General features: G+C 67.4%; 43 protein-coding genes, 2 tRNA genes and 4 pseudogenes (1 of these 49 cut by a window edge). 33 read left to right on the top strand and 16 right to left on the bottom strand.

Going from position 1 to position 48,084, the window contains the following annotated elements; genetic code table 11:
* Positions 1 to 132: 132 nt before the first annotated feature.
* Positions 133 to 207, bottom strand: a tRNA-Leu gene (locus CWS39_RS16600).
* A 173-nt stretch (positions 208 to 380) separates the two neighbouring features.
* On the opposite strand from CWS39_RS16600, the gene CWS39_RS30045 reads away from it, so the two are divergent.
* The 11 genes from CWS39_RS30045 (at position 381) to CWS39_RS16540 (ending at position 12,300) form a co-directional block, all read left to right on the top strand.
* Complete coding sequence (locus CWS39_RS30045) at positions 381 to 506, top strand: hypothetical protein (RefSeq protein WP_255413021.1); 126 nt, start codon at positions 381 to 383, stop codon at positions 504 to 506.
* The gene (locus tag CWS39_RS30225; protein ID WP_102144019.1) at positions 503 to 589 is read left to right on the top strand and encodes a potassium-transporting ATPase subunit F; all 87 of its coding nucleotides are present in this window, start codon (positions 503 to 505) and stop codon (positions 587 to 589) included. Before CWS39_RS30045 ends, CWS39_RS30225 begins: the two co-directional genes overlap by 4 nt.
* A complete protein-coding gene (gene kdpA, locus CWS39_RS16585) occupies positions 589 to 2,259 on the top strand; it encodes a potassium-transporting ATPase subunit KdpA (RefSeq protein WP_102144018.1) in 1,671 nt (556 codons plus the stop codon). Before CWS39_RS30225 ends, kdpA begins: the two co-directional genes overlap by 1 nt.
* Positions 2,260 to 4,383 carry a potassium-transporting ATPase subunit KdpB gene (kdpB, locus tag CWS39_RS16580; protein WP_102144017.1) on the top strand — a complete coding sequence of 708 codons (2,124 nt, stop codon included), beginning with the start codon at positions 2,260 to 2,262 and terminating at the stop codon, positions 4,381 to 4,383.
* Position 4,384: 1 nt separating this feature from the next.
* The gene (locus tag CWS39_RS16575; protein ID WP_102144016.1) at positions 4,385 to 5,209 is read left to right on the top strand and encodes a potassium-transporting ATPase subunit C; all 825 of its coding nucleotides are present in this window, start codon (positions 4,385 to 4,387) and stop codon (positions 5,207 to 5,209) included.
* 7 nt (positions 5,210 to 5,216) lie between these two features.
* Positions 5,217 to 7,718, top strand: a complete 2,502-nt coding sequence (locus tag CWS39_RS16570) for an ATP-binding protein (protein WP_431306141.1) — start codon at positions 5,217 to 5,219, stop codon at positions 7,716 to 7,718.
* Entirely contained in the window at positions 7,715 to 8,398 is a 684-nt protein-coding gene (locus CWS39_RS16565; protein WP_199178150.1) for a response regulator, read from the top strand. Before CWS39_RS16570 ends, CWS39_RS16565 begins: the two co-directional genes overlap by 4 nt.
* Entirely contained in the window at positions 8,292 to 10,292 is a 2,001-nt protein-coding gene (locus CWS39_RS16560) for a propionyl-CoA synthetase (RefSeq protein WP_431306143.1), read from the top strand. The genes CWS39_RS16565 and CWS39_RS16560 overlap by 107 nt, the downstream gene beginning before the upstream one ends.
* 344 nt (positions 10,293 to 10,636) lie before the next feature.
* Positions 10,637 to 11,119, top strand: coding sequence for a DUF4383 domain-containing protein (locus CWS39_RS16550; protein WP_431306140.1), 483 nt, complete (start codon positions 10,637 to 10,639; stop codon positions 11,117 to 11,119).
* Between the two features lie 38 nt (positions 11,120 to 11,157).
* Positions 11,158 to 11,586 carry a DUF4383 domain-containing protein gene (locus CWS39_RS16545; RefSeq protein ID WP_102144011.1) on the top strand — a complete coding sequence of 143 codons (429 nt, stop codon included), beginning with the start codon at positions 11,158 to 11,160 and terminating at the stop codon, positions 11,584 to 11,586.
* Between the two features lie 9 nt (positions 11,587 to 11,595).
* Positions 11,596 to 12,300 (top strand): ZIP family metal transporter, encoded by a 705-nt coding sequence (locus tag CWS39_RS16540; RefSeq protein WP_102144010.1) that lies wholly within the window; start codon positions 11,596 to 11,598, stop codon positions 12,298 to 12,300.
* Between the two features lie 8 nt (positions 12,301 to 12,308).
* Here the strand turns inward: CWS39_RS16540 and CWS39_RS16535 are convergent, their stop codons facing one another.
* The 5 genes and pseudogenes from CWS39_RS16535 to CWS39_RS16515 form a co-directional block, all read right to left on the bottom strand.
* Positions 12,309 to 13,247, bottom strand: coding sequence for a Ppx/GppA phosphatase family protein (locus CWS39_RS16535; protein WP_102144009.1), 939 nt, complete (start codon positions 13,245 to 13,247; stop codon positions 12,309 to 12,311).
* Positions 13,244 to 13,735, bottom strand: a complete 492-nt coding sequence (locus CWS39_RS16530) for a DUF501 domain-containing protein (protein WP_102144008.1) — start codon at positions 13,733 to 13,735, stop codon at positions 13,244 to 13,246. The genes CWS39_RS16535 and CWS39_RS16530 overlap by 4 nt, the downstream gene beginning before the upstream one ends.
* Complete coding sequence (locus CWS39_RS16525) at positions 13,728 to 14,378, bottom strand: FtsB family cell division protein (protein ID WP_102144007.1); 651 nt, start codon at positions 14,376 to 14,378, stop codon at positions 13,728 to 13,730. The genes CWS39_RS16530 and CWS39_RS16525 overlap by 8 nt, the downstream gene beginning before the upstream one ends.
* Before the next feature lie 81 nt (positions 14,379 to 14,459).
* Positions 14,460 to 15,734: pseudogene (gene eno, locus CWS39_RS16520) on the bottom strand (phosphopyruvate hydratase); the annotation flags it as partial.
* Positions 15,735 to 15,811: 77 nt separating this feature from the next.
* The gene (locus tag CWS39_RS16515; RefSeq protein WP_102144031.1) at positions 15,812 to 16,486 is read right to left on the bottom strand and encodes a lytic murein transglycosylase; all 675 of its coding nucleotides are present in this window, start codon (positions 16,484 to 16,486) and stop codon (positions 15,812 to 15,814) included.
* 355 nt (positions 16,487 to 16,841) lie between these two features.
* On the opposite strand from CWS39_RS16515, the gene CWS39_RS16510 reads away from it, so the two are divergent.
* Together CWS39_RS16510 and efeB are read left to right on the top strand one after the other, a co-directional pair.
* Entirely contained in the window at positions 16,842 to 17,762 is a 921-nt protein-coding gene (locus CWS39_RS16510) for an EfeM/EfeO family lipoprotein (RefSeq protein WP_102144005.1), read from the top strand.
* Entirely contained in the window at positions 17,759 to 19,009 is a 1,251-nt protein-coding gene (gene efeB, locus CWS39_RS16505) for an iron uptake transporter deferrochelatase/peroxidase subunit (protein WP_102144004.1), read from the top strand. Before CWS39_RS16510 ends, efeB begins: the two co-directional genes overlap by 4 nt.
* 78 nt (positions 19,010 to 19,087) lie before the next feature.
* Here efeB and CWS39_RS16500 read toward each other — a convergent pair whose 3' ends face one another.
* Together CWS39_RS16500 and mfd are read right to left on the bottom strand one after the other, a co-directional pair.
* Positions 19,088 to 20,236: a nucleoside triphosphate pyrophosphohydrolase gene (locus CWS39_RS16500; protein WP_102144030.1), complete on the bottom strand. Its 1,149-nt coding sequence runs from the start codon at positions 20,234 to 20,236 to the stop codon at positions 19,088 to 19,090.
* 24 nt (positions 20,237 to 20,260) lie between these two features.
* Entirely contained in the window at positions 20,261 to 23,884 is a 3,624-nt protein-coding gene (gene mfd, locus CWS39_RS16495; protein ID WP_102144003.1) for a transcription-repair coupling factor, read from the bottom strand.
* A gap of 163 nt (positions 23,885 to 24,047) precedes the next feature.
* On the opposite strand from mfd, the gene CWS39_RS16490 reads away from it, so the two are divergent.
* The 4 genes from CWS39_RS16490 (at position 24,048) to CWS39_RS16475 (ending at position 28,018) form a co-directional block, all read left to right on the top strand.
* Positions 24,048 to 25,586: an alpha/beta hydrolase gene (locus CWS39_RS16490; protein ID WP_233213539.1), complete on the top strand. Its 1,539-nt coding sequence runs from the start codon at positions 24,048 to 24,050 to the stop codon at positions 25,584 to 25,586.
* 64 nt (positions 25,587 to 25,650) lie between these two features.
* Positions 25,651 to 26,172: an LppA family lipoprotein gene (locus CWS39_RS16485; protein WP_233213538.1), complete on the top strand. Its 522-nt coding sequence runs from the start codon at positions 25,651 to 25,653 to the stop codon at positions 26,170 to 26,172.
* 87 nt (positions 26,173 to 26,259) lie between these two features.
* Positions 26,260 to 27,477 (top strand): C2 family cysteine protease, encoded by a 1,218-nt coding sequence (locus CWS39_RS16480; RefSeq protein ID WP_102144000.1) that lies wholly within the window; start codon positions 26,260 to 26,262, stop codon positions 27,475 to 27,477.
* A 16-nt stretch (positions 27,478 to 27,493) separates the two neighbouring features.
* Positions 27,494 to 28,018 (top strand): hypothetical protein, encoded by a 525-nt coding sequence (locus tag CWS39_RS16475; protein ID WP_142386860.1) that lies wholly within the window; start codon positions 27,494 to 27,496, stop codon positions 28,016 to 28,018.
* Between the two features lie 2 nt (positions 28,019 to 28,020).
* Here CWS39_RS16475 and CWS39_RS16470 read toward each other — a convergent pair whose 3' ends face one another.
* The gene (locus CWS39_RS16470; RefSeq protein WP_102144029.1) at positions 28,021 to 28,614 is read right to left on the bottom strand and encodes a TetR/AcrR family transcriptional regulator; all 594 of its coding nucleotides are present in this window, start codon (positions 28,612 to 28,614) and stop codon (positions 28,021 to 28,023) included.
* Between the two features lie 121 nt (positions 28,615 to 28,735).
* Between CWS39_RS16470 and CWS39_RS16465 the strand changes: the two genes are divergently transcribed.
* The 8 genes from CWS39_RS16465 to pth all read left to right on the top strand — a co-directional run bounded on the left by CWS39_RS16465 (position 28,736) and on the right by pth (position 34,753).
* Positions 28,736 to 28,807: transfer RNA gene (locus CWS39_RS16465), tRNA-Gln, on the top strand.
* Between the two features lie 85 nt (positions 28,808 to 28,892).
* The gene (gene glmU / locus CWS39_RS16460) at positions 28,893 to 30,362 is read left to right on the top strand and encodes a bifunctional UDP-N-acetylglucosamine diphosphorylase/glucosamine-1-phosphate N-acetyltransferase GlmU (RefSeq protein WP_102143998.1); all 1,470 of its coding nucleotides are present in this window, start codon (positions 28,893 to 28,895) and stop codon (positions 30,360 to 30,362) included.
* Between the two features lie 75 nt (positions 30,363 to 30,437).
* Complete coding sequence (locus CWS39_RS16455) at positions 30,438 to 31,418, top strand: ribose-phosphate diphosphokinase (protein ID WP_102143997.1); 981 nt, start codon at positions 30,438 to 30,440, stop codon at positions 31,416 to 31,418.
* Positions 31,419 to 31,793 carry an arsenate reductase (glutaredoxin) gene (gene arsC, locus CWS39_RS16450; protein WP_102143996.1) on the top strand — a complete coding sequence of 125 codons (375 nt, stop codon included), beginning with the start codon at positions 31,419 to 31,421 and terminating at the stop codon, positions 31,791 to 31,793.
* Positions 31,787 to 32,449, top strand: a complete 663-nt coding sequence (locus CWS39_RS16445) for an LpqN/LpqT family lipoprotein (RefSeq protein ID WP_431306142.1) — start codon at positions 31,787 to 31,789, stop codon at positions 32,447 to 32,449. The genes arsC and CWS39_RS16445 overlap by 7 nt, the downstream gene beginning before the upstream one ends.
* Positions 32,450 to 32,476: 27 nt before the next feature.
* On the top strand, positions 32,477 to 33,346 hold the full coding sequence (locus tag CWS39_RS16440; RefSeq protein ID WP_102143994.1) for an oxidoreductase: 870 nt from the start codon (positions 32,477 to 32,479) through the stop codon (positions 33,344 to 33,346).
* 144 nt (positions 33,347 to 33,490) lie between these two features.
* Complete coding sequence (locus CWS39_RS16435; protein ID WP_102143993.1) at positions 33,491 to 34,168, top strand: 50S ribosomal protein L25/general stress protein Ctc; 678 nt, start codon at positions 33,491 to 33,493, stop codon at positions 34,166 to 34,168.
* A gap of 6 nt (positions 34,169 to 34,174) precedes the next feature.
* A complete protein-coding gene (gene pth, locus CWS39_RS16430; RefSeq protein WP_102143992.1) occupies positions 34,175 to 34,753 on the top strand; it encodes an aminoacyl-tRNA hydrolase in 579 nt (192 codons plus the stop codon).
* A gap of 2 nt (positions 34,754 to 34,755) precedes the next feature.
* Here pth and CWS39_RS16425 read toward each other — a convergent pair.
* The 4 genes and pseudogenes from CWS39_RS16425 to CWS39_RS16405 form a co-directional block, all read right to left on the bottom strand.
* Positions 34,756 to 34,985, bottom strand: a pseudogene (locus CWS39_RS16425) (ABC transporter permease); the annotation flags it as partial.
* A pseudogene (locus CWS39_RS16420) lies at positions 34,982 to 35,422 on the bottom strand (ATP-binding cassette domain-containing protein); the annotation flags it as partial. The pseudogenes CWS39_RS16425 and CWS39_RS16420, both read right to left, overlap by 4 nt.
* A gap of 46 nt (positions 35,423 to 35,468) precedes the next feature.
* Positions 35,469 to 37,103, bottom strand: coding sequence for a fatty acyl-AMP ligase (locus CWS39_RS16415; RefSeq protein WP_102143991.1), 1,635 nt, complete (start codon positions 37,101 to 37,103; stop codon positions 35,469 to 35,471).
* A 376-nt stretch (positions 37,104 to 37,479) separates the two neighbouring features.
* Positions 37,480 to 38,445 carry a 4-(cytidine 5'-diphospho)-2-C-methyl-D-erythritol kinase gene (locus tag CWS39_RS16405; RefSeq protein ID WP_102143990.1) on the bottom strand — a complete coding sequence of 322 codons (966 nt, stop codon included), beginning with the start codon at positions 38,443 to 38,445 and terminating at the stop codon, positions 37,480 to 37,482.
* 54 nt (positions 38,446 to 38,499) lie between these two features.
* On the opposite strand from CWS39_RS16405, the gene CWS39_RS16400 reads away from it, so the two are divergent.
* On the top strand, positions 38,500 to 39,279 hold the full coding sequence (locus CWS39_RS16400; protein WP_102144028.1) for a serine/threonine-protein kinase: 780 nt from the start codon (positions 38,500 to 38,502) through the stop codon (positions 39,277 to 39,279).
* Here the strand turns inward: CWS39_RS16400 and rsmA are convergent.
* From rsmA to CWS39_RS16385, 3 genes are all read right to left on the bottom strand, one after another.
* The gene (gene rsmA, locus CWS39_RS16395) at positions 39,276 to 40,157 is read right to left on the bottom strand and encodes a 16S rRNA (adenine(1518)-N(6)/adenine(1519)-N(6))-dimethyltransferase RsmA (RefSeq protein ID WP_102144027.1); all 882 of its coding nucleotides are present in this window, start codon (positions 40,155 to 40,157) and stop codon (positions 39,276 to 39,278) included. The two genes, CWS39_RS16400 and rsmA, sit on opposite strands and share 4 nt — an antisense overlap.
* The gene (locus tag CWS39_RS16390) at positions 40,154 to 41,281 is read right to left on the bottom strand and encodes a resuscitation-promoting factor (protein ID WP_102143989.1); all 1,128 of its coding nucleotides are present in this window, start codon (positions 41,279 to 41,281) and stop codon (positions 40,154 to 40,156) included. The genes rsmA and CWS39_RS16390 overlap by 4 nt, the downstream gene beginning before the upstream one ends.
* Positions 41,282 to 41,363: 82 nt before the next feature.
* Complete coding sequence (locus tag CWS39_RS16385) at positions 41,364 to 42,209, bottom strand: TatD family hydrolase (protein ID WP_199178148.1); 846 nt, start codon at positions 42,207 to 42,209, stop codon at positions 41,364 to 41,366.
* Between the two features lie 24 nt (positions 42,210 to 42,233).
* Between CWS39_RS16385 and metG the strand changes: the two genes are divergently transcribed.
* The 7 genes and pseudogenes from metG to CWS39_RS16355 form a co-directional block, all read left to right on the top strand.
* Positions 42,234 to 43,769 carry a methionine--tRNA ligase gene (gene metG, locus CWS39_RS16380; protein ID WP_102143987.1) on the top strand — a complete coding sequence of 512 codons (1,536 nt, stop codon included), beginning with the start codon at positions 42,234 to 42,236 and terminating at the stop codon, positions 43,767 to 43,769.
* A 134-nt stretch (positions 43,770 to 43,903) separates the two neighbouring features.
* On the top strand, positions 43,904 to 45,088 hold the full coding sequence (locus tag CWS39_RS16375) for an NAD(P)/FAD-dependent oxidoreductase (RefSeq protein ID WP_102143986.1): 1,185 nt from the start codon (positions 43,904 to 43,906) through the stop codon (positions 45,086 to 45,088).
* Entirely contained in the window at positions 45,082 to 45,981 is a 900-nt protein-coding gene (locus tag CWS39_RS16370) for an RNA polymerase sigma-70 factor (protein ID WP_199178153.1), read from the top strand. The genes CWS39_RS16375 and CWS39_RS16370 overlap by 7 nt, the downstream gene beginning before the upstream one ends.
* Before the next feature lie 49 nt (positions 45,982 to 46,030).
* On the top strand, positions 46,031 to 47,215 hold the full coding sequence (locus tag CWS39_RS16365) for an NAD(P)/FAD-dependent oxidoreductase (protein ID WP_102143984.1): 1,185 nt from the start codon (positions 46,031 to 46,033) through the stop codon (positions 47,213 to 47,215).
* Positions 47,202 to 47,378 (top strand): annotated as a pseudogene (locus tag CWS39_RS29600) (RNA polymerase subunit sigma-24); the annotation flags it as partial. The gene CWS39_RS16365 and the pseudogene CWS39_RS29600, both read left to right, overlap by 14 nt.
* 1 nt (position 47,379) lies before the next feature.
* Positions 47,380 to 47,565, top strand: a complete 186-nt coding sequence (locus CWS39_RS29595; protein ID WP_233213541.1) for a hypothetical protein — start codon at positions 47,380 to 47,382, stop codon at positions 47,563 to 47,565.
* 20 nt (positions 47,566 to 47,585) lie between these two features.
* Positions 47,586 to 48,084 carry the 5' portion of an aminodeoxychorismate synthase component I gene (locus CWS39_RS16355; protein ID WP_102143983.1) on the top strand. Its footprint extends 737 nt past the window's final position, so the window shows 499 of its 1,236 coding nt (coding positions 1-499); its start codon is at positions 47,586 to 47,588; its stop codon lies off the right edge, out of view.

Raw genomic sequence — 48,084 nt, 5'->3', positions numbered from 1 at the left:
GGACGGTTCAGGGCCAGGTAGCCCCTGTGACAGGGACAGTCTTGTCGCGCCGGTATCCCCGCGCGGACGCCGGGGCAAGGTCGAGGCGAACGGGCTACCGCCCAGCCTACGACCGCCCGGTATCAAATACTGTGCCCCCACTGGGACTCGAACCCAGACTGGGCGGATTTTAAGTCCGCGGCCTCTACCAAATTGGGCTATGGGGGCTTGACCACCGCTGAGCAGGCTACCCGCCCCTCGAGTGTGGACTTTTATCACGGTCGAGGCGCCAGATGCGTGCCGCAAGCCCACGTTCGGCGAAAAGGCTCCGTAAAGGTCCGCCCCGCCGCCGTCAAGAAACCGTCAAGACCACGACCATCCCCCTGAACTGGGCCGATCCTGTGTCAGGCCGTCGAGATCCGCCGGCCCGTAAAGGAGACGGCATGTCCGTAGTCGTGTTCGTCGCGCTGACGGTGGCGATCTTCGCGCTGCTCGGCCTGGCGGTGAAGTTGGTCGAGGGCCTGTGATCCAGAACCTCATCGGCCTGGCGCTCGCCATTCTCATCGCTCTGTTCCTCTTCGCCGCCCTGCTCTTCCCGGAGCGGTTCTGATGAGCACGACGACCGCCGGCCTGCTATTCCTCCTGTCGCTCATCGTCGCACTGGCCGCTGTCCATGTACCGCTCGGCGACTACATGTATCGGGTGTACTCCTCCGAAAAGCATTCCCGCCCAGAGCGTCTCATCTACAAGGCCATCGGCGCCGACCCGCACTCCGAACAGACCTGGGGCGCCTACGCCCGCAGCGTGCTCGCCTTCGGCGCGGTCAGCATCCTGTTCCTGTTCACCCTGCAGCTCGTCCAGGGCAAGCTGCCGCTGCACCTCGACGACCCCGGCACACCCATGACGCCGGCCCTGGCCTGGAACACCGCCGTCAGCTTCGTCACGAACACCAACTGGCAGGCCTACTCGGGTGAATCCACCCAGGGCCACCTGGTGCAGATGGCCGGCCTGGCCGTGCAGAACTTCGTCTCCGCCGCGGTCGGCATGGCCGTCGCGATGGCGTTCGTGCGCGGCCTGGCCCGTCGCAACACCGGCGAGCTCGGCAACTTCTGGGTCGACCTCGTCCGCGGCACAACCCGTATCCTGCTGCCGATCTCCATCGTCGCCGCCATCGTCCTGATCGCCGGAGGCGTGATCCAGAATTTCGCCCTGCACGACCAGGTCGTCACTACCCTCAGCGGCGCCCAACAGACCATCCCCGGCGGCCCCGTCGCCAGCCAGGAAGCGATCAAGGAACTCGGCACCAACGGCGGCGGCTTCTTCAACGCGAACTCGTCGCACCCGTTCGAGAACCCCACCGCCTGGACCAACTGGGTCGAGATCTTCCTGCTGTCGATGATCGCGTTCTCGCTGCCCCGCACCTTCGGCCGCATGGTCGGCAGCCGCAAGCAGGGCTACGCCATCGTCGCCGTCATGGGCGTCATCGCCACCCTCAGTGTCAGCCTGATGTTGACGTTCCAGCTGCGGGCGGGTGGCACGGTGCCGACGGCCGTCGGCTCGGCCATGGAAGGCGTCGAACAACGCTTTGGCGTGGCCAATTCAGCCGTGTTCGCCGATCTGACCACGCTGACGTCCACGGGTGCCGTCGACTCCTTCCACGACTCCTACACCAGCCTCGGCGGCCTGATGACGCTGTTCAACATGCAGCTCGGCGAGGTCGCGCCCGGTGGCGTCGGCTCCGGCCTCTACGGCATGCTCGTCCTGGCCATCATCACCGTCTTCGTCGCCGGGCTGATGGTTGGACGCACCCCGGAATACCTCGGTAAGAAGATCACCCCACGTGAGATCAAGCTCGCCGCAACCTACTTCCTGATCACCCCGCTGATCGTGCTGACCGGCACTGCCATCGCGATGGCGATGCCTGGCCAACGCGCCGGCATGCTCAACACCGGACCGCATGGCCTCTCGGAAGTGCTCTACGCCTTCACCTCCGCGGCCAACAACAACGGGTCGGCCTTCGCCGGCTTGAGCGTCAACACCGATTGGTATAACACCGCACTCGGTCTGGCCATGGTGTTCGGGCGCTTTCTTCCGGTCATCTTCGTCCTCGCCCTCGCCGGATCGCTTGCCCGCCAGGGCAAGACGCCCGAATCCATAGGAACGCTGCCCACCCACCGTCCGCAATTCGTCGGGCTGGTCGCCGGAGTCACGCTGATCCTCGTCGCCCTCACCTTTCTGCCCATGCTCGCGCTCGGGCCTCTCGCTGAAGGAATCCATTAAATGCCCACCGCCACTATCGACACCGCCGCCGCGCTGAAAGCGAAGGCACCCAGCCGCATTCAGGGCGGGCTGCTGGACCCGAAGATGCTGTGGAGGTCGCTACCCGACGCGCTGCGCAAGCTCTACCCCCGAACAATGTGGCGCAACCCCGTGATGTTCATCGTCGAGATCGGCGCCGTGTGGAGCACCGTCCTCGCCGCCGTCGACCCATCCTGGTTCGCCTGGCTGATCGTGGCATGGCTGTGGCTGACCGTGGTTTTCGCCAACCTGGCCGAAGCCGTCGCCGAAGGCCGCGGCAAGGCGCAGGCTGAAACCCTGCGCCGCACCAAGACCGCGACCATGGCTCGACGGCTCACGGACTCCGGCGCCGAGGAACTTGTCCCCGCCCCGCAACTGAAACAGGGCGACATCGTCGTCGTCGAAGCCGGCCAGACCATTCCCGGCGACGGCGACGTGGTGGAAGGTATTGCCACCGTGGACGAATCGGCCATCACCGGCGAGTCCGCGCCCGTCATCCGCGAATCCGGCGGCGACCGCTCGGCAGTCACCGGCGGGACCACGGTGCTGTCGGACCGCATCGTCGTCAAGATCACCCAGAAGCCGGGCGAGAGCTTCATCGACCGGATGATCGCCCTCGTCGAGGGCGCCAACCGGCAGAAGACGCCCAACGAGATCGCGCTGAACATCCTGCTGGCGTCGCTGACGATCGTCTTCCTCGTCGCCGTCGCCACCCTGCAGCCGCTGGCCATCTACTCGAAGGCCAACAATCCCGGCGTGCCGGACACGTTGGCGCTCAACGCCAACGGCATCTCCGGCATCGTCATGGTGGCGCTGCTGGTCTGCCTCATCCCGACCACCATCGGCGCGCTGCTGTCCGCGATCGGCATCGCCGGCATGGACCGGCTGGTGCAGCGCAACGTGCTGGCCATGTCCGGACGCGCCGTCGAGGCCGCCGGCGACGTCAACACCCTGCTTCTGGACAAGACCGGCACGATCACCCTGGGTAACCGCCAAGCCGCCGCCTTTGTGCCGCTAGAAGGCGTCACCGCCGAGGAACTCGCCGATGCCGCTCAGCTGTCCAGCCTCGCCGACGAGACACCCGAGGGCCGCTCGATCGTCGTATTTGCCAAGCAGCAGTATGGATTACGCGCCCGCACGCCGGGTGAGCTCAGCAGCGCACGCTGGGTGGAGTTCAGCGCCCACACCCGCATGTCCGGTGTAGACCTAGACGACCATCGGCTGCGCAAGGGTGCCGCCGGCGCGGTCGCGGACTGGGTGCGTTCCGAAGGAGGAGATGTCCCAACGGAACTCACCCACATCGTGGATGGTATTGCCGCCGCCGGTGGCACTCCTTTGGCGGTGGGCGAGCTCAAGGACGGCAAGGCGACCGTTCTCGGCGTCATCCACCTCAAGGACGTCGTCAAGCAGGGCATGCGGGAACGTTTCGACGAGATGCGCCGCATGGGCATCCGCACGGTGATGATCACCGGAGATAACCCGTTGACCGCCAAGGCGATTGCCGACGAGGCCGGCGTCGACGACTTCCTTGCCGAGGCCACGCCCGAAGACAAGATGGCGCTGATCAAACGCGAACAAGAAGGCGGCAGGCTCGTCGCCATGACCGGCGACGGCACCAACGACGCGCCCGCCCTGGCCCAGGCCGACGTCGGCGTCGCGATGAACACCGGCACGTCGGCGGCCAAAGAGGCCGGCAACATGGTCGACCTCGACTCCGACCCGACCAAGCTGATCGAGATCGTCGAGATCGGCAAGCAACTGCTGATCACCCGCGGCGCGCTGACCACGTTCAGCATCGCCAACGACATCGCGAAATACTTCGCGATCATCCCGGCGCTTTTCGTCGCGCTGTTCCCCGGACTCGAACTGCTCAACATCATGCGGCTGCACAGCCCGCAGTCCGCGATCCTGTCCGCGGTCATCTTCAATGCGCTCGTCATCGTCGCGCTGATCCCGTTGGCGCTCAAGGGCGTCCGCTACACCCCCAGCGCCGCGTCGAAGCTGCTCTCCCGCAACCTCTATATCTACGGCCTCGGCGGCATCATCGCCCCGTTTGTCGGGATCAAGCTCATCGACCTGATCGTCCAACTCTTCCCCGGGATGTGAAATGCGAATGCACTGGGCTGCGCTGCGTGCGCTTTTGACCCTCACCGTCATCGTCGGCATCGGCTACCCGATCGCCGTGTGGCTGATCGCCCAGCTGCCCGGCCTGCGTGACAACGCCGACGGCTCGATCGTCCACGTCGACGGAAAAGCGGTGGGCAGCAGCCTGATCGGCCAACTGTTCACCGACGCCGACGGCAACCCGCTGCCGCAGTACTTCCAGAGCCGACCGTCGGCCGCCGGCAACGGTTACGACACGTTGTCCACAGGCGCCAGCAACCTCGGGCCGGAAAGCATCGTCGACGCACCCGACAAGCCGGGCCTGCTCACCCTCGTCTGCCAGCGCAGCAAGGCCGTCGGCGACCTCGACGGCGTGGACGGCTCGCGGCCGTTCTGCACCCGCGACGGCGTCGGCGCGGTGCTCGCTGTCATGGGCCCCGGCCCGACCAGGGTCGTGAGCGTCAACGAACCCTGCGCCGACACACCAAGGCCGTTCCTAAGCACCTATGCGGGCGTTCGCGTCGAATGCGCCCATGAGGGCGAGGACTACTCCGCCGGGCGGATTGTCCCGATCCGCGGCACCGCGCACGGCGAGGTGCCCGCCGATGCGGTCACCGCCAGCGGCAGCGGCCTGGACCCGCACATCTCGCCCGCGTACGCCGACCTACAGGTGAACCGGGTTGCCGAAGCACGTGGCATGAACCCCGAGCAGGTGCGCCACCTCGTCGCCCAGCACACCGACGGTCGCGATCTGGGCTTCATCGGCGAGCCGCGCGTCAACGTGCTCGAACTCAACATCGCGCTCGACCACATGTCGGCAGGTGGATGATGGGCAGGTGAGCACGTACCCGCCGAAGCGCGGGGAGCTGCGCATCTATCTCGGCGCGGCACCCGGCGTGGGTAAGACGTACGCGATGCTCGGCGAGGCGCATCGCCGGCTGGAACGCGGCACCGACGTGGTCGCCGCCGTCGTCGAGACCCACGGCCGCAAGAAGACCGCGGACCTGCTCGACGGCATCGAGGTCATCCCGCCCCGCTATATCGAATACCGCGGCACCCGCTTCAAGGAACTTGACGTCGAGGCGGTGCTGCGCCGCCGGCCGCAGGTGGTGCTCGTCGACGAGCTCGCCCACACCAACACCCCGGGCAGCAAGAATCCCAAACGCTGGCAGGACGTGCGGGAGCTGCTCGACGCCGGCATCACCGTGATCTCGACCGTCAACATCCAGCACCTGGAAAGCATGAACGACGTCGTCGAACAGATCACCGGCATCGAGCAGAAGGAGAAGATTCCCGACGAGATCGTCCGCGCCGCCGATCAGATCGAACTCGTCGACATCACACCGGAAGCGTTGCGGCGCAGGCTTGCCCACGGCAACGTCTACAAACCCGAACGCGTCGACGCCGCGCTGTCGAACTACTTCCGGCCCGGAAACCTCACCGCGCTAAGGGAATTGGCCCTGCTGTGGCTAGCTGATCAGGTCGACGCCGCCCTGGAGAAATACCGCGCCGACAAGAAGATCACCGACACCTGGGAAGCCCGTGAACGCGTCGTCGTCGCCGTCACCGGCGGACCAGAGTCGGAAACGCTGGTGCGCAGGGCATCTCGCATCGCGTCGAAGTCCAGCGCCGAACTCATGGTGGTGCATGTCGTGCGCGGCGATGGCCTGGCCGGGGTGTCGGCGCCCCAGATGGGCAAGGTCCGCGAGCTCGCGGCCAGCCTGGGCGCGACGGTGCACACCGTCGTCGGCGACGACGTCCCCACTGCCCTACTGGATTTCGCTCGCGAAATGAACGCCACCCAGCTGGTGCTCGGCACCTCGCGGCGGTCGCGGTGGGCACGCATGCTCGACGAGGGCATCGGGGCGTCGGTGGTGCAGCAGTCGGGGAAGATCGACGTCCACATGGTCACCCATGACGAAGCCAAGGCGGGCTTCTCGTGGGCGCGGGTCGCGCCGCGAGAGCGTCGCCTCACGTCTTGGCTTGCCGCGCTTGTGGTTCCGTCCGCCATCTGCGCGCTGATCGTGTCCACGCTCGACCCGTTGCTGGGCGTTGGCGGCGAAAGCGCGCTGTTCTTCATCGGCGTGCTCGTGGTCGCGCTGTTGGGCGGTGTCGCCCCTGCCGCGCTGTCGGCGGTGCTGTCCGGCCTGCTGCTCAACTTCTTCCTGATCGACCCGCGGCACACGTTCACCATCGCCGAACTCGACAATGCGCTGACCATCGTGGTGCTGCTGCTGGTGGCCGTCGCGGTGGCCGCGCTCGTCGACGGTGCGGCGAAAAAGGCCCGCGAAGCGCGCTGGGCCTCGCAGGAAGCCGAACTGCTGGCGCTGTTCGCGGGATCGGTGCTGCGAGGCGCGGACGTCGACGCCCTCTTGGAGCGGGTCCGCGAAACGTACGGGCAGCGCTCGGTCAGCCTGCTGCGCAAGGGCGTCGGGGTCGTCGGCTGCGTGGGCCAGGACCCGTGTGTGGACGTCGACACCGCCGACACCGCAATCGAAGTGGGCGACGACGAGTTCTGGATGCTGATGACCGGCCGCAAGCTGGCCGCCCGCGACCGCCGGGTGCTGGGCGCCGTCGCCAAACAGGCGGCGGGCCTGGTCAAACAACGCGAGCTGACCGAAGAAGCCAGTAGCGCCGCGGCCATCGCGCAGGCCGACGAACTTCGTCGCTCCCTGCTGTCGGCGGTCAGCCACGACCTGCGCACCCCGCTGGCCGCCGCCAAGGCCGCGGTGTCCAGCCTGCGTAGCGACGACGTCGACTTCTCCGCCGAAGACACCGCCGAACTGCTGGCCACCATCGAGGAGTCCATCGACCAACTCACCGCGCTCGTCGGCAACCTGCTGGACTCGTCGCGGCTGGCCGCAGGTGTGGTCAAGCCTGAACTGCGCGAGGTGTACCTGGAGGAGACGGTGCAACGCGCACTGCTGGGAATCAGCAAGCGCGCCAGTGTATTTGGCCGCGATGGCCTCGACCGCGTGAAGGTCGACGTAGGCGATGCGGTCGCGCTGGCCGACGGCGGCCTGCTGGAGCGGGTGCTGGCCAACCTCATCGACAACGCCCTGCGATACGCTCCCGACGGCCCGGTGCGCGTCACCGCCGGGCGCGTCGGCGACCGGGTTCTGATCGCGGTCGTCGACGAGGGACCGGGCATCCCGCGCGGCGCCCAAGAGCAGCTGTTCGCTCCGTTCCAGCGGCTCGGCGACCACGACACCAGCACCGGCGTCGGCCTCGGCCTGTCGGTGGCCCGCGGATTCGTCGAGGCGATGGGCGGCAGTATTTCCGCCACCGACACCCCGGGCGGCGGGCTCACCGTCGAGATCGAATTGGCGGCGCCGTGAAGACCCGGGTGCTGGTGATAGACGATGAACCGCAGATCCTGCGGGCGCTGCGGATCAACCTGTCGGTGCGCGGCTACGACGTCGCCACCGCCGCCACCGGAGCCGAGGCGCTGCGCAAGGCCGCCGACCACCGCCCCGACGTAGTGGTGCTGGACCTCGGACTGCCCGATATGTCCGGCATCGAGGTGCTGGCCGGTATCCGCGGCTGGCTCTCGGCACCGGTGATCGTGCTCTCGGCCCGCACCGACTCCTCGGACAAGGTGGAGGCGCTGGACGCCGGCGCCGACGACTACGTCACCAAACCCTTTGGCATGGACGAGTTTCTGGCCCGGTTGCGGGCGGCGGTACGCCGGGGCGCGGCGGCGTCCGACACCGAGGAGCCCGTCGTCGAAACGTCGTCCTTCACCGTCGACCTGGCCGCCAAGAAGGTCACCAAGAACGGCAGCGAGGTGCACCTGACGCCCACCGAGTGGGGCATGCTCGAGATGCTGGTGCGCAACCGCGGCAAGCTCGTGGGCCGCGAGGAGCTGCTCAAAGAGGTATGGGGGCCCGCCTACGCCACGGAGACCCACTATCTGCGGGTGTACCTGGCGCAATTGCGGCGCAAGCTGGAGAACGACCCGTCGCACCCCGTGCACCTGCTCACCGAGGCCGGCATGGGTTACCGATTCCAGGAGTAAGCGCGTGCCCGCGCGCTACCGTGCGGGTATGGGCGGATATCGGGAATTGTTCAACGCCAGCATCGACAACCCCACCGCTTTCTGGGCCGACGCCGCCAGGGCCGTCACCTGGACCCGTGAGCCGACGCGCGTGCTCGACGACAGCAACCCGCCGTTCTACCGCTGGTTCCCCGACGGGGAGCTGAACACGTGCGCCAACGCGCTGGACCGCCACATCGAGCAGCGCGGGGACCAAAAGGCGCTGATCTACGACTCCCCCCTGACCGGCACGCAGCGCACCTACACCTATCGCGAACTGCTCGCCGAGACGGCCCGATTCGCCGGCGCGCTACGGGGACTCGGCGTCGGTAAGGGCGACCGCGTCGTCATCTACATGCCGATGGTGCCGGAAGCGGTGATCGCGATGCTGGCCTGCGCCCGGCTGGGCGCGGTGCACTCGGTGGTGTTCGGTGGATTCGCCGCCAACGAGCTCGCTGCGCGCATCGACGATGCCCGTCCCGCCGTCGTCGTCTCGGCATCCTGCGGCGTCGAACCCACCCGGACCGTCGCCTACAAGCCAATGCTCGACGCCGCGCTGGAGCGCGCGCAGCACGCGCCGCCGGTGTGCGTGATCCTGCAGCGCGAACAGCAGCCCTGCGAGCTGACCGCCCGAGACCGCGGCTGGCACGAACTGATGGCCGACGCCGAACCCGTCGACCCGGTTCCGGTCAACGCCACCGACCCGCTGTACGTGCTCTACACATCCGGCACGACGGGCAAGCCCAAGGGCATCGTCCGCGACAACGGTGGCCACGCCGCCGCGTTGCTGTGGAGCATGCGCCACATCTACGACACCGCGCCGGCCGACGTGTATTGGGCCGCAAGCGATGTCGGCTGGGTGGTAGGCCACTCCTACATCGTGTACGGGCCCTTGCTTCTGGGTGCGACGAGTGTTCTCTACGAAGGCAAACCGGTCGGCACCCCGGATGCGGGCGCGTTCTGGCGGGTGGCCTCCGAACACGGCGTGAAGGCGTTGTTCACTGCGCCGACGGCCATTCGGGCCGTCAAGAAGGAAGATCCGGACGGCCTGCATCTGGGCAAGTACGACCTGTCTTCACTGAAATATCTGTTCCAGGCGGGTGAACGGCTCGATCCCGGCACCTATGAGTGGGCATCGGCGAAGCTCGGTATTCCCGTCGTCGATCATTGGTGGCAAACCGAAACCGGATGGGCCATCGCCGCCAACCCGATGGGCGTCGAACCGCTGCCGATCAAACCCGGCTCGGCCACCGTGCCGATGCCGGGCTACGACGTGCGGATCCTGCGGCCGGACGGCTCCGAATGCGAACCCAACGAGGAAGGCGCGATCTGCGTGCGGTTGCCGCTGCCGCCCGGCACACTTCCGACGCTGTGGGGCGACGACGACCGCTACATTGCGTCGTATTTGTCGGCCTTCCCCGGCTACTACCTCACCGGCGACGGCGGCTACGTCGACGACGACGGCTACCTGTTCGTGATGGGCCGTACCGACGACGTCATCAACGTTGCCGGACACCGCATGTCGACCGGGTCGATCGAAGCGGTGCTGGCCGCTCACCCCGCGGTGGCCGAGTGCGCGGTGATCGGTGTCGCCGACGAATTGCGCGGCCAGGTTCCGCGCGGTTTCGTGGTGCTCAAGGCCGGCGCGTCGGCGGAGCGGCTCGCCGATGAGCTCGTCGACGCGGTACGCGAAAACATCGGCGCCGTAGCCTGTTTCAAGACGGTGGACGTCGTCCCTGCGCTGCCGAAAACACGCTCGGGCAAGATTCTGCGCAAGACGATGCGCGGAATCGCCGACGGCCGTGACGAACCGGTGCCGTCCACCATCGAGGATCCGGCGGTGCTCGACGCGCTCAAACCGATCCTCGCGCGTTAACTGTCTCGTTGCTTTCTCTCCGAAGAGATGCGAACTATTGTGAAGTCGTCATATGTTGATATCTGTTCGAGCTAGAGAACTCTGCTCCCACTTCGATATCGGAGCGGTCAGAGCCACAAAGGAGTTGAACAGCGATGCGAGTAGCACCAACCAAGTCCAGGACGGGTTGCGTCTGTCGGTGCAATAACTGCGATGCCGGCCGCCACTGCGGCAATATCTCCGCCGGCTGCCGCGTCAGGAAGTAGCCCGCCGGCCTGCGGGCCGCAATAACGACCGCTGGTCTGCGTTTATACCGACCTTTTCCGGGTATTCAGGAATGCCTGTACCTGAGGAAAGGAACGACAATGGCAACCAGCGATCAGTCGAGGCCAGCCGGAATGGTGGCCAGGTATACGGCTGTTCAACTCGCAGCATTTGCGGTCGCGGCGGCGTTCTTGGTGGTTGGCATCCTGGGGTTCATTCCCGGTATCACCACCGATTACGACACGATGACCTTTGCCGGACACGAGTCGGGTGCCCATCTTCTCGGCATCTTCGAAGTTTCGGTGCTGCACAACATCGTGCACCTAGCCTTCGGTGTGGTCGGGTTGCTGATGGCACGCACCTTCGCCGGCGCGCGCGGATTCTTGATCGGCGGCGGCGTCATCTACCTGGTGTTGTGGTTGTACGGCTTGCTGATCGACCACGAATCCTCGGCCAACTTCGTTCCGGTCAACAACGCGGACAACTGGCTGCATCTGGCGCTCGGCGCGGCGATGGTTGTGCTCGGCGTGGCGCTGGCCGGCAAGCGGCTCTCCGCGCGTGGCGGACACGAGGCCACGCGGTAACTGTGGAAGCGACGTCGTCCACCAGGACTCCCAAACTGATGGCCGTGCAAGGCGCGGCGCTATTGGTCGGCGGGGCGTTCCTGGTGGTCGGCGTGCTGGGTTTCGTCCCCGGGGTGACGACGGCCTACGACGAGCTCGCGGTGGCGGGACATCACTCCGGGGCCAAGCTGTTCGGCATCTTCACGGTGTCGTGGCTGCACAACGCCGTGCATCTGCTCTTCGGTGTCGTGGGCCTGGTGATGGCGCGCAGCTACATGTGGTCGCGGCGGTACTTTCTCGTCGGCGGTCTGGTCTATCTCGGACTGTGGGCGTACGGCCTGGCCATTGATCACGGCACCCCGGCCAACGCGGTGCCGGTGAACAGCGCCGATAACTGGCTGCATCTCGGGTTGGGTGCGGTGATGATGCTGCTGGGCGTGACACTCGCGGGTCGCCACGACCCGACGAAGCGGCGGCGTCGCACTTAAGCTGCCTGTGTGCTGGAGACACTGGGCTGGGGCTTGCTCGCCGCATCGTCGTTGGTGCTCGGCGCGATCGCCGGCGTGGTGCGCGACTGGAATCACCGGCTGGTCGGACTGGTTCTCGGATTCGGCGCCGGCGCGTTGGTCGCCAGCATCTCATTTGAGTTGGCGGAGGAGGGATTTCGCGTCGGCGGCGCGCTGCCGGTGGCGTTGGGGCTGGCCGCCGGTGCAGTCACGTTCTTTCTCGCCGACATGGCGGTGGATCGACTGGGCGGCGGCGACGCGAAAACGGCGGGTCTGCCATTGCTTTTGGGCGGGCTGCTCGACGGCATCCCCGAACAGGCCGTGCTCGGCATCGGTATCGCCAGCGGTGCGGGCGTGAGTCTTGCGCTGGTACTGGCGATCTTCGTGTCCAACCTGCCCGAGGCCATCGGCTCGGCCAGCGATCTGCGGGCCGCCGGCCACCACACACGTCGAATCCTGTTGGGCTGGACCGCGATTGCGTTGCTGTGCGCCGCCGCGACCGTCGGCGGCTATCAATTGCAGGAGTTCGCCGGCAAGGAGTTGCAGGGCGGCATCGATGGTTTCGCGGCGGGCGCGCTGCTGGTCATGCTGGTCGGCTCGATGATTCCCGAAGCGACGGAAAAGGGCCGCGAACCTGCCGGCTTGGCGGCGGTGCTGGGCTTCGCAGTCGCGGCGGGGCTATCGCTGGCTAGCTGACGCAGAGGCTACGGGATGGACAGGGCGATGCCGTCGAGGATGTCGTGCTCGCTCACCACGAGCTCGTCGATGCCAGCGCGAGTGCCCAACGCGTCCGCCAGCTCTTCGACGATGATCGCCCCGCCGCCAATGACATCGACGCGGCCCTCATGCATCGGCCCCAGTGCGGCGCGCTGGGCCCTCGTCATCGCGATCAGCTCGTCGCACACCGCCAACAGCTCGCCGAACCCGACGCGCGACAAATGAATTGCGTTGGGGTCGTAGGTCGTCATTCGCTGCGCCAACGCCGACAGCGTCGTCATCGTGCCGGCGACGCCGACCCAGGTCTTGGCGCCTTCGACGGGCACCGCCCGCAGCGCCTCGCCCAGCGCTTCGCGCACCACGTCGCGTGCGGCCGCGATCTCGACGGCGGTCGGTGGATCCGAGTGCAGGCAGCGTTCGGTCAGCCGCACACATCCGATGTCGGCCGAGAAACTCGCCTGCACGTCGCGGGAGCCCAGCACCACCTCCGTCGACCCGCCACCGAGGTCCACAACCACGAAAGGTGCCTCCGCAGGGTCCAATTCATCGACGGCGCCGTGAAACGACAGCGCCGCTTCTTCGGTGCCGCTGATGACTTCGGCCACTGCCCCGGGCGCCACCGCGCCCAACACGTCGGAGGTCATCGCGAAGAACTCGTCCCGGTTGGCGACGTCGCGTGCCGCCGACGTCGCCACCATCCGCACCGCCGACACCTCGTAATCGCGCATCAATGACGCGTAGTCCGTCAACGCCGCCCGCGTCCGCGTCAGCGCATCGGGCGCGAATTCTCCTGTGGCGTCCACTCCTTGGCCCAGCCGCACGATGCGCATCTCCCGGTGCACCTCGCGCAGCCGCCCGTCGAGCCGGTCGGCGATCAGCAACCGGATCGAGTTGGTGCCGCAGTCGACCGCTGCCACCCGGCTCATGTCCAACGCTCCTTCTCCAAAATGCCCGCCATTTCGGGTTCGTCGGCCAACAACGCGAGCGCCTCGTCCCCGAACGGATTCACGCCGGGGCCCTTGGCCAGTGAGTGCGCGATCAGCACGTGCAGACACTTCACCCGATCGGGCATGCCCCCGCCGGAGAACGTGGTGCCGAGCGATTCGATCGCATCCCGCTCGGCCAGATAGGACTCGTGGGCCCGCCGGTACGCCGCGGCCAGCGACGTGTCCTCGGCCAGCCGCGCCGTCATCTCCCGCATCAGCCCGCAAGATTCCAGCCGGCTCGCCGCCGCCGTCAACACCGGATGCGTCAGGTAGTACAGCGTCGGAAACGGTGTTCCGTCAGGCAATCTCGGCGCCGTCTTGATCACGCCCGGCTCGCCGTTCGGGCAGCGGTAGGCGATTTCGAGGACACCGCGAGGCTCTCGACCCAGCTGCCGCGCAACGGCGTCGAGATCGGCTTGTTCAACCACCGGGAGCCGGAGCGGGAGGAGGCGGTGGCGGCGGCGCAGGCGTGGTGGGCGAGATCCCGTGCGGCTCATCGGCAATCGTGTGCCATAGCGACGTGTACCAGGGCTCCCCCGGTTTCGGGGCGAACGGTTGATCCTCCGGCCCGCCGGGCACCGCCGCCGTCGGCGGCAGTTGCACCTGATACGGAATGTCACCGGGCATCACGAAGCCCAGCCGCTCACGCGCCTGCGCGGCGATGTACACGGGGTCGGCGAGTTTGACCTTCTGCTGCTCGAGTTCGGCGATCTGGGACCGCAATTGGGCCTCGGTGGCCTTCAGTTGCTTCATCTCGGTGCGCTGCGCGAAGTAGGTGCGCACCGGGCCCGCGATCGTCAGCGTGAGCACACAGACGACGGCCGCCAGGATGGCCGCACGGCGCGCCGCCGAGCCGAAACGCTGCTCGGACTGCTGCTCGGCGGCTTCGGCGATGGACTGCCGAATCGAACCGCCGTTCTCCGGTTCCGGAGCCGACCGTGAACCGTTCGCTCGACGCGCCGGCGCCGCGCCCCGCGACCGGCCCGGTTTCGAACCGCCTGCTTTCCCCGGCTTGGCTGGTCTGGATGCCGGGGGGCGCCGCTTCGGGTCGGGCCGTTTCGCTTCGGGCACGGGCTATTTGGCCTCTTTATCTGTCCCCCAGCCCTTCGGGCGGGAGGTGCCCCCACTTCGCGCAAGCGGCTCATCGCCCAACGAGAACCGCGGGAATGCCAGGTCACCGGCGTAACGCGCGGCGTCGCCGAGGGTTTCCTCGATGCGCAGCAACTGGTTGTACTTTGCCACGCGCTCGCTGCGGGCCGGGGCGCCGGTCTTGATCTGACCGCTGCTCACCGCGACCGCGAGGTCGGCGATCGTGGTGTCCTCGGTTTCACCGCTGCGGTGGCTCATCATGGTGCGGTAGCCGCTGGAATGCGCCAGGGCCACCGCATCCAACGTCTCGGTCAAGGTGCCGATCTGGTTGACCTTCACCAAAAGCGCATTGGCGGCGCCCTTTTCGATGCCCTCCTCGAGCCGCTCGGGATTGGTGACGAACAGGTCGTCACCGACCAGTTGGACCCGGTCGCCGATGGCGGTCGTCAACGCCACCCAACCGTCCCAATCATCCTCGGACAGCGGGTCTTCGATGGACACCAGCGGATAGGAGTCGATCAGGCCCGCGTAGAACTCGGACATCGCCTCGGCGCTGCGGGTTTCCTTCTCGAAGTTGTAACCCGTTCCGTCGGTGAAGAATTCGGTGGCCGCCACGTCGAGTGCCAGCGCGATGTCGGGACCGAGTTTGAATCCGGCGCCTTCGATGGCCGTGCCGATCAGATCGAGCGCGGCCTTGGTGCCCGCGACGTCGGGTGCGAAACCACCCTCGTCACCCAGGCCCGTCGCCAAGCCCTGCTTCTTGAGCACCGACTTCAGCGCGTGATACACCTCGGCGCCCCAGCGCAGCGCCTCCTTGAATGACGGCGCACCGATGGGCGCGACCATGAATTCCTGTACGTCAACGCCGGTATCGGCGTGGGCGCCGCCGTTGAGGATGTTCATCATCGGCACCGGCAGGATGTGAGCGTTGGGTCCGCCGATGTAGCGGAACAGCGGCAGGCCCGCCGACTCCGCCGCCGCCTTCGACACCGCCAGCGAGACACCGAGAATCGCGTTGGCGCCCAGCCGCGACTTGTCCGGCGTGCCGTCGAGGTCCAGCAGCGCCTGGTCGATCAGCCGCTGGTCGTCGGCGCTCATGCCGATCACCGCGGGCGCGATCTCGTCGAGCACGCCGTCGACGGCCTTCTGCACACCTTTGCCGCCGTACCGTGCGGCGCCGTCGCGCAGCTCCACCGCCTCGTGTTCACCGGTGGACGCACCCGAGGGCACCGCGGCCCGCGCGAATGTGCCGTCGGTCAGGGCCACCTCGACCTCGACAGTGGGGTTACCGCGGGAGTCGAGGATCTCGCGGGCTCCGACCTGCTCGATGATGGGCAATGACTTCTCCTTGGTCGTCCTTGGTCGTGCCGGGAACTAAAGGATGAGCCTAGAGCCTGGTCGGGTGGGCGGCGGTATTAGAGGGGGTGCCCGGCCGCGTAGGCCGTCGCCCAGTCGCGCACCGTGCGGGCGTACTGATCGGACAGGTTGTAGGCCCGCAGCGCGTTCATCCAGCCCCGCGGGGTGGCCATATCCTTGCCCCGCCAGCACAGATACCCGGCCGCCGACAGTGCCGCGTCGTCGATGTTGTCGGGGCTGATCTTGCCGTCGTTGTTGGCGTCGACCCCGTAGAGCCGCCAGGTCTCCGGGATGAACTGCATCGGCCCCATCGCACGGTCCAGATCGGCGTCGCCGTCGAGTTCTCCGCCGTCGCTGTCGAGGATCTCCATGTTGCCCATCGACCCGTCCAACCGAACGCCGCGGATAGGCGGGGTGACGTCGCCCTTGGGGGCCACCATCGAGCCGCGATAGGTGCCGTGGTGGCTTTCCACCATGCCGATGCCGGCGAGCGTCGGCCACCTGATCTGGCAGTTGGGGTTCTCCACCTCGGCGACGCGCGCGGCGTACGCGTAGGCCTCCAGCGCGGTGACCGGGATGTCCAGCTTCTCCGCGCGTTCGGCGGCCCACTCGCGCAGCTGGTCGGCCGGCCGACCGTCGGCGTAGGTGTCGATGGGCGGCACCGCGTCACCGGGCGGTGGCGGCACGCCCTCAGGAATCGGTGCGCCGAGTTGCCATGAACAGCTGGAGGCCATCACCAAGAGCGTCGCGACCACGACGGCGGCAATCGCGACACAGCGCCGTCGCAGCGAGCCGGCCAAGACGGCTCCCGGCCTCCGTGCGCGGCGTGCGCGCTCAGAGGCCGACTCGAGCGTCGATACGCTCCCTTCGTCCGACAAAGCACTCCTCAATCGACTCTGGTCGACACCCCATGTTCCCATGCGACCGACCAACTCTGCCCCGGCTGCGGGGCGTGGCCGGCGTTGCTGAGAATTGGCTTCCCCCCCGAAGCCAGATTAGCGGCGCGGCCGCGGCGGAGCGATTTCGTTTAGGTGTGCCTACCCTAGCCAGAAACGATGTAGTGTTCTCGCGACTACACGAGGAGGTCTGATGAGACGGCATCTCGCCTGGCAGGTACCGGTAGTGGCGGTGGCACTGGCTCTGGCCGGCTGCTCGGGCAGCGATGCCAGCGAAGCCGGCGAGGACGCCGACGCCGCCACCACGACGACGGTCGCGACCGCGGAAGCGAATCCGCTCGCCGACAAGGCGGCCGAGGATTACCAGGCCTACGCCGTCGAGCAGACCGGCGAACTGGTGCGCGTCGTGAAGGTGTTCACCGACGCCGTGCGGGCGGGTGACCTGCAGGCCGCCCAGGCGGCGTATGCCCCGTCGCGCGTGCCGTGGGAGCGCATCGAGCCGCTGGCGGGCCTCGTGGAGGAGATCGACGGCAAGGTCGACGCCCGAGTCGACGATTTCGCCGGCGTCGACGATCCCGAGTTCACCGGCTGGCACCGGCTCGAATTTTTGCTGTTCGAGAAGAACACCACCGACGGCGGCGCGCCGTTCGCCGACCAACTCGACCGTGACATCGCCACGCTCAACACGCAGATGCCAACGTTGGACGTCACACCGCGCGACGTCGCGGTCGGCGCCGCCGAGCTGATCGAAGAGGTGTCCGAGGGCAAGATCACCGGCGAGGAGGACCGCTACTCCAAGACCGACCTGTGGGACTTCGACGCCAACCTGCAGGGGTCGAAGGCCGCCATCGACAAGCTCACGCCCGCGTTGCAGGAGGCCGACCCGGAGCTTCTGGGCAAGATCAACAAGGGTTTTGACGATCTCAACGCCACGCTGCAGCCGCTGCGCCGAGGCGACGGGTGGGTGCTCTACTGCACGCCGAACGACCCGTACCCGTCGGCCCGGTGCACCGGCGTCACCGTGGACCAGCCGACCATCGACAAGCTCAAGGCGCAGCTCGCCGGCCTGTCGGAGAACGTGTCCCAAGTCGCGGGAGTGCTGGGACTGAAGTGACCGAACGTCCGCGTCCTGGCATCTCACGCCGCGGATTCGTCACCGGGGCGTTGGGCGTCGGTGTCGCGGCGGGCGCGGGCGCGATGGCCGGTTGCTCATCTGGCCAGGACGCGCCGGAGGCAGCGCCGACGGCCGCGTTCATCCCGTTCGAGGGGCCGCACCAAACGGGGATCACCGCGCTGCCGGTGCCCGCGCGGGGCTTGATGGCCGCCTTCTCGGTGATGTCGGACGACCGCGCTCGGCTCGCCGCCACCTTGGCCAACCTCACCGACGAGATTCGCGGGCTGATGGCGGGCGAGCCGCCGCCGGCGCGTGACCCCGCGTACCCGCCTGTCGACTCCGGGATCCTGGGCGACAAGCCGCCGCCGGACAACCTTTCGGTCGTGGTGAGCGTTGGCGCCTCGTTGTTCGACGACCGCTTCGGGCTGGCCGATCGTAAGCCCAAGGAACTGGTCACGATGCCGTTTTTGGCCAACGACAGGCTCGATCCGAAGCAGTCGCACGGGGATCTGTTGCTGACATTGGAGGCCGGTCACACCGATACGCTGCAGTTCGCGCTTCGACAATTGATGCGCCGCACGCGTGGAGATCTGGTGATGCAGTGGATGATCGACGGGTATGCCCGCGGCGCCGGCGCCGCGTCATCCACGGCGACACCGCGAAACCTGCTGGGGTTCAAGGACGGAACCGCGAACCTCGATTCTTCTGACGACGCGCTGATGGATCGGCTGGTGTGGGTGGCGCCCGACGACGGTGAGCCGCAGTGGGCGACGGGCGGCTCGTATCAGGCGGTGCGGATCATCCGGATGTTCGTCGAGTTCTGGGACCGCACACAGCTGGCCGAGCAGGAGGCAATCATCGGCCGGCACAAGGTCAGTGGCGCACCGCTGGGGATGGCCGACGAGTTCGACGATCCCGTTTATGCCGAGGATCCCAACGGGGACCGCATCAAGCTCGACGCGCACATTCGGTTGGCGAATCCGCGCACCGCGGAGACGGAGGAGAACCGGATCCTGCGCCGCGGTTTCTCGTATGCCCGCGGTTTCGACGGGGCCGGGCGGCTCGATCAGGGCCTGGCGTTCGTCTGCTACCAACGTAGCCTGCAGCGCGGATTCCTCACGGTGCAGGCGCGATTGAAGGGTGAACCGCTCGAGGAATACATCTTGCCGGTGGGCGGCGGTTTCTTCTTTGCGCTGCCGGGCGTGACGGGTTCGGACCGCTACCTCGGGGATCAATTGGTCGCGTGACGGGCGCGCTGCTCGTGCGTAACGCAGTGGCGGAAGATTCGGCGTTTGACCGCCATGACGTTACGCACGCGGTGCGGATCAGTTGTCGCTGAGGGCTTCTTCGGTGGAGACGTCCTCGGGCGCAGGCTCTTCTGCGACGTCCTCCGGCTTGGCGTCTTCGGTCGAGACGTCTTCGGGCACGGGCTCGTCGGCGGGCTCTTCGTCGGCGGGCTCTTCGTCAGCCGGCTCTTCTTCGGCCACCTCGTCGAGTTCGGCCTGCGCCTCGTCGGGCTCCATGGCCGCTTCCACCTCGACATACTCCGACGGCCAGTAGGCCCGCCACTCCTCTTCGGAGACGTCCCCCAGCGGGGCAATGTCGAGCTCCTCCGGGACATCCTCGCCACGGCGGCCCGCCGCGATCGCGTGCTCCACACCCCGCACAGTGTCCATGAACTCCAAAACCGCTGTGCGCACGTTGTTTTCGACGTCAACGTCGGCTGACACGGCCACCGACGTGAGCGTCGACGGAATCAGATCTGCCGGCAGGCCCGCCTGCGTCACCCGCGCAATCACCTTCTGCGCCAGCGCCAACGCCGGCTGCCCGGTGGGCACGTCGTCCAGGCAGGAGCCGCGCGACTTTTCCATGGCCTTGCGTTCCTCCCACTGCGCAAGCTGCTCGTCGAGCGAAATCGGTTCCCCCGCAAGCACGGCGGGCACCCGATTGCCCAGTTTGCGCACCAGTGAGTCGGCGACATCATCGATAGTGAACGGATGCTGTGGCGCATCTTCGGCGATGCGCGCATGAAACAGCACCTGCAGCAGCACGTCTCCGAGTTCCTCCCGCAACTCGTCGGCGTTCCCGCTGCGCACCGCGTCGAACAACTCGTAGGTTTCTTCGAGCAGGTAGCGGCGCAGCGAGTCGTGCGTCTGCTCGGACTCCCACGGGCCGGACGTGCGCAGCTTGTCCATCATCGCGACGGCGTCGACCAGCCGCTCCCCCGGTTGGGGTTCGGGCGCCGCGATCAGCCGATCCCCCGCGGCGAGGCGGGCCTTGACCGCCGGATGCTCCGGGTCCGACGACAGCAACACCGGGGCGTCCTCGCCGTCATACGCCGGCCGTGCGGAGGGCAGCGACCACGGCACTTTCACCGGCATCTCTTCGGTGTACTGAACATCACCGGCCAGGAGGTCTATCGCCTCAACCGGGACCAGGGAGGGGCGGCGTGGATCGACCAGGACCACCGTCATGGTGTTCGACTCATCATTGGCCACCTAACCTCCGGATTTCGTTATATCAGTATCTCCCTGCGGGTTTACCTTAAGCGCCGATACCAGACCGGCGATCATTCGGACTAGTTCAAGATCACGGATGCGCGGCGCACCGAGGCCGTCGCCCACGCGCGGAATCGGCACCTGCACGGTGGAGGTGGTTGCGCGATAGCTCGCCCCCGGGTACATCCGCTTGAGTCGTATTTGCTGAGAGTCCAGGAGTTGCAGCGGGGCCAGCCGTACAGTGGCCGCCGATACCGCGTTGACCTCGGTGATTCCGTGGTGGCGGCACAGCAACCGCAGCCGGGCCACCTCGACCAGTCTTTGCGCCGGCTCGGGCAAGGGGCCGTAGCGGTCGACCAGCTCTTCGACTACCGCATCGACCGCTTCAGAGTCCGCCGCGGCCGCCAGTCGGCGATAGCCCTCCAGCCGCAACCGGTCACTGGCGATGTAGTCCGGCGGCAGATGCGCATCGACCGGCAGATCGATCCGTACATCTTTCGGTTCCTCAACGGCCGCAACGGTTTTCCCGTCCGCCGCGGCCCGGTATGCCTCGACGGCTTCGCCGACCAGCCGGACGTACAAGTCGAAGCCCACACCCGCGACATGCCCGGACTGTTCGACGCCGAGCACGTTTCCGGCGCCCCGGATCTCCAGATCCTTCATCGCGACCGCCATGCCCGCGCCCAGCTCGTTGTTCTGCGCGATGGTTGCCAGCCGGTCGTAGGCCGTCTCCGTCAGCGGAGCGTCCGGCGGATACAAGAAATAGGCGTAGCCGCGTTCCCGCGACCGCCCCACCCGGCCACGCAGCTGATGCAGCTGCGACAGCCCGAAGGTGTCGGCGCGCTCGACGATCAAGGTGTTGGCGTTGGAGATGTCCAGCCCCGTCTCGACGATCGTCGTGCACACCAAGATGTCGTAGTCGCGGTTCCAGAAGCCTTCGACGGTGCGCTCCAGCTGCTCTTCGGGCATCTGCCCGTGTGCGACGGCTACGCGTGCCTCGGGCACCAGCGCGCGGACCCGCGCCGCGGCCTGGTCGATGGAGCGCACCCTGTTGTGGATGTAAAACGCCTGCCCGTCGCGCAACAGTTCGCGTCGCAACGCCGCCGCGACCTGCTTGTCGTCCTGCGGACCGACGAAGGTGAGCACCGGGTAGCGCTCTTCGGGCGGGGTGAGGATCGTCGACATCTCCCGGATGCCGGCCAGACTCATCTCCAGCGTGCGAGGAATCGGCGTGGCGCTCATGGTCAGCACGTCGACATGGGTGCGCATCGACTTGATGTGCTCCTTGTGCTCGACGCCGAACCGCTGTTCCTCGTCGACCACGACCAGGCCGAGGTCCTTCCACGTCACGCCCGTCTGCAGCAGCCGGTGCGTGCCGATGACGATGTCGACGCTGCCGTCGCGCATGCCCTCCAGCACCGCCTTGGACTCGGCGGGCGAGGTGAACCGCGACAGCCCCTTGACCGTGACCGGGAAGCCGGCCATCCGCTCGGTGAAGGTCTGCAGATGCTGATCCGCCAGCAGCGTCGTCGGCACCAGCACCGCGACCTGCTTGCCGTCCTGCACCGCCTTGAACGCCGCCCGCACCGCGATCTCGGTCTTGCCGTAGCCGACGTCGCCGCAGATCACCCGGTCCATCGGGATGGGCTTTTCCATGTCGGCCTTGACCTCTTGGATGGCGGTCAGCTGGTCGACGGTCTCGGTGAAACCGAACGCGTCCTCCATCTCCGCCTGCCACGGGGTGTCGGGTCCGAACGCGTGGCCCGGCGAGGCTTGCCGTTTGGCGTACAGCGACACCAGCTCGGCGGCGATCTCGCGAACAGCCTTGCGCGCCTTGGTTTTTGTGTTGGCCCAGTCGCTGCCGCCGAGCCTGCTCAGCGTCGGCGACTCGCCACCGACGTAGCGGCTGAGCTGGTCCAGCGAATCCATCGGCACATACAGCCGGTCGGACCCGCCGCCGCGTTTGGCCGACGCGTACTCCAGCACCAGGTACTCGCGCCGCGCGCCGCCGACGACCCGCTCGGTCATCTCGACGAACCGGCCGATGCCGTGCTGATCGTGCACCACCAGATCGCCTGCGGTCAGCGCGAGTGGGTCAACGACGTTGCGACGCTTGGCCGCCAGCCGTTTACCGTCGGTGGCGGTGATCCGATTGCCGGTCAGATCGGTCTCGGTGATGATGACCAGGTTGGCGCCGGGTAGCACGAAGCCGTCGTGCAGTGGCCCTTTGAGTACGCCGACGACGCCGGGCTTCGGCGGGGCACCGGGCTCCAACATCGTTGCCGGCGTGTCGGATTCGGCCAGCTGCTCGACGACGCGGTGGGCGGTGCCGGTGCCCGGGGTGACGACCGCCGCATGCCCGCCCGTCGAGACGTGCGCGCGCAGCATCGCGAAGATCTCGTCGACGACATGCTGACTACGCGCCGACGGCGCCGGACGAATGTTGAGCTCCAGCGCCGACTCGTCGGACAGCTGCGACAGCGTCCACCACGGATGCCCGCCCTTGCGCGCGGCCGCGCGCGCGTCCTCGAGTTCGACGAACCCCGAGGCGCCCAGCGCCTCTATGTCGATCGGCGCGTCGCCACCGACCGCTGCGACCGACCACGACGCCTCCAAGAACTCGCGGCCGGTCTTGATCAGGTCGGCCGCGCGGGTGCGCACCTTCTCCGGATCACACACCAGCAGCGGAGTGCCCGCCGGCAGATGATCGGGCAGCGTCGAGAGGTCACCGGGGCGCAGCAGCGGCAGCAACGCCTCCATCCCGTCAACGGGGATGCCCTCGGCGAGTTTGGCCAGCATGTCGGGCACGGTGCCGGGGATGCCGCTTTCGGTCTTCGGGTGGTCGGCGGCCAGCTTGGCCGCGCGGTCGCGGACGTCGTCGGTGATCAGCAGCTCACGGCACGGCACCGCGACCACCGTGTCGATCGCGATCTCGGGGATGGACCGCTGGTCGGCGACGGAGAACATCCGCATCTCGGAGACCTCGTCGCCCCAGAACTCGACGCGCACCGGGTGCTCGGCGGTGGGCGGGAAAACATCGAGAATGCCGCCGCGCACGGCGAATTCGCCGCGCTTGCCGACCATGTCGACGCGGGTGTAGGCCAGGTCGACGAGCCTTTGGACGACGCCTTCGAACTCGGCATCCGTGCCGACGGTGAGCGTGACGGGCTCGAGGTCGGCCAGATCCGGGGCCATCGGCTGCAACAGCGAACGCGTCGTCGTCACCACCACCCGCAACGGCGGCCCGAGCCGCGCGTCGTCGGGGTGGGCCAGCCGGCGCAACAGCATCACCCGGGCACCGACGGTGTCGACGCCGGGTGAGAGTCGTTCGTGCGGCAATGTCTCCCACGACGGAAACAGTGCGACGGCCTCGCCCAGCACACCGCGAAGCTCGGCGGTCAGGTCGTCGGCTTCGCGTCCGGTGGCGGTGACCACCAGCAGCTGACCCGTCTGTGCCAGGGCCGCCGCCACCAGGACCCGAGCACTGGCCGGGCCGACCATCGCCAGATCGTCGGGTCGCTCGGCGGCGCGGCGGATGACCTGTTGAAGCGACGGATCGCCAAGGGCCAGGTCGATGAGCCCCGCAATCGGGGTCTGGACAGAGGTGTGCCCCGCTGCGGTCATGATTCCTCCATCCTAGGTGGCTGACCGACGCTGCCGCCCATGCGGCCCCACCCGTAGCAGCGCCCGAAAAATTGGTGCGAATACCCCCTCCTGACGCGTGTTAACTTTTGGCTGGACATAGGCAGACGCGACGGGAGCGCTTGTGGCGGCGACGATCTCGGTGGTGGCCGCTTCCAAGCCGGACCGGCTGACTGAGGCCTCGGGCCGGCTGGCGACCTCGATTCAGTCGCTGCAGAGCCAGATCGCCACACAGCAGCGCGGGCTGGCCGACCTCGCCGGAGGCTGGCAGGGCACCGCGGCCAGCGCGGCGCTGACCCGCGGTGAGCAGAATCTGAAACGCCAGCAGGAGTTAGCGACGAAGCTTGGCGCCACGCAATCGGCGTTGTCGTCGGCCGGCGCAGATTTGAGCGCACTGCGGACGCAGATCCAGAGCCTGGCCGCGCAGGCCACGGCGCTCGGCGGCATCGTCAGCGACGACGGCACAGTGCGGTCGTCGGGCAACGGCGCGTTGATGACGCCGACGCTGGCGGCGGCCTACACCACGTCGCTGAAAAGCATGCTGCAGCAGTTCGATGCCGTCGACCGGTCGGCGGCAAGCCAGATCTCCCAATCGTTCGGCGGACCGGCGCACCAGGCACCGGCACCGAATACCGAGAAGCCCATCGACGAGCTCAAGCCGCCCGAGGGCGCCACCGACACCGAGGTGAACCAATGGTGGGACTCGCTGAGCACGGAGGAGCAAGACCGGCTGATCGCCGAGCGGCCGGAGTGGATCGGCAACCTCGACGGGGTGCCCGGAGTGGCGCGTGACGCCGCGAATCGCAACCGGCTCAACGCCTTGCGTAACGATCCCAACCTCACGGCGGAGGAACGGGGCACCTTGGAGCAGATCGACGCGGCGCTGGCGGGTGAACCGCCGCGCCAGCTGCTGGTGGTGGACTTCGACGGTGAGCACCCGAAGGTGGCGGTCGCGATCGGCAATGTCGACACCGCCGACCATGTCAGCGTGTACGTGCCCGGCACCGGCGCGGTGACCTACGACAAACCCGGGGAAGGCAACGATCTGCCGACCTACGTCCAGCAAGCAGGCTGGCTGAAGTCGGAGACCGAGGCCGTGTTGAACGAAGCCAACAAACCGAACGAGACGGTTGCCACGGTGGCCTGGCTCGGCTACGAACCGCCGTCAAACGTCGCGCAGGCCGGCAGCCCACACTACGCCGACGACAATGCGCCGGAGCTGGCGTCGTTCATCAATGGCATCGACAGTGCCCGCGACACCGATCCACATCTGACGGTGCTGGGGCACTCGTACGGATCACTGCTCGCCAGCGAGGCGCTGCAGCGCGGCACCGCCGCCGACGACGTCGTCTTCATGGGGTCGCCCGGGCTGGAGACCAACCCGTGGCAGTTCGCCGACAACGTGTCGCCCTCGGATCTGCACCTGTCCGAGGGCCATGTCTTCGTCGAGCACGCCAAGAACGATGCGGTGGCCAACCTTGGCCGGTACGGCGCCGTCATCCCGTCAAGCTTGCCGGGCTTCACCGACCTGTCCACCAACGCCGAGACAACATCGTTGGGTCCGCGCAATGAGTCCACCGGCCACAGCGAGTACTCCTTTGTGGACACCACTGCCCTCTACAATCAGGCGGTTGTCGTGGCGGGCCTTGGGCAGGATGAACGATACGTAGTCGTGGAGGATTGAGAGATTGATGTGGCGGCTCGTGAGCTGTTGTGTGCTGGCCATCGCGCTGATGGGATGCGGGCCGATGTCTGAGTCCGAGCCGCAAGTCACCGGCGCCGGCGACTACGGCTACGGAACACCTGGCGAGCTCGGCGAACTGCTCAGCCGCCGCGACGCCGAACAGGTACTCGCCGACAGGGACCGGATGATCGCCGAGATCACGGCCGAACTCTCCCGCGTGGTACCGGGTTCTGCGTGGACGCCGAACCGAGATCCTCAGAGCACGCCGTGCGGGGATTTCGGCTCGACGGACGGCAAGAGCTACACCAGTCGCCACTACACATCCAACGTGCCGGTGACGGCGGCGCTGTGGCAGACCGCGTCGCAAGCGATCATCGACATCGCCGCGCGATATGGCTACACCCATGTGCAGAGCCGCACCGAGAACGCCAGCGACGACAACGCCAAGAGACTGACCATCGCCGACGATGATGGCGGCGTCCTGACGTTCGGGTCGTCGGAAGCCGCGAACCTGTACGTCAGGACCGGCTGCTATCTGACCGCCGAGGACAAGCGGAAGGCCCGCGACGCCGCGCCGCCGTCGTAGCTCGGTTGCGGCCGCGATTTTGGTGCGCGTACCGACCTTTCAGCCGTGTTAGCGTTCTGAACAGGGTTAACTGGCACCGGGAGGGCGATGGCCGCGACGATATCGCTGGTCGCTGCGACCCGCCCGGAAGGTTTGCTGGACGCGGCCGGTCAGCTGACAAGTTCCGCGACGCATCTCGGCACACACATCGGTGCGCAGCGCGGCGCCCTGGCTGACTTGACCGCCAACTGGCAAGGGCAAGCCGCGACGGCCGCACAGGCCCGTGCAGAGACTGACCTGGCTCGGCAGGACGCGTTGCGCAGTCGGCTGGAGGCGATGGCCTCGACGCTGCGGTCTGGCGGCACCGGTTTGAGCGCGTTACGCGCCGAGATTCAGAACGTCGCATCACAGGCCGCTGCGCTGGGAGGCCTGATTTCCGATGACGGGACCGTGCGCTCATTGGGCTCCAACCCGTTGATGACGCCTGCGTTGGCGGCGGCCTACACATCGACACTGAAAACCCTGCTCGGGCAATTTGATGCCGTCGACCAGTCCACCGCGAACGCCCTCAACGGCACGTTCGGCCCCGCGCCCCAAACGCCGCCGCCGGAGTTCGAATTCACGGAGGAGGACCTGTACGACGGCGACCCGTCGTCGGCAGACATCGACCAGGACGACATCGGTGACTGCTACCTCGCTGCGACGATGGGTGCGATCGCGAATGCCGATCCGCAACGGATCAAAGACCGCATCAAGTACGACCCGGCGACCGGCACTTTCAACGTCACGCTGTGGGACGGAAATCAGTGGCGCGAGATACCCGTCTCCCAAGACGACATCCAGGCGAATATCGACGCTCACGGCGCGAGCGACGAAAACGGTGGGCCGCTGTGGCCGGCCGTCTTGGAATCCGCGTACGCCAATATGCATGCCCCGGGCGAAGGGATCGAGGGCATCGAAAGCGGCTTGGCCTGGGACGCGATGGAAGCCCTCACCGGCAATCGCGGCGAGGTGATCATTCCCGCGTTCGAAGCGGTGCCGTTCGTCGACTACAACCTCGACCAAAAGATCTCCAACGCGCTGCAGAGCGGTCAGCCCGTGACGGTCTCCACCAACTACTTCCAGGGACCGCTTGAACAAGCGCACGTCTACACCGTGGAGAGCATCACCGGAACGGGTAGCGACGCCGTCGTGACCTTGCGCAACCCGTGGGGCCCCGACAGCGGACCGCCCTTCGTCAAGATGTCGGTCGGTGATCTCATGGGTTCACCCGGAATGATCCCCGGACTGGGGCCGGCGGCATCGGTCAATATCGGGCGGATGTAAGCGAGGGGTGAGCACGTTGACGCGCAAATTGCTGATCGCCGCACTGGTGGCCGTCGCGCTGGTCGCCGGCATCGGGGTGTACTTCCAGGTGTATAAGGCTTCGCAGCAGCCGGTGTTCGCCGGACCGAAACCGCCGATGGATGCCCAAGATCAGGCGATCGGCATGCTGCCGGCAACGCCGTTGGACCAACTTCCCGAACCCGACAGAACGCGATTCGCCGAACGGCTGCGTGAGGCCGCGCAGTCGATCAAACCGGGCTACCGCATCGAAGACGAGCGGCTGTTCCTCTACCCCGGCGGGTTCAACGCCGTCGAGAAAATCAGCGGAAGTTATCTAAGTGGTGAATTCGGTTATCAACTCGACAGCGATGCCAGCACCCAGGTGAACGGGCAGAACGTCGACTATCTCATCTGGCGGTCCGGCAGTTGGTTGCGCAGCCAGTTCGACGATCGGATCGTCGCCGCGGTGCAGTACTCGAAATCGGTTGACCCAGACTCAGACGAGCGCTTGCTCGGCTATTTCGTCATGCGGCCGTCGTAGCGCTATTCCTCGTGTAGCACCGGGTCGGACTCGAGGTGGGTCAGCCCGTTCCAGGCGAGGTTGACCACGTGCGCGGCCACCACCTCTTTCTTCGGCTCGCGCACATCGAGCCACCACTGCGCGGTCATCGACACCGACCCGACGAGCGCCTGCGCGTACAGCGGCGCCAGGTCGGGATCCAGCCCGCGGCGGGAGAAATCCCCGGCCAGGATCGATGACACCTGGTTGACCGCGTCGTTGAGCAACGTCGCGTAGGTGCCCGAGGTGATCGCCGCCGGCGAGTCACGGATCAGGATGCGGAACCCGTCGGTGTGTTCCTCGACGTAGGTGAGCAGCGCAAGCGCGACGCGTTCGACCCGGACCCGCGACCGGTTGTTGGTCAGCGAGGAGGTGATGCCGTCGAGCAGCGCCGACATCTCCCGGTCGACGACCACTGCGTACAGGCCCTCCTTGCCGCCGAAATGCTCGTAGACGACGGGTTTGGAAACGTTGGCCCGCTGTGCGATCTCCTCGATCGACGTGCCGTCATAGCCGCGCTCGGCGAACAGCGACTTGGCGATCTCGATGAGCTGCTGACGCCGTTCGCTGCCGGTCATCCGCGCGCGCGGTGCGCGCACTTCCTTTTCGGGCGCTGCCACGACTATCAGCGTAATCCCCTGGTCGCTTTGCTCCTGCCCGCCGGCCTCGTCGCTTCGACTAGCATCACGAGTTGATCATTCCGTCGTGGTGTAATCGGCAGCACCTCTGATTTTGGTTCAGATAGTTCAGGTTCGAGTCCTGGCGACGGAGCTCAAACTTCCGCGAGCGACCGCAAAATGACACTGTTGACGGTGTGTCGGCGTACAAACACGGTCGCTCGCCGGAGAGGAGAGGTGTGACGGCATCTTCTGACACCGCAGTCCTGGTCTTGGCGGCCGGGGCCGGCACGCGCATGCGCTCGGACACCCCCAAAGTCCTGCACACGCTGGGCGGGCGCAGCATGCTGGCCCATGCGATCCACGCCGTCGCCAAGGTCGCCCCGCAGCACCTGGTGGTGGTGGTCGGCAAGGACCGCGAGCGCGTGACGCCGGCGATCGAGCAGCTGGCCGAGGACCTGGGCCGCAGCATCGACATCGCCGTGCAGGATGAGCAGCTGGGCACCGGCCACGCGGTCGGATGCGGGCTGGCCGCACTGCCCGACGATTTCGCCGGAACTGTCGTCGTCACCGCCGGCGATGTCCCGCTGCTCGACGCCGACACCCTGGCCGATCTCATCGCCACGCACGGCACCGACGCCGCCGCGACCGTGCTGACCACGACGCTGGCCGACCCGACCGGCTACGGCCGCGTGCTGCGCACCCAGGACGACGAGGTGATCGGCATCGTCGAGCAGGCCGACGCCAGCCCATCCCAGCAGGCCATCACCGAGGTCAACGCCGCTGTATACGCATTCGACATCGCCGCCCTGCGCTCCGCGCTGAGTCGACTGCGCTCCGACAACGCCCAGCAGGAGCTCTACCTCACCGACGTGATCGCGATCGTCAGATCCGACGGTCGCCTGGTGCGCGCCAGGCACGTCGACGACAGCGCCCTGGTGGCCGGCGTCAACGATCGTGTCCAGCTCGCCGAGCTCGCCGCCGAGTTGAACCGTCGCATCGTCGCCGCGCATCAACGCGCGGGGGTGACGATCATCGACCCGGCCACCACCTGGATCGACGTCGACGTCACCATCGGCCGCGACACCGTCATCCAGCCCGGCACTCAGCTGTTGGGCCGCACCAGCATTGGCGGACACTGCATCATCGGGCCGGACACCACGCTGGCCGACGTGACGGTCGGCGAGGCGGCGTCGGTGGTGCGCACGCACGGCGGTCAGTCGGTGATCGGCGACGGCGCGAGCGTCGGACCGTTCACCTATCTGCGGCCCGGCAGTGTGCTGGGTGCCGACGGCAAGCTGGGCGCGTTCGTCGAAGTCAAGAACTCCACCATCGGCACCGGCACCAAGGTGCCCCACCTGACCTACGTCGGTGACGCCGACATCGGCGAGCACAGCAACATCGGCGCGTCGAGCGTGTTTGTCAACTACGACGGCGAGACCAAGAGCCGCACCACCATCGGGTCGCACGTGCGCACCGGCTCGGACACCATGTTCATCGCCCCGGTGACCGTCGGCGACGGCGCCTACACCGGCGCAGGATCCGTGGTGCGCGACGACGTGCCGCCCGGCGCGCTGGCTGTCTCGGCGGGCCCGCAGCGCAATATCGAGGGTTGGGTGGCGCGCAAACGTCCGGGTTCGGAGGCGGACAAGGCCGCGCGTGAAGCGCTCAGCCGCGAGGCGAAGCCGGACGACCCCGACAAGCCGTGAGCCGGTTGCCGGTTGTTGGCCATCTGGCAACCCGTACGATTAAGCCGAAATCGATCCCCGACCGGCGAGGGCACAGTGGGCACCGAGTGGACCGACAACCGCAAAAATTTGATGCTCTTCTCGGGTCGCGCGCACCCCGAACTGGCTGAGCAGGTCGCCAAGGAGCTCGACGTCCCGGTCACCGCGCAGACCGCCCGCGACTTCGCCAACGGCGAGATCTTCGTCCGGTTCGACGAATCGGTCCGCGGCTGCGACGCGTTCGTGCTGCAAAGCCATCCCGCGCCGCTGAATCAGTGGCTGATGGAACAGCTGATCATGATCGACGCGCTCAAGCGCGGCAGCGCCAAGCGCATCACCGCGATCCTGCCGTTCTATCCCTATGCCCGCCAGGACAAAAAGCACCGGGGCCGCGAACCCATCTCGGCGCGGCTGGTGGCCGATCTGCTCAAGACGGCCGGGGCGGACCGGATTGTCACGGTCGATCTGCACACCGATCAGATCCAGGGGTTCTTCGACGGGCCGGTCGACCACATGCGGGCTCAGAACCTGCTGACCGGCTACATCGCCGAGCACTACCCGTGCGAGAACATGGTGGTCGTCTCCCCCGACTCCGGCCGCGTGCGCATCGCCGAGAAATGGGCCGACGCGCTGGGCGGCACACCGCTGGCGTTCATTCACAAGACGCGAGACCCGCGGGTCCCCAACCAGGTGGTGTCCAACCGGGTAGTCGGTGACGTCAAGGGCCGCACCTGCGTGCTGATCGACGACATGATCGACACCGGCGGCACCATCGCCGGCGCGGTGAAGCTGCTGCTGGAGGACGGTGCCGGCGACGTGATCATCGCCGCCACCCACGGTGTGCTGTCGCCGCCGGCCGCTGAACGGCTCGCCGGAAGCGGCGCGCGCGAGGTGATCGTCACCAACACCCTGCCCATCGGCGAGGACAAGCAGTTCCCGCAGCTGACCGTACTGTCCATTGCCCCGCTGCTGGCCAGCACCATCCGGGCGGTGTTCGAAAACGGCTCGGTCACAGGACTTTTCGACGGAGACGCGTGAGTGGCTTCTGCGAACGTAGGAGGTCGGCGGCCAGGCGCCTTCGTGATCTACCACAACCCGCGCTGTTCGACCTCTCGTAAGACGCTGGAGTTGTTGCGGGACAACGGCATCGAGCCGACCGTGATCCAGTATCTGAAGACGCCGCCGTCGCGGGCAGAGCTCGCGACGATGATCCGTGATGCCGGCATCGACGTCCGCACCGCCGTGCGAAAGCGCGAATCCCTGTACGACGAGCTTGGTTTGGCCGATGCCTCCGACGACGAACTGCTCGACGCGATGGCCGAACACCCGATCCTGATCGAGCGCCCGTTCGTCGTCACCCCGAAGGGCACTCGTCTGGCCCGGCCGATCGACAACGTCCGCGAGATATTGTGAGCATTCGCCATTGGGCCGCTTGTACCGCCCTGGTGATCGCCGCCGGGACTGGGTGTGGCGCGGAAACCCCTGACTACCAGTCCATCTGGACCACACCCGGTTCCACGACTCCAACCACCACCGAGACGCCGGTGCCGGTGGCGCAGTATCTGGAAAGCGTCGGCGTCACCGGCGAGACGGTCCCACCCGACAAACTCACCGATCTCACAGTCACGGTGCCCACACCGCCCGGATGGAAGCCGGTGAATAACCCGAACTTCGCGCCGGGCACCTGGGCTATCGCCAAGGGCGACGGCTATCCGATGGCAATGCTGTTGGTGTTCAAGCTCAATGGCGACTTCGATGTGGCCCAGGCGGTCCAGCACGGCTATGCCGACGCGGAGTTGTCGAAGAACTTCAAGCGGCTGCACGCATCCACGGATAGCTGGCGTGGCTTTCCGTCGGCGATGATCGAGGGCAGCTACGACCTGCACGACCGGCGGATGCACAGCTACAACCGCATCGTGTTCCCGACCGGCTCGCCGCCCGCCAACCAGCGCTACCTGGTGCAGCTGACGGTGACCGGTTACGCGGAAAAGGCCTTCGAAGAGTCGGCCGATATCGAGGCGATCATCGGCGGTTTCAAAGTAGAGGTGCCGCCCGCGCCCAAGAGGTAGCGGCGCGAGGGCCAGTAGGGTTGTGCCATGAGCGACTGGACCGCCGCAGACCTGCCGTCATTCGCCGGCCGCACCGTCATCGTCACCGGCGCCAACAGCGGCCTCGGCGAGGTGACCGCACGCGAACTTGCGCGGGTCGGAGCCAAGGTCATCCTCGCGGTGCGCAACACCGCCAAGGGGGACGCCGCCGCCGCGCGGATGACGGGTGACGTCGAGGTGCGCAAACTGGACCTGGCCGATCTCGCGTCCGTGCGCGAGTTCGCGGCCGGTGTCGACGGCGTCGACGTGCTGGTCAACAACGCCGGCATCATGGCGGTGCCATACGCGTTGACCGTCGACGGGTTCGAAAGCCAGATCGGCACCAATCATCTCGGCCATTTCGCGCTGACGAATCTGCTGCTGCCGAAGATCACCGACCGGGTGGTGACGGTGTCGTCCACGATGCACTGGATCGGCTACATCAGCCTGCGCGATCTGAACTGGAAGTCGCGGCCGTACTTCGCCTGGCCGGCCTACGGGCAGTCGAAACTGGCCAACCTGCTTTTCACCAGCGAGCTGCAGCGCCGCCTGGACGCCGCGGGTTCGTCGGTACGGGCGCTGGCGGCGCATCCTGGCTACTCGGCCACCAATCTGCAGGGCCACACCGGAAACCCGATCGGCGCCCGGCTCTCGGCGGCCGGCAACCGGCTGCTCGCCACCGACGCCGATTACGGCGCCCGCCAGACGCTGTACGCGGTGGCCCAGGATCTGCCGGGCGACAGTTTCGTCGGCCCGCGGTTCGCCATGCGCGGCCCCACGGCGCGCGTCGGGCGCAGCCCGCTGGCGCGCAGCGCCAAGACCGCGACCGCACTGTGGGAGCTCTCCGAGCAGCTCACAGACACCAAATTCGCTCTCTGAGGTGCCCGTTTGCTACTCTCGTCGGGCGTCACGGCGAGGGTGGCTGCCATTTCGGATGGCCACCGTAATCGACGGGAACCTGACTCTTTAGTTGCGACCCTGGCCGTGCTCGAGCAACGACCGGCATTTTGAGGAGCAACACCCATGGCCAAGACTTCGGCCCGCACCACGAACGAGCTGATGGTTTCGGTTCGCACCGAGACCGGTAAGGGCGCATCGCGCCGCGCCCGGCGCGAAGGCAAGATCCCCGCCGTCCTGTACGGCCACGGTTCGGATCCGCAGCATCTGGAACTGCCCGCCAAGGACTTCGCCGCGGTGCTGCGTCACTCCGGCACCAACGCGGTGCTCACCCTGCACATCGATGGCAAGGAGCAGCTGGCACTGACCAAGGCGCTCGACATCCATCCGATCAAGCGCAGCATCCAGCACGCCGACCTGCTCGTCGTGCGCAAGGGCGAGAAGGTGACCGTCGAGGTCAACGTCGTCGTCGAGGGCGACGCCGTGCCCGGCACCCTGGTCACCCAGGACGCCAACACGATCGAGATCGAGGCGGACGTGCAGGCGATCCCCGAGCAGCTCGTGGTGTCCGTCGAGGGCGCCGACATCGGCACGCAGTTCACCGCCGGTTCGGTCGAGCTGCCCGACGGTGTGGTGCTGGTGTCCGATCCGGAGATGCTGGTGGTCAACGTGGTCGCCGCGCCCACCGCCGAGGAGCTCGAGGCCGAGGGCGCCGGCGAGGTGGCCGAAGCCGAAGAGGCTGCTGCCGAGGAAGCCGAAGAGGCCCCCGCGGAAGAGGCTCCGGCCGAGGAAGCCTCCGAGTAAGCCGCCATGGCCGAAGCCCAGCTGGTGGTCGGCCTGGGCAACCCTGGACCGCAGTACGCCACGACTCGGCACAACCTGGGGTTCCTCGTCGCCGACATCTTGGCGGACCGCATCGGCTCCGGGTTCAAGGTGCACAAGAAGTCCGGCGCCGAGATAGCCACCGGCCGCCTCGCGGGCCGCGTGGTGGTGCTGGCCAAACCGCGCTGCTACATGAACGAGTCGGGGCGGCAGGTGGGCCCGCTGGCCAAGTTCTATTCGGTGCCGCCGGCCGACATCGTGGTGATTCACGACGAGCTCGACATCGAGTTCGGCCGCATCCGGCTCAAGTTCGGCGGCGGCCTGGCCGGCCACAACGGCCTACGTTCAGTGGCATCAGCGTTGGGCAGCAACGACTTTCAACGTGTGCGCATCGGCATCGGCCGGCCGCCGGGGCGCATGGACGGCGCGTCGTTCGTGTTGAGCAACTTCACCTCCGCGGAGTGGAAAGAAGTGCCGACCATCTGCGAGCAGGCTGCCGACGCGACCGAGCTGCTGATCGCCCAGGGCCTCGAGCCAGCGCAGAACACCGTGCACGCCTGGGGCTAGCCCTAGTCGGCGGTGCGACGGGCATAGGCGCGCAATGCGAACGGCGCGAAGACGGCCGTCACCGCCAGCGACCAGAGAACGGTTGCGAGAACCGGATGGTGCAGCGCAGCTGAGCGCCCTCGGGCGCGGGCCCGCCATTGCCCCACAGCTCGCGCATGGCCTGCGCCAGCGACGACACCGGATTCCACTCCGCGATCACCCGTAGCCAGTGCGGCATCGGCTGGGCCGGGACAATTCGAGCCGGCGCCGCATCCCGCCGGAGTAGGACTTGACCACGCGATCGCCGGCGTCGGCTATCGAAAACTGTTCCAGCAGTTGCTCACTCAGCCGCGACAGCTCTTTACGACGAATGCCGTACAGGCTGCCGATCATCCGGATGTTCTCACGGCCGGTGAGCAGTTCGTCGACCGTGGCGACCTGTCCGGTGAGGCCCATGCTGCGCCGCACCTTGTCTGGCTCGCGGCGGACGTCGAAACCCGCCACCCGCGCGGTGCCACTGGTGGGCTCGGCCAGCGTCGTCATCATCCGCACGGTGGTCGTCTTGCCGGCGCCGTTGGGGCCGAGCAGGCCGAGCACCGTGCCCGCGGGAACAGTGAAACTGACGCCGTCGACTGCGGTGTTGGGGCCGAACCTCTTGACCAGCTCGATCGCTTCCATGGCCGGTTGCATACACCGACCGTAGCGGCGCCCACCGACAGTTCGTTACCAGCGAGGCTTACGTGACAAGCGAGATCGAGGTGGAGCGACGCAGCTTGCCCGATGGGGTCTTCGGGATGGTGCCCGGGCCCAGCACCACGACGTTGCGCGGCCGCACATCGACCTCGGCGACCACCTCGTGGGCCACCTGATGCTCGATGCGGCGCACCTCGGCGGGATCTTGCCAGGCGTTGGATTCCACTGCGACGGCGAAGGTTTCGCGCGAGTGCCCGGCGTCCAAACGCACCGCGACGGCGCACCCCGGTCGCACACCCTCGACGCGCTGGGCGGCGCGTTCGATGTCGGTCGGATAGATGTTGCGACCGGCCATGATGATGACGTCCTTGACGCGGCCGCACACCACGATGTGGCCGTTCTCCATCATGTAGCCCAGGTCGCCGGTGTCGTACCAGCCGTGCTCATCCTGCGCCGGAACGAAACCGCCCATGGTGATGTAGCCGGGCGTCACGGGCTCACCGCGCAATTCGATGACGCCGACACCGCGCGGCGGCATGACGTTGCCCTGCTCGTCGATGATGCGGGCCTCCAGGCCTTCCAGCAGCGGGCCCAGCGACGCGAGCCGACGGGTGTTGCCCTTGGTGGCGGGCACGGCGCGACGCAGTGCGGCCAGCAGGTCGGCGTCGACCTCGTCGACCACCAGACCGGCGCCGCACTCGGAGAACGACACCGCCAGCGTCGTCTCGGCCATGCCGTACGCGGGCAGGATCGCCTCGGGACGCAACCCGAACGGTTTGCCCGCGTCGAGCAGATCCTCGACGTCGGCGGGCTCGACGGGCTCCGCACCGGACAGCGCGAAACGCAGTGTCGACAGGTCGAATTCACCGGGCTTGGCCTGCCGGCGCAGCCGCTTGGCCAGCAGCGCGTAGGCGAAGTTCGGCGCGGCGGTCATGGTGCCCTTGTACTTGTCGATGAGCCGCGCCCACAGCAGCGTGTCGCGCAGGAAGTCCATCGGCGTGACCTTGACCAGCTCGGCGCCGAAGTACATCGGCACCGTCAGGAAGCCGACCATGCCCATGTCGTGGAAGCAGGGCAACCAGCTGACCATGACGTCGTTGTCGACGTCGTACTTGGCGCCGATGAACATCGCCTCGGCGTTGGAGTAGATGTTGCGATGCGTGATCTGCACGGCTTTGGGTGAACCGGTGGAGCCGGACGTCAGCTGCATCAGCGCCAGGTCGTCCTCGTCGGTGTCGACGGGGTCGATCGGCTCGGCGGCCAGCAGGTCGGGGACCGTGACGACCTTGATGCCCTTCTCCTCGAGCACCGGGATCGCGGCGGTGAACGGCTCGGAGACGATGACCACGTTGGCCTCGATCATCCCGATCACGGTCATGGTGTCCTCGGCCCACATCGCCAGGTCCGTGCGCGGGGTCGGCTGATGCAGCATCGTCAGGCTGGCGCCGCGCATCCAGACGCCCTGCGCGGTCGGGGCGATCTCGACGGGGAAGCCCGCGAGCACGCCGACGGCGTCGCCGTGGTTGACGCCCGCCTTGGCCAGGCCGCCGGCGATGCGGCGGGCCCGCTCGTGCACCTCACCCCAGGTGTGCCGGACGGGTTCGTGGGGTTCGCCGGTGACCATGCCCGTGGTGACGGTGCGGGCATTGCGGTACATCTTCTCGGTGAACCTGCTCACGACAACCTCCTGTTGACCGGCGTCGATGCCCGGATATTCATGTTCCGCCCGATAGACGGCACCTCCACGGAGGCGCGCGCGCACGTCTGGTTTGCGGTTATGTCTCGAATCGGTGATGCACCGGTGATATGGCTACGCGACCGCCCACCACCATGTCCGATGGGCGAAGTTTTCGCGTCCGTTGCTTGACCGCTAGCATTCACCGCCGCTCATCTTAAGAGACCCTTAAGTAACCGCCAAACTATCGCGAGAATTGAGGTCTGGGTCACACCGAGTTGTGACCAAATCTCCGCTTTTGCGGGGCGCTTGCCGCGTTGAGATTGCGTCCACGGTCGTGCGACGGGCGAAATTGCAGCCCTGTGTGCAATCTCAACACTCATACCGACGTCGACGGCGCGGGCACCACGCGGGCGCCGTGCACCGGGCCGCTGGCCACCCGCACCGTGCGGCACACGCCCGCGCCGGCCAACTGCGCGCCGACGTCGATCGCCGACGCCGACGAGGCGCACAGGAACGCACACGTCGGCCCGGAGCCCGATACGACGCCGGCCAGCGCCCCCGCGTCTGCACCGGCCCGCAAGGTACGGCGCAGCGCGGGATACAGGCTCAGCGCGGCGGGCTGCAGGTCGTTGCCGAGCAGCGGCGCCAACTCGGTCGGATCGCCCGACGCCAGCGCGGCCAGCACCGGCTCCGGGTCGTCGAGCCGCGCCGGCAGCTCTTTGTCCGACGCCCGCAGGCGGTCGATCTCGCTGAACACCGCGGGCGTCGACAGGCCTCCGTCGGCGAACGCCAGCACCCAGTGAAACGTGCTGCGCGCCAACACCGTCGCCAATTCCTCGCCGCGGCCGGTGCCCAGCGCGGTGCCGCCGTGCAGCGCGAACGGCACGTCGCTGCCGAGCTGCGCGGCCAGCGCGTGCAGATCGCGGCGGGGCACACCGAGCTCCCACAGCGTGTTCATCGCGACGAGCACCGCCGCCGCATCCGCGCTGCCGCCGGCCATCCCGCCCGCTACCGGAATCGACTTTTCGATGGAGATTGCCACGTCCGGATTGCGCCCGACGTGCTCGGCCATCAAGTCCGCCGCCCGCCAGGCCAGGTTGCGCTCGTCGGTCGGCAGCGACTCCACGCCCTCGCCCGACAGCTCCACGGTCAGCATGTCGGCGTTGCGCACGGTGACCTCGTCGAACAGCGAGACGGCGTGGAAGACGGTGGTCACATCGTGGTAGCCGTCATCGCGCCGATCCCCGACGGCCAGATACAGGTTGACCTTTCCGGGCACGCGAACGGTGACCGATCCGGTGGGAACCCACTCGGATGCGGTACTTCCGTCGGACGCGGACACGGCACGACATTAGCGCCGCAACTGCCGGGCCGTCGGCGAACCTACGCTGTGGGTGTGCTGTCCACCGGCGAGCGGTTCGCCGACTACGTGGTCGACGCGGCGCTGGGCCGCGGCGGGTATGCCGCGGTGTACCGCGCCCACGACGCCAGCGAGCGCGTCGTCGCCCTCAAAGTGCTCGACGAGGCCCACCGCCACCCCGCTGCGCTGGCCCGGCTGCGGCGCGAGATCGAGTTCGCGCGTCAGCTGCATCACCCCAACATCGTCACCGTTTACGACTCCGGACCCGGCTGGCTGGCGATGGAGCTGCTCGACGGCGGCACGGTGCTGGCCGTGCCGACGCTCGACGGCCGGCTCACCGCACTGGCCCAGATCGCCGACGCGCTGGACTACACCCATCAGCACGGCATCGTGCACTGCGACGTCAAACCGTCGAACATTCTGGTGTCGCAAGACTTTTCGCGTGCCGTGCTGATCGACTTCGGTGTCGCCTACGCGGTGGCCGAACGCAGCCTGCCGCAGCGGGTCGAGGCGTCACTGCCCTATTCGGCGCCGGAGATGTTGCGCGGGCATTTCCCGACGGCGGCCACCGACGAGTACGCATTGGCCTGCACCGCAGTCGAATTGGTGACTGGCGCGCCGCCGTTTCGCGTCGACTCGTCGCTCAAGCTCACCTATGCGCAGCTTTACGATCAGCCGCCCCGGTTCTCTGAATCCCTGTCGTGGCTGCCGCGTGCGTTCGACTCGAAGATCGCCAAGGCGATGGCCAAGGACCCCGAGGTGCGCTACCCGACGTGCACCGAGTTCGTCGCCGCGCTGACCCGCGTGCTGCGTTAGTACGCGCTGACTTCCTCGGCCTCACCCGAACGTTGCAGCAGCCGAACGAAATCCGCGATGCCCAACGTCTCGCCCCGCCGAGACGGGTCGATGCTGGCCGCCAGCAACCGGCGGGCCGATTCGTTACCTGAGCCCGCCCACTCCGCGAAAGCGTTGCGAGATGTCTTGCGCCGCTGCGCGAACGCGGTGTCGATAAGCGCGAAGACCTGATCGCGGAACTCCGGATCGGTTGGCCACGGCGGGCTTTCGTGGCGGTCGATGCGCACCAGCCCGGAATACACCCGCGGAATCGGCCAGAATACCGTCGGCGAGACCATGCCGTAGCGGCGCACCTTGCCGTAGAACCGGACCTTGACGCTGGGTACCCCGTAGTCCTTGCCGCCGGGTTCGGCGGCCAGCCGCTCGGCCACCTCCGCCTGCACCATCACCATGACCGTCTTGACAGACGGGAACTCGGCGAGCACGTGCAGCAGCGCCGGCACGGCGACGTTGTACGGCAGGTTGGCCACCAGCGCGCTCGGCTGGTTCTCCACCTCATCGGGACGCAGGTCCAAGACGTCGCGGTTGAGCACCGTCAGCCGATTGATCTCGCTGTGCGAATGCTCCGCGACCGTCTTGGGCAGCTGCCGCGCCAGCACCGGGTCGATCTCCACGGCCGTGACGTGTGCGCCGCGGTCCAGCAGCGCCAGCGTCAGGGATCCGAGGCCGGGACCGACCTCGATCACGTGGTCGTGCCGGTGCACTCCGGACGCCGACACAATGCGGCGCACGGTGTTGGCATCGTGGACAAAGTTCTGTCCGAATGACTTGCGTGGGCGAAAGTCAAGCTCTTTCGCCAATTGCCGTATCTCGGTCCGCCCGAGTAGCCGAATCGTCAGGACGCCCCCAGTCTCGCGCTGCACGTAGGCCACGCGCCCCAACCTTGCCGCGCCCGAGTGACCTCAGCAATCGCAATCTGCTCTTCTCTTGTTGCCAGATCTGCCCTCGGAGCATACCTCAGACCGCCGTTGCGTTCCCATGTGTTTTGGTCAAATTGAACGCCGCCGTAATACCCGTTGCCGGTGTTGATGGCCCAATTACCACCGGCTTCGCACTGTGCGAGGGCATCCCAGGTGGCTCCGTTGGTCACCGGCGGCACCTCCGTGCCGGGCTTCGCGCCGACGCGCAACACGCCGTCTTGAGCCGGCGTGATTACGACATTGGCTACTGGCAACCTGCCCGTTTCGACGCCGTTCACCTTCGCGACGGAGAACGTGACGTCCTGGGTGCCGGGGCTGCCCGGGTTCTCGACGACCTGGCGGCTCTTGTTCATCGTCGGGTCCTCGATGCGCTTGTGGCCGGGTTCCAGCGGAAGCCGCTCGGTCACCTTCTCGATCCGGATCCGGGTGACGTCGATGCGCATGCCGTCCACGACGGGTGACGACGGGGCAGGCACCACCTTGTCGCTCTGCTGCAGCGGCACACCGGCCGCCTCCAGGAACGCGGCGACGTTGGGCGCGGCCAGGCGCACGGTGCGCAGGGTGCCGCCGTCGTTGAGCGCAACGGTCTTGGGGCTCACCACCGGCAGTGACATGCCGGCCAGCGGAACCCGGCTGCGGCGGGAGGCCGCCGCGGGCGCCTTGTCGGTCATTTCGAGCTGCTTGAGCGCCTCGTCGACCGTCGAGGCCGTCGTCCACACCTGCCGGCTGCCCTGGCCGTCCAGCGAGATCTGCAGTGGCCGGCTGCGGCGCAGCACGATGGTGTCGTTGGAGTGCACGGTCTCGTCGGCGGCGGGGTACAGATCGTCGCGGTCGCCGACGTCAAACCCGTTCTCTTTCACGACATCGATGACCGTGGACTTCATCGTCTGCACCGTCATCGGCGCGCCGTCGACGGTCAGCGTGACGGTCTTGTGCGCGGTGACGGCGTATCCCCCGGCGAAGATCAACGCGAGCAGCATCGCCCCCACCAGGAGCCGCAGTTGTGGCGAACGCGCTTCGTGGAGTTTGTTCAGAGCATTCAAATCTGTCTATCCCCGACGTCGGACGGCAGGTACAACAGAGCCGCACGGACAGCAATCGATCACAAGACGGTAACGAAAAGGCCTACGGCGGGCAACTCTCCCCGATCTTGTACACCCGCGTGGCGGTGGCGGTGGTTTCCTGCGCGATCTCGTCTGCCGGCCGGTCGACGACGTCGGCCAGCGCCCGCACCGTATAGGGCAGGCAGTACGGCTCGTTGGGCGCGCCCCGATAGGGATGCGGGGTCAGATACGGCGCGTCGGTCTCCACCAGCAGTTGCCCGGGCGGGATCATCGGCGCGGCTTCGCGCAGCGCCTTGGCGTTGCGGAAGCTGACCGTGCCCGACAGGCTGAGCAGCCAGCCGCGGTCGATGCAGGTGCGGGCCATCTGCGCGTCGGACGAGAAGCAGTGAAAGATCACGGTCTCGGGCGCGCCCTCGGCGGTGAGGACGTCGAGCACGTCGGCGTCGGCGTTGCGGTTGTGGATCATCAGCGGCTTACCGGTGCGCTTGGCGAGGTCGATGTGCCAGGCGAACGCCTCTTTCTGGGTGGCGAGGTCCGCACAGCCGTCGAGCTTGCCCGGCCAGTAGTTGTCCAGCCCGGTCTCGCCGACGGCAACGACTCTCGGATGTTGCGCGAGTTCCTCGATGGCTTTGCGCGCGTCGTCGGTGAGCGCACCGGCGCGGGTGGGGTGCAGTGCGACGGCCGCGTAGACCCGCGGGTCCGCGTCGGCGGCCCGGGTCACCCATTGTGCGGAGGCCAGGTCGTCGGCGATGGTGACGACGGCCTGCACGCCGACGGCCGCGGCGCGGTCGACGATCGCCCGGATGCTCGCGGCGTCGGTGGCCCCGCACGCGTCGAGGTGGGTGTGCGCGTCGACGAGCGGGCTCAGCGGCTCTGGGGGCGGCGGCGCCGGACGGCTTGGGCTCACGCGCACACAATAAGGTGGAATCAAATGAGTGAGCCTTTCTACATCACCACCGCGATCGACTATCCGAACGGCGCGCCGCACATCGGGCACGCCTACGAGAAGATCGCGACCGACGCGATCGCGCGGTTCAAGCGCCTCGACGGGTTCGACGTCCGCTTCCTGACGGGCACCGACGAGCACGGCCAGAAGATGGCGGAGACGGCCGCCGCCGAAGGTCTTCCGACCGAGCAGTTCGCCCGGCGCAACTCCGATGTGTTCCAGCGGCTCTACGAGAAGCTCAACATCTCCTTCGACCGGTTCATCCGCACCACCGACGAGGACCATCTCGAAGCCTCCAAGGCGATCTGGCAACGGATGAACGACGCCGGCGACATTTACCTCGACACCTATTCGGGGTGGTACTCGGTGCGCGACGAGCGCTACTTCACCGAGGCCGAGCTCTCCGTCGGCGCCGACGGCAACCGCGTGGCCACCGAGACGGGCGCGCCGGTGACGTGGATGGAGGAGCAGACATACTTCTTCCGGCTGTCGGCCTACACCGACAAGCTGTTGGCGCACTACCAGGCCCACCCCGAGTTCATCCAGCCCGACGTGCGGCGCAACGAGGTGGTCAGCTTCGTTTCCGGTGGGCTGCGCGACTTCTCGATATCGCGCACCACCTTCGACTGGGGCGTGCCGGTGCCCGACCATCCCGAGCACGTCATGTACGTGTGGGTGGACGCGCTGACGAATTACCTGACGGGCGTGGGCTATCCCGACACGTCGTCGGAGGCGTTCCGGCGGTTTTGGCCCGCCGATCTGCACATGATCGGCAAGGACATCATCCGGTTCCACGCCGTGTACTGGCCGGCGTTTCTGATGTCTGCGGGAATCGAGTTGCCGCGCAAGGTCTTTGCCCATGGCTTCGTCCTCAACCGTGGCGAGAAGATGAGCAAGTCCGTCGGCAACGTCGTCGACCCGGTGGACCTGGTCGACACGTTCGGGGTGGACCAGGTGCGCTACTTCCTGTTGCGTGAAGTGCCGTTCGGGCAGGACGGCAGTTACAGCGACGAGGGCATGATCACCCGCATCAACGCCGACCTGGCCAACGAGTTGGGCAATCTGGCGCAACGCTCGCTGTCGATGGTCGCCAAGAATCTCGACGGAATCGTCCCGGAGCCAGGCGAATTCAGCGCCGACGACGTTGCGCTGCTCGACGCGGCGGGCGGTCTTTTGGAGCGGGTGCGGGAGCACTTCGACGCGTGCGCCATGCATTTGGCGTTGGAGGCTATTTGGTCGGTGCTGGGCGCGGCAAACAAGTACTTCTCCGCGCAGGAGCCGTGGGTGCTGCGCAAGTCTGACGAGCAGCGGTTCCGCACCGTTCTGTACACCACGCTCGAGGTGGTGCGGGTGGCGGCGCTGCTGGCCCAGCCCGTGATGCCCGAGTCGACGGGCAAGCTGCTCGACCTGCTCGGCCAGCCGGAGGATCAGCGGACCTTCGCGGCGATCGAGACGCGGCTGAAGCCCGGCACGTCGCTGCCGGCGCCGTCTGGGGTGTTCCCGCGCTACCAGGCGGAGTGAATCCTTCCGGCGAGCAGACGGAAAACTACCCAATTCGCGCCGAAATGAGGCAGGTTTGCGTCGCCCGCCCGGATGACGGGAGTGACGCGCGTCACGTCCTGTCACATCTGGCGGCTCTGCGGTGTCTTGAGGGCATGACTCAACACAACGCACCCACGAAGGTCGTCGTCCTCGGCGGCGGCTACTCCGGAACCGTGGCCGCCAACCGTCTGCGGTTGGCGCCGACCGATATCGACATCACGCTGGTCAACCCCCGCCCGCACTTCGTCGAGCGGATCCGCCTGCACCAGTTCGCGGCCGGCAACTACGACGCCGCCGTCGACTACGGCACGATGCTCGGCGAGGGCGTGCGGTTGGTCGTCGACACCGCCGAGCGCATCGACGCCGCCGCCCGCACCGTGCACCTGGCCTCCGGCGCGACGCTTAACTACGACTACCTCATCTACGCGGTGGGCAGCACCGGCGCAGTGCCCGCATCGGTGCCCGGCGCGGGCGAATACGCCTATCCCATCGCCGAATTCGAGCACGCCCAGCGGCTGCGCGCCACGCTCGACGAGCTCCATCCCGACGCGCCCGTCACCGTCGTCGGCGCCGGGCTCACCGGCATCGAGACGGCGTCCGAACTCGCTGAGCAGGGTCGCCGGGTCACGCTGGTCTGCGGCGGTCAGCTGGCACCGTCGCTGTCGGAGCCGGGCCGGCGATCCATCGCCAAGTGGATGCGCCGCCACGGCGTGACCGTCATGGAGAATGACGTGGTGACCGAGGTCCGCCCGGATGCGGTGGTCTTTGCCGACGGCGCCGTGCGCCCCAGCGCGGTCACGGTGTGGACGGCCGGTTTCGGCGTGCCCGATCTGGCGGCCCACAGTGGCCTGCACACCGACGCGCTCGGCCGGCTGCTCACCGACGACACGCTGACCAGCATCGACGACGACCGCATCGTGGCGGCCGGCGATGCGGCCGCACCTCCCGGTGAGCCGCCGCGGATGAGCTGCCAGGCCGCCTCGCAGATCGGCCCGCAGGCCGCCCAGACGGTCCTGAGCCGGATCGCGGGCACCATGCCCGCTGAGTTCGACTACGGCTTCGTCGGGTCCTGCGTCAGCCTGGGTCGGCGGGCAGGCACCATCCAGCTCGCCCGTAAGGACGACACCCCGGTGAACTACTACATCGGCGGGCGCGTCGCGGCCTGGCTCAAGGAAGCGATCTGCAAGGGCACGGTGTGGGGCATCCGCCGCGAGGGCCGCAAGCCCGGAACCGCGTTCTGGTACAAGGGCGGAAAGCGGGCATCGCAGCCGGCAGCTGAGGTGGTCACACAATCGTGACGAGTTCCGAGCACGCCGAACGATTCACCAGCCTGCGGCCGCTGCTGTTCACCATCGCCTACGAAATACTCGGCTCCGCAACCGAATCCGACGACGTGCTGCAGGACAGCTACCTGCGCTGGGCCGACGTAGACCTCGCGACCGTGCGGGACACCAAATCGTATCTGGCACAACTGGTGACCCGTCAGGCACTCAATACGCTGCGGGCTGACGCCCGCCGGCGCGAGGACTATGTCGGCCCCTGGCTGCCCGAGCCGCTGCTGCTCGACGAGCAGGACCCATCGACGGACATGGTGCTGGCCGAGTCGGTGTCGATGGCGATGCTGGTGGTACTGGAAACCCTCAGCCCCGATGAGCGCGCGGTGTTCGTGCTGCGCGAGGTGTTCGGCTTCGACTACGACGAAATCGCAAGCACGGTAGGCAAATCCGTGGCCACGGTGCGCCAGATCGCGCACCGTGCGCGTGAGCATGTGCAGAGCCGGCGCAAGCGGTTCGCCCCCGTCGACTCGGCGCAGACCGCGCAGATCACCGAGCAGTTCATGTCCGCGGCGACGAGCGGCGACGTTCAGGGCCTGCTGTCGATGCTGGCGCCCGACGTCACGTGGACCGCCGACAGCGGCGGAAAAGTGAGCGCCGCCCGCAAGCCCGTGCACGGCGCCGAGAAGGTGGCCAGGCTGTTGATGGGTCTGCTGGGCGCCGCGGCCGGGCGCGACGATGTGCGCTTCGAAAACGCCGTCTACAGCCACGCCCCGGCGCTGCTGCTGTATCTGAACGACCGCCTCGAGGGCGTCATCACCGTCGAGGTGATCGACGGCAAGATCAGCAACTTCTACGTGATCCGCAACCCGGACAAGCTCGTCGCGGTCACCGCGCCGCGGCGGATCAGCCGGTGAACTGGATCACACGCTGTCACAGACAGAGCGGCGGCGGGATCTAGAGGGCATGACTGATAACAACAGAACCCACAAGGTGATCGTCATCGGCGGCGGCTACGCCGGCACCCTGGCGGCCAACCGATTGCAACAGAACCCCGACATCGACATCACGTTGATCAATCCGCGGCCAAAGTTCGTGCAGCGCCTACGGTTGCATCAGCTGACGGCGGGCACCGGTGACGCCACCGCCGACTACGGTGACCTGCTCGGTGACCGGGTGCGGCTGGTCGTCGACAGCGTCATCGATATCGACACCGCGTCCCGCAAGGTGCTGCTGGCCTCCGGCGGCGCACTGGCCTACGACTACGTCATCTACGCGGTCGGCAGCACTGCCGCGGTGCCTGAATCGGTACCCGGCGCGACTGAATTCGCCTACCCCATTGCAGAATTCGAGCATGCACAACGGGCGCGCGCCGCAATCGACAAACTGGCCACGGACGCCTGGATCACCGTCGTCGGCGGCGGGTTGACCGGGATCGAGGTGGCCGCTGAGCTGGCCGAACAGGGCCGCACCGTCACGCTGGTCTGCGGCGGCCGATTGGCGCCGTCACTTGGGGAACCTGGCCGGCGCGCGGTCGCCAAACGGCTGCGCAAACTGGGAGTCACCATGCTCGAATCCGACACGGTGATCGAGGTGCGACCCGATGCGGTGGTGCTGGCCGACGGTGCGGTGTGGCCCAGCGCGATCACTATCTGGGCGGGCGGTTTCGGCGTGCCGGACCTCGCGCGACGAAGCGGTTTGCGTACCGATGAGCTGGGCCGGCTGATCACCGACGAGACACTGACCAGTGTCGACGACGACCGCATCCTCGCCGGCGGCGACTGCGCCGCCCCGTCGGGCGAGGGGTTGCGGATGGCCTGCTACACGGCAGGACCCACCGCGGGCACGGCCGCCGACACGGTGCTCAGCCGTATCGCCGGCGTCCAACCCGCCCCGTTCGCACTCGCGTATGTGGGATCCTGCCTGGCTGTGGGCCGCCATGCCGTCATGCAATTCACCCGCAGCGACGACACGCCGGTGGGCTTCCACCTGCGCGGCCGGGTCACCGGGATGTTCAAAGAGGCGGTCATCAAAGGCACGCTCTGGGGCCTGCGCCGCGAGGCCCGCAAGCCCGGTGCCGCCGCAGGCGCAAAGGCGGCGAGCCCGCGCATACCGTGCAGCCCGCTGAGGTGGTCACATGACGATTTCTGACGAGCATGCCGAGCGGTTCACGTTGCTGCGGCCGCTGCTGTTCACCATCGTCTACGAAATACTCGGCTCGGCAACAGAATCCGACGATGTGCTGCAGGACAGCTATCTGCGCTGGGCCACCGTAGACCTGTCGACGGTGCGCGACACCAAGTCGTATCTGGCGCTTGCCGGACGTCCGGATGGAGACGGTGATCTGCAACAGCGCGCCCGCGTTGGTCTTCTACAGCGGCGATCATCTGGAGGGCATCCTGCTGCTCGAGGTCGTCGACGGCAAGATCACCAACTTCTACGCGATGCGCAATCCCGAGAAGCTGACCGCCATGGCGGTCCCGCGGGTCATCAGCCGCTAGCGTTCTGTCACGCTTGACCGGTGCGGATAGAGCGGCTCGGCGAGCTGGGCGACGCGGCGGCCGTGCTGCGCGCCATCGCATCGGGCGCTGCCCGCGCCGGGGCGCCGCCGCCGGCGGCGCTGATCGGCGACTGGTTCGGCTCGCGGGCGGTGATCGCCCCTTCGGTATCGGCCGAGGCCGTCGCCGTCTCGCAAGTGTTCGACGTGCCCCCCGGCGCGTCTGAGGACGCCGTCGGCGGCGGCTGGTTCGGCTATCTGTCCTACCCCGACGCCGGCGCCGACGGACGCGGTCCGCGGATTCCCGAGGCGGCCGGCGGCTGGTCGGATTGCGTGCTGCGGCAAGACCGCGACGGGCAGTGGTGGTACGAAAGCCTCACGGGCACAACACTTTCGGCGTGGATGACCGAGGCGTTGCACTCCCCCGCCGCCGCAACGCCTTTCGCGATCGACTGGACGTGGCCGGACCGCATCGCGCACCGCCGCGGGGTGCTGGCCTGCCTGGACGCGATCGCCGCGGGTG

The sequence above is a fragment of the Mycobacterium hubeiense genome (assembly GCF_002838065.1).
GTDB classification, from domain to species: domain Bacteria; phylum Actinomycetota; class Actinomycetes; order Mycobacteriales; family Mycobacteriaceae; genus Mycobacterium; species Mycobacterium hubeiense.
This window is presented reverse-complemented; position numbering and strand designations above follow the sequence as displayed.

Coding starts and splice junctions, on each gene's coding strand:
- CWS39_RS16365 (WP_102143984.1), top strand. CDS start 46,031: ATGACTGATAACAACAGAACCCACAAGGTGATCGTCATCGGCGGCGGC.
- pth (WP_102143992.1), top strand. CDS start 34,175: ATGGCCGAAGCCCAGCTGGTGGTCGGCCTGGGCAACCCTGGACCGCAG.
- kdpB (WP_102144017.1), top strand. CDS start 2,260: ATGCCCACCGCCACTATCGACACCGCCGCCGCGCTGAAAGCGAAGGCA.
- CWS39_RS16500 (WP_102144030.1), bottom strand. CDS start 20,236: ATGACGGTGGTCCTGGTCGATCCACGCCGCCCCTCCCTGGTCCCGGTT.
- CWS39_RS16440 (WP_102143994.1), top strand. CDS start 32,477: ATGAGCGACTGGACCGCCGCAGACCTGCCGTCATTCGCCGGCCGCACC.
- CWS39_RS16375 (WP_102143986.1), top strand. CDS start 43,904: ATGACTCAACACAACGCACCCACGAAGGTCGTCGTCCTCGGCGGCGGC.
- CWS39_RS16545 (WP_102144011.1), top strand. CDS start 11,158: ATGGCCGTGCAAGGCGCGGCGCTATTGGTCGGCGGGGCGTTCCTGGTG.
- metG (WP_102143987.1), top strand. CDS start 42,234: ATGAGTGAGCCTTTCTACATCACCACCGCGATCGACTATCCGAACGGC.
- CWS39_RS16480 (WP_102144000.1), top strand. CDS start 26,260: ATGGCCGCGACGATATCGCTGGTCGCTGCGACCCGCCCGGAAGGTTTG.
- CWS39_RS16515 (WP_102144031.1), bottom strand. CDS start 16,486: ATGGCCTCCAGCTGTTCATGGCAACTCGGCGCACCGATTCCTGAGGGC.
- CWS39_RS16510 (WP_102144005.1), top strand. CDS start 16,842: ATGAGACGGCATCTCGCCTGGCAGGTACCGGTAGTGGCGGTGGCACTG.
- kdpA (WP_102144018.1), top strand. CDS start 589: ATGAGCACGACGACCGCCGGCCTGCTATTCCTCCTGTCGCTCATCGTC.
- CWS39_RS16535 (WP_102144009.1), bottom strand. CDS start 13,247: ATGAGCCGGGTGGCAGCGGTCGACTGCGGCACCAACTCGATCCGGTTG.
- CWS39_RS16550 (WP_431306140.1), top strand. CDS start 10,637: ATGGCAACCAGCGATCAGTCGAGGCCAGCCGGAATGGTGGCCAGGTAT.
- mfd (WP_102144003.1), bottom strand. CDS start 23,884: ATGACCGCAGCGGGGCACACCTCTGTCCAGACCCCGATTGCGGGGCTC.
- CWS39_RS16435 (WP_102143993.1), top strand. CDS start 33,491: ATGGCCAAGACTTCGGCCCGCACCACGAACGAGCTGATGGTTTCGGTT.
- CWS39_RS16485 (WP_233213538.1), top strand. CDS start 25,651: ATGTCTGAGTCCGAGCCGCAAGTCACCGGCGCCGGCGACTACGGCTAC.
- CWS39_RS16575 (WP_102144016.1), top strand. CDS start 4,385: ATGCGAATGCACTGGGCTGCGCTGCGTGCGCTTTTGACCCTCACCGTC.
- CWS39_RS16470 (WP_102144029.1), bottom strand. CDS start 28,614: ATGACCGGCAGCGAACGGCGTCAGCAGCTCATCGAGATCGCCAAGTCG.